Annotated in this window: 59 protein-coding genes and 2 pseudogenes (1 of these 61 only partly in view); 16 read left to right on the forward strand and 45 right to left on the reverse strand. The window is 66.9% G+C overall.

The features are described 5' to 3' along the window. The 6 genes and pseudogenes from FL344_RS18250 to FL344_RS18275 all read left to right on the forward strand — a co-directional run. Positions 1–184 (forward strand): annotated as a pseudogene (locus FL344_RS18250) (hypothetical protein); the annotation flags it as partial. Then, complete coding sequence (locus FL344_RS18255) at positions 174–2,513, forward strand: hypothetical protein (protein WP_141619432.1); 2,340 nt, start codon at positions 174–176, stop codon at positions 2,511–2,513. The pseudogene FL344_RS18250 and the gene FL344_RS18255, both read left to right, overlap by 11 nt. Next, positions 2,510–3,844 carry a hypothetical protein gene (locus FL344_RS18260; RefSeq protein ID WP_141619433.1) on the forward strand — a complete coding sequence of 445 codons (1,335 nt, stop codon included), beginning with the start codon at positions 2,510–2,512 and terminating at the stop codon, positions 3,842–3,844. The genes FL344_RS18255 and FL344_RS18260 overlap by 4 nt, the downstream gene beginning before the upstream one ends. A 420-nt stretch (positions 3,845–4,264) precedes the next feature. Beyond that, positions 4,265–4,578, forward strand: a pseudogene (locus tag FL344_RS18265) (multidrug efflux SMR transporter). 41 nt (positions 4,579–4,619) lie between these two features. Then, a complete protein-coding gene (locus FL344_RS18270; protein ID WP_141619434.1) occupies positions 4,620–5,141 on the forward strand; it encodes a DinB family protein in 522 nt (173 codons plus the stop codon). Between the two features lie 21 nt (positions 5,142–5,162). Further along, a complete protein-coding gene (locus FL344_RS18275; protein WP_141619435.1) occupies positions 5,163–6,104 on the forward strand; it encodes an Fpg/Nei family DNA glycosylase in 942 nt (313 codons plus the stop codon). Positions 6,105–6,311: 207 nt separating this feature from the next. On the opposite strand, the gene FL344_RS18280 is transcribed toward FL344_RS18275, so the two are convergent. Continuing rightward, complete coding sequence (locus FL344_RS18280; RefSeq protein WP_228565163.1) at positions 6,312–6,632, reverse strand: hypothetical protein; 321 nt, start codon at positions 6,630–6,632, stop codon at positions 6,312–6,314. 356 nt (positions 6,633–6,988) lie between these two features. Here FL344_RS18280 and FL344_RS18285 point away from each other — a divergent pair, with 356 nt between their 5' ends. Genes FL344_RS18285 through FL344_RS18295 form a run of 3 tightly spaced genes read left to right on the forward strand, consistent with a single transcriptional unit; the run spans position 6,989 to position 9,043 of the window. After that, positions 6,989–7,300, forward strand: a complete 312-nt coding sequence (locus tag FL344_RS18285) for an SMR family transporter (RefSeq protein WP_305021759.1) — start codon at positions 6,989–6,991, stop codon at positions 7,298–7,300. Then, positions 7,294–8,418: a PLP-dependent aspartate aminotransferase family protein gene (locus tag FL344_RS18290; protein ID WP_141619436.1), complete on the forward strand. Its 1,125-nt coding sequence runs from the start codon at positions 7,294–7,296 to the stop codon at positions 8,416–8,418. Before FL344_RS18285 ends, FL344_RS18290 begins: the two co-directional genes overlap by 7 nt. 13 nt (positions 8,419–8,431) lie before the next feature. Beyond that, complete coding sequence (locus FL344_RS18295; protein ID WP_141619437.1) at positions 8,432–9,043, forward strand: FMN-binding negative transcriptional regulator; 612 nt, start codon at positions 8,432–8,434, stop codon at positions 9,041–9,043. A gap of 1,145 nt (positions 9,044–10,188) precedes the next feature. Here the strand turns inward: FL344_RS18295 and FL344_RS18300 are convergent. Together FL344_RS18300 and FL344_RS18305 are read right to left on the reverse strand one after the other, a co-directional pair. Next, positions 10,189–10,776: a hypothetical protein gene (locus tag FL344_RS18300; RefSeq protein WP_141619438.1), complete on the reverse strand. Its 588-nt coding sequence runs from the start codon at positions 10,774–10,776 to the stop codon at positions 10,189–10,191. A gap of 159 nt (positions 10,777–10,935) precedes the next feature. Next, positions 10,936–11,178: a hypothetical protein gene (locus FL344_RS18305; RefSeq protein ID WP_141252941.1), complete on the reverse strand. Its 243-nt coding sequence runs from the start codon at positions 11,176–11,178 to the stop codon at positions 10,936–10,938. A gap of 1,170 nt (positions 11,179–12,348) precedes the next feature. On the opposite strand from FL344_RS18305, the gene FL344_RS18310 reads away from it, so the two are divergent. Genes FL344_RS18310 through arsN2 form a run of 4 tightly spaced genes read left to right on the forward strand, consistent with a single transcriptional unit; the run spans position 12,349 to position 14,690 of the window. Next, positions 12,349–12,714 (forward strand): helix-turn-helix transcriptional regulator, encoded by a 366-nt coding sequence (locus tag FL344_RS18310; RefSeq protein ID WP_141619472.1) that lies wholly within the window; start codon positions 12,349–12,351, stop codon positions 12,712–12,714. Positions 12,715–12,730: 16 nt separating this feature from the next. Continuing rightward, positions 12,731–13,849, forward strand: a complete 1,119-nt coding sequence (arsB, locus tag FL344_RS18315; RefSeq protein ID WP_141619439.1) for an ACR3 family arsenite efflux transporter — start codon at positions 12,731–12,733, stop codon at positions 13,847–13,849. Next, the gene (locus FL344_RS18320) at positions 13,846–14,247 is read left to right on the forward strand and encodes an arsenate reductase ArsC (protein WP_141619440.1); all 402 of its coding nucleotides are present in this window, start codon (positions 13,846–13,848) and stop codon (positions 14,245–14,247) included. The genes arsB and FL344_RS18320 overlap by 4 nt, the downstream gene beginning before the upstream one ends. Further along, positions 14,244–14,690 carry an arsenic resistance N-acetyltransferase ArsN2 gene (arsN2, locus tag FL344_RS18325; protein WP_141619441.1) on the forward strand — a complete coding sequence of 149 codons (447 nt, stop codon included), beginning with the start codon at positions 14,244–14,246 and terminating at the stop codon, positions 14,688–14,690. The genes FL344_RS18320 and arsN2 overlap by 4 nt, the downstream gene beginning before the upstream one ends. A gap of 24 nt (positions 14,691–14,714) precedes the next feature. Here the strand turns inward: arsN2 and FL344_RS18330 are convergent, their stop codons facing one another. The 11 genes from FL344_RS18330 to FL344_RS18375 all read right to left on the reverse strand — a co-directional run bounded on the left by FL344_RS18330 (position 14,715) and on the right by FL344_RS18375 (position 26,191). Beyond that, a complete protein-coding gene (locus FL344_RS18330; RefSeq protein ID WP_141619442.1) occupies positions 14,715–15,074 on the reverse strand; it encodes a helix-turn-helix transcriptional regulator in 360 nt (119 codons plus the stop codon). Further along, positions 15,074–15,646, reverse strand: a complete 573-nt coding sequence (locus FL344_RS18335; protein ID WP_141619443.1) for a hypothetical protein — start codon at positions 15,644–15,646, stop codon at positions 15,074–15,076. The genes FL344_RS18330 and FL344_RS18335 overlap by 1 nt, the downstream gene beginning before the upstream one ends. A 291-nt stretch (positions 15,647–15,937) precedes the next feature. Further along, positions 15,938–16,777, reverse strand: a complete 840-nt coding sequence (locus FL344_RS18340) for a cation transporter (protein WP_194863151.1) — start codon at positions 16,775–16,777, stop codon at positions 15,938–15,940. A gap of 94 nt (positions 16,778–16,871) precedes the next feature. Further along, positions 16,872–18,125 (reverse strand): TolC family protein, encoded by a 1,254-nt coding sequence (locus tag FL344_RS18345; RefSeq protein ID WP_141619444.1) that lies wholly within the window; start codon positions 18,123–18,125, stop codon positions 16,872–16,874. Beyond that, positions 18,122–21,268, reverse strand: a complete 3,147-nt coding sequence (locus tag FL344_RS18350) for an efflux RND transporter permease subunit (protein ID WP_141619445.1) — start codon at positions 21,266–21,268, stop codon at positions 18,122–18,124. Before FL344_RS18350 ends, FL344_RS18345 begins: the two co-directional genes overlap by 4 nt. Positions 21,269–21,281: 13 nt before the next feature. Next, positions 21,282–22,694 (reverse strand): efflux RND transporter periplasmic adaptor subunit, encoded by a 1,413-nt coding sequence (locus FL344_RS18355; protein WP_228565165.1) that lies wholly within the window; start codon positions 22,692–22,694, stop codon positions 21,282–21,284. Between the two features lie 709 nt (positions 22,695–23,403). After that, the gene (locus tag FL344_RS18360) at positions 23,404–23,742 is read right to left on the reverse strand and encodes a hypothetical protein (protein WP_141619447.1); all 339 of its coding nucleotides are present in this window, start codon (positions 23,740–23,742) and stop codon (positions 23,404–23,406) included. Beyond that, the gene (locus FL344_RS18365; RefSeq protein ID WP_228565166.1) at positions 23,739–24,143 is read right to left on the reverse strand and encodes a metalloregulator ArsR/SmtB family transcription factor; all 405 of its coding nucleotides are present in this window, start codon (positions 24,141–24,143) and stop codon (positions 23,739–23,741) included. Before FL344_RS18365 ends, FL344_RS18360 begins: the two co-directional genes overlap by 4 nt. A gap of 64 nt (positions 24,144–24,207) precedes the next feature. After that, the gene (locus FL344_RS39175) at positions 24,208–24,633 is read right to left on the reverse strand and encodes a hypothetical protein (RefSeq protein ID WP_228565167.1); all 426 of its coding nucleotides are present in this window, start codon (positions 24,631–24,633) and stop codon (positions 24,208–24,210) included. A gap of 2 nt (positions 24,634–24,635) precedes the next feature. Next, positions 24,636–25,526, reverse strand: a complete 891-nt coding sequence (locus tag FL344_RS18370) for a sterol desaturase family protein (protein WP_141619449.1) — start codon at positions 25,524–25,526, stop codon at positions 24,636–24,638. A gap of 47 nt (positions 25,527–25,573) precedes the next feature. After that, positions 25,574–26,191, reverse strand: coding sequence for a helix-turn-helix domain-containing protein (locus tag FL344_RS18375; RefSeq protein ID WP_194863152.1), 618 nt, complete (start codon positions 26,189–26,191; stop codon positions 25,574–25,576). Between the two features lie 675 nt (positions 26,192–26,866). On the opposite strand from FL344_RS18375, the gene FL344_RS18380 reads away from it, so the two are divergent. Both FL344_RS18380 and FL344_RS18385 read left to right on the forward strand, forming a co-directional pair. Next, positions 26,867–27,481 (forward strand): RDD family protein, encoded by a 615-nt coding sequence (locus tag FL344_RS18380; protein WP_141619451.1) that lies wholly within the window; start codon positions 26,867–26,869, stop codon positions 27,479–27,481. A 55-nt stretch (positions 27,482–27,536) separates the two neighbouring features. After that, complete coding sequence (locus FL344_RS18385; RefSeq protein WP_141619452.1) at positions 27,537–29,414, forward strand: HEAT repeat domain-containing protein; 1,878 nt, start codon at positions 27,537–27,539, stop codon at positions 29,412–29,414. A 64-nt stretch (positions 29,415–29,478) separates the two neighbouring features. Here the strand turns inward: FL344_RS18385 and FL344_RS18390 are convergent, their stop codons facing one another. After that, positions 29,479–29,796, reverse strand: a complete 318-nt coding sequence (locus FL344_RS18390; RefSeq protein WP_228565168.1) for a cell wall protein — start codon at positions 29,794–29,796, stop codon at positions 29,479–29,481. A 601-nt stretch (positions 29,797–30,397) separates the two neighbouring features. Between FL344_RS18390 and FL344_RS18395 the strand changes: the two genes are divergently transcribed. Beyond that, positions 30,398–30,700: a hypothetical protein gene (locus FL344_RS18395; RefSeq protein WP_141619453.1), complete on the forward strand. Its 303-nt coding sequence runs from the start codon at positions 30,398–30,400 to the stop codon at positions 30,698–30,700. Positions 30,701–30,815: 115 nt separating this feature from the next. On the opposite strand, the gene FL344_RS18400 is transcribed toward FL344_RS18395, so the two are convergent. The 30 genes from FL344_RS18400 to FL344_RS18545 all read right to left on the reverse strand — a co-directional run. Beyond that, a complete protein-coding gene (locus tag FL344_RS18400) occupies positions 30,816–31,046 on the reverse strand; it encodes a hypothetical protein (protein WP_141619476.1) in 231 nt (76 codons plus the stop codon). Between the two features lie 5 nt (positions 31,047–31,051). Beyond that, positions 31,052–31,441 (reverse strand): gamma-glutamylcyclotransferase, encoded by a 390-nt coding sequence (locus FL344_RS18405; RefSeq protein WP_141619454.1) that lies wholly within the window; start codon positions 31,439–31,441, stop codon positions 31,052–31,054. Then, positions 31,438–31,878, reverse strand: a complete 441-nt coding sequence (locus FL344_RS18410) for a gamma-glutamylcyclotransferase family protein (RefSeq protein ID WP_141619455.1) — start codon at positions 31,876–31,878, stop codon at positions 31,438–31,440. Before FL344_RS18410 ends, FL344_RS18405 begins: the two co-directional genes overlap by 4 nt. Positions 31,879–32,011: 133 nt before the next feature. Continuing rightward, the gene (locus tag FL344_RS18415; RefSeq protein WP_141619456.1) at positions 32,012–32,215 is read right to left on the reverse strand and encodes a hypothetical protein; all 204 of its coding nucleotides are present in this window, start codon (positions 32,213–32,215) and stop codon (positions 32,012–32,014) included. Between the two features lie 195 nt (positions 32,216–32,410). Then, positions 32,411–33,370 carry an amidoligase family protein gene (locus tag FL344_RS18420; RefSeq protein WP_141619457.1) on the reverse strand — a complete coding sequence of 320 codons (960 nt, stop codon included), beginning with the start codon at positions 33,368–33,370 and terminating at the stop codon, positions 32,411–32,413. Positions 33,371–33,748: 378 nt separating this feature from the next. Continuing rightward, positions 33,749–34,090, reverse strand: coding sequence for a hypothetical protein (locus tag FL344_RS18425; protein WP_141619458.1), 342 nt, complete (start codon positions 34,088–34,090; stop codon positions 33,749–33,751). A gap of 219 nt (positions 34,091–34,309) precedes the next feature. Next, positions 34,310–34,648 carry a hypothetical protein gene (locus tag FL344_RS18430; RefSeq protein WP_141619459.1) on the reverse strand — a complete coding sequence of 113 codons (339 nt, stop codon included), beginning with the start codon at positions 34,646–34,648 and terminating at the stop codon, positions 34,310–34,312. Positions 34,649–34,933: 285 nt separating this feature from the next. Then, the gene (locus tag FL344_RS18435) at positions 34,934–35,296 is read right to left on the reverse strand and encodes a hypothetical protein (RefSeq protein WP_141619460.1); all 363 of its coding nucleotides are present in this window, start codon (positions 35,294–35,296) and stop codon (positions 34,934–34,936) included. An 8-nt stretch (positions 35,297–35,304) separates the two neighbouring features. Beyond that, positions 35,305–35,910 carry a DUF2924 domain-containing protein gene (locus tag FL344_RS18440; RefSeq protein WP_141619461.1) on the reverse strand — a complete coding sequence of 202 codons (606 nt, stop codon included), beginning with the start codon at positions 35,908–35,910 and terminating at the stop codon, positions 35,305–35,307. 113 nt (positions 35,911–36,023) lie between these two features. Further along, positions 36,024–36,248, reverse strand: a complete 225-nt coding sequence (locus FL344_RS18445) for a hypothetical protein (protein ID WP_141619462.1) — start codon at positions 36,246–36,248, stop codon at positions 36,024–36,026. A gap of 72 nt (positions 36,249–36,320) precedes the next feature. Then, complete coding sequence (locus tag FL344_RS18450) at positions 36,321–36,617, reverse strand: hypothetical protein (RefSeq protein WP_095957855.1); 297 nt, start codon at positions 36,615–36,617, stop codon at positions 36,321–36,323. Between the two features lie 144 nt (positions 36,618–36,761). Next, positions 36,762–37,199 (reverse strand): hypothetical protein, encoded by a 438-nt coding sequence (locus FL344_RS18455; RefSeq protein ID WP_095957856.1) that lies wholly within the window; start codon positions 37,197–37,199, stop codon positions 36,762–36,764. Positions 37,200–37,210: 11 nt separating this feature from the next. Further along, entirely contained in the window at positions 37,211–39,121 is a 1,911-nt protein-coding gene (locus tag FL344_RS18460) for a hypothetical protein (RefSeq protein WP_095957857.1), read from the reverse strand. Between the two features lie 64 nt (positions 39,122–39,185). After that, positions 39,186–40,523, reverse strand: coding sequence for a phage tail protein (locus FL344_RS18465; protein WP_095957858.1), 1,338 nt, complete (start codon positions 40,521–40,523; stop codon positions 39,186–39,188). A 10-nt stretch (positions 40,524–40,533) separates the two neighbouring features. Next, the gene (locus tag FL344_RS18470) at positions 40,534–40,929 is read right to left on the reverse strand and encodes a hypothetical protein (RefSeq protein ID WP_095957859.1); all 396 of its coding nucleotides are present in this window, start codon (positions 40,927–40,929) and stop codon (positions 40,534–40,536) included. Between the two features lie 4 nt (positions 40,930–40,933). Then, positions 40,934–41,629 carry a hypothetical protein gene (locus tag FL344_RS18475; RefSeq protein ID WP_095957860.1) on the reverse strand — a complete coding sequence of 232 codons (696 nt, stop codon included), beginning with the start codon at positions 41,627–41,629 and terminating at the stop codon, positions 40,934–40,936. Between the two features lie 7 nt (positions 41,630–41,636). After that, complete coding sequence (locus tag FL344_RS18480) at positions 41,637–42,167, reverse strand: hypothetical protein (RefSeq protein ID WP_095957861.1); 531 nt, start codon at positions 42,165–42,167, stop codon at positions 41,637–41,639. 1 nt (position 42,168) lies between these two features. Next, positions 42,169–43,698, reverse strand: a complete 1,530-nt coding sequence (locus tag FL344_RS18485; protein ID WP_194863154.1) for a baseplate J/gp47 family protein — start codon at positions 43,696–43,698, stop codon at positions 42,169–42,171. Positions 43,699–43,775: 77 nt separating this feature from the next. Next, on the reverse strand, positions 43,776–45,137 hold the full coding sequence (locus tag FL344_RS18490) for an IS701 family transposase (RefSeq protein WP_095957862.1): 1,362 nt from the start codon (positions 45,135–45,137) through the stop codon (positions 43,776–43,778). 129 nt (positions 45,138–45,266) lie between these two features. Beyond that, positions 45,267–46,337 carry a hypothetical protein gene (locus tag FL344_RS18495; RefSeq protein WP_194863155.1) on the reverse strand — a complete coding sequence of 357 codons (1,071 nt, stop codon included), beginning with the start codon at positions 46,335–46,337 and terminating at the stop codon, positions 45,267–45,269. A 265-nt stretch (positions 46,338–46,602) separates the two neighbouring features. Next, a complete protein-coding gene (locus tag FL344_RS18500) occupies positions 46,603–46,983 on the reverse strand; it encodes a GPW/gp25 family protein (RefSeq protein WP_095957863.1) in 381 nt (126 codons plus the stop codon). 10 nt (positions 46,984–46,993) lie between these two features. Beyond that, on the reverse strand, positions 46,994–47,668 hold the full coding sequence (locus FL344_RS18505) for a hypothetical protein (RefSeq protein WP_095957864.1): 675 nt from the start codon (positions 47,666–47,668) through the stop codon (positions 46,994–46,996). An 8-nt stretch (positions 47,669–47,676) separates the two neighbouring features. Further along, a complete protein-coding gene (locus tag FL344_RS18510) occupies positions 47,677–48,255 on the reverse strand; it encodes a phage baseplate assembly protein V (protein WP_095957865.1) in 579 nt (192 codons plus the stop codon). Between the two features lie 10 nt (positions 48,256–48,265). After that, complete coding sequence (locus FL344_RS18515) at positions 48,266–49,549, reverse strand: phage late control D family protein (protein ID WP_095957866.1); 1,284 nt, start codon at positions 49,547–49,549, stop codon at positions 48,266–48,268. Further along, on the reverse strand, positions 49,546–49,887 hold the full coding sequence (locus FL344_RS18520; RefSeq protein WP_095957867.1) for a hypothetical protein: 342 nt from the start codon (positions 49,885–49,887) through the stop codon (positions 49,546–49,548). Before FL344_RS18520 ends, FL344_RS18515 begins: the two co-directional genes overlap by 4 nt. Beyond that, a complete protein-coding gene (locus FL344_RS18525; RefSeq protein WP_095957868.1) occupies positions 49,887–50,399 on the reverse strand; it encodes a peptidoglycan-binding protein in 513 nt (170 codons plus the stop codon). The genes FL344_RS18520 and FL344_RS18525 overlap by 1 nt, the downstream gene beginning before the upstream one ends. 14 nt (positions 50,400–50,413) lie before the next feature. Beyond that, positions 50,414–53,107, reverse strand: a complete 2,694-nt coding sequence (locus FL344_RS18530; protein ID WP_095957869.1) for a phage tail tape measure protein — start codon at positions 53,105–53,107, stop codon at positions 50,414–50,416. A gap of 3 nt (positions 53,108–53,110) precedes the next feature. Continuing rightward, a complete protein-coding gene (locus FL344_RS18535; protein WP_095957870.1) occupies positions 53,111–53,302 on the reverse strand; it encodes a hypothetical protein in 192 nt (63 codons plus the stop codon). Further along, on the reverse strand, positions 53,299–54,072 hold the full coding sequence (locus tag FL344_RS18540; protein ID WP_095957871.1) for a hypothetical protein: 774 nt from the start codon (positions 54,070–54,072) through the stop codon (positions 53,299–53,301). The genes FL344_RS18535 and FL344_RS18540 overlap by 4 nt, the downstream gene beginning before the upstream one ends. Before the next feature lie 58 nt (positions 54,073–54,130). Continuing rightward, on the reverse strand, positions 54,131–54,195 hold the 3' portion of the coding sequence (locus FL344_RS18545) for a MerC domain-containing protein (protein ID WP_141619464.1). 649 nt of this gene lie beyond the right edge of the window; 65 of the gene's 714 nt are visible here — the last part of the coding sequence; its start codon lies off the right edge, out of view — the gene reads right to left on this strand; the stop codon is at positions 54,131–54,133.

Below are 54,195 nucleotides of genomic sequence, written 5' to 3' on the forward strand. Positions count from 1 at the left end.
GGCGATGGGCGCGGGCCAGCCGGGAGCGCGCTACCTCGCCTCGGCCGAGGCGCGATGGCGCTTTCTGGGCGGGAAGCTGTACGCGGTGGGGCAGGGGGGCACGCTGCTCTTCCCGACGACGGAAGGGACGCTGCGGCCAGGCGCCTTCGCTTCCGTGGGGCTGGGGGTGGACAATGCGCGCTGAGCGGCCTTGGTGCGGCGGGCTTGGCCTCGCGCTGGTGGTAGCCCTCCTGGCCTCCGGGTGCGCCTCGTTGCCGGCGAGGCCGGGCCAGGCGGGCCGTGGTGCGGCCCTGGCCTTCAGTCCCCTCTCCGTGCCCTCCCAGGCGGCGAGGAGCGCGACGACGGGTGTGTACCAGGGGGATGCGTCGGGCTCCGCGGATGGAACGCCAGAGCCGGCGCCGATGGGCTATCGGCGAGTGCCCACCGGCAATGCCGTCAACGGGAAGGGAGCGCGCGGCTCGGGCGGCGAGGGCGGCGCCTTCGTCTGTGGTGGCAAGGCCCTGCCTCCGGGCTGGCCCCGCCTGGCTTACAGCCGGGACGTGGTGGAGCCCTTCCTCGCGTGTGCCTCGCCCGCGGAGTTCGTGGCCATGCAGCGTGGGGTGGACATGGCCGCGCTGGTGCAGTCCCTCACGGCCTGGGACGCTGTCCGCCTGGGCGCCCTGGGGCCTCTGGACGAAGACGCCTCGGCCGCCCTCGGCCGCCAGCGCGCGGCCTTCATCGTCACGTCCGTCGAGAAGTACGGCGTGCCGTATGCCGAAGTGCTCGCCCTCTTCGTTCTGCACTCGGCCTTCGACGACGAGCTGCGCGAGGTGGTGCAGCGACTCGCCCGTGACAAGCAACTGGGCGCGACGCTGGGCGCGATGGCCGCTGTCCGCGAGGAGCTGAAGCGGCGGGGCCTGGCGCTGGAAGGCTTCTCGGAGCGGGGCGAGCAGGGGCGCGACGTGCTGCGCGGGCTGGGGCGCGCGGGCCGGGACATGCTCTCCAGCAGCTTGGTGAGTGGCGAGGCCCGGTACACGGAGCTCATGGCGATGCGTGGGCAGATGCCGCCGCCCTACCAAGCTGCCATCGACGAGGTGGAGAAGGCCCTGATGGAGAGGCACTACTCGCCGGGAAGCGTCTCGGCGGGTGTCTTCGACCACCTCACCTTCGGTGTGCCGGTGGGCTTCTACCACCTGGTGGCCGGGACGGGGCATGGGACGTACTCGCTGGCTCAGGGCAAGTACGAGCAGGCCACGCGCGAACTGGCGCCGGCCGCGCTGATGGTGGCGCTGTACGCCGGGGGCAAGGGCGCACGCGCCCTGGTGGAGTCCAACTCCGGTGGGCGGGCGAGTCTGCGGCGGCTCGCGGCATCGGAAGTTGAAGCGCTGAAGGCCGTCGTGAAGGAGCTGGAGGAGCTAGTCGGCCCCGACGCAATCCGCGAGGGCTTCGCCTTCATGCGGGGTAAACGCGAGGTCGCCCGCTTCGTTCTGACAGCGGGGCCTCCTGGCTTCGTCGCCATCGTTGAGGCCCGCGGAAACCCCGCGAAGGCTCAGGTGCTGCTGATGGAGTCGGCCAGCCGCGAGTCCGCTAAGCCCGTGGCCACAAGGGGCTCAGCCGGGAAGTGGTCCGACAACCTGGACCTCTTCGAGAAGAACGCCGAGGCGTCCGCTGCGGAGGCGCAGGCGGCAAGTCGGGAGACCTCCAAGGCTGCAACGACGAGAGGAGGGGCGCGTCGCGAGCCTGTCCAGTCGGCGGCGAGAAAAAAGCAGTTCGACAACCTGGACCTCTTCGCTCAGGACGCCAAGGTGGGCGCAACGGAGTCCGCGAGGGCCAAGCTGCTCCAGGCGGAGCTGGAGTCCTCGGGTCCACGGCTCCCGAAGGATGTGAAGCTGCTGAAGGAGCAGGCACCGAAGCTGGAGGAGCCACCGCCGGGAGTCGAGCAGGGGGCTCCGCGCTGGCAGGAGTACGTCGCCTATCGCAAGAGCCGGCTGAAGGAAATTCAGGACGGTGATGCCGTCAAGGGGCCCTTGCTGTGGGAGGGCTACAAGGGGATGCGTGACCACCACGCCCGGGGTATGGCGTTCGAGAGGAAGATGGTCGCGATCCTGGAGGAGGATGCGGCGAAGCCGCGGGCCGAGCGGAAATGGCTCAAGGACTTCGACGAGCCACAGATCGAGACCCACGTAGGAGTCTCGAAGGTGGACCTTCGCTATGCGGACGTGCTTGTCATCGAAAAGAGGACCACTCCGGGTCAGCCCTCGCGGGTGGAGACGTTCAGCTTCAAGAGTCGGAACTTGGCCGTTCTGGGCGAAGATGCGCTACCTGTGCAGGTGAGGACGGACGCCAGCAACGCCATGAAATACTACGGTGGAACGCTCAAGATTGTGCGGGACGGTATGCGCCAGCAGGCGGAGATAAAGCGAGTGCGCCTTGTCTATGAGGAGAAGGGCCTCCTGCCCGAGGATACTGGGCTGTTTACGCGCGCGGCGACCGACGCGCAAAAGAGGACTGGGGTGGAGGTGTTTTCTCAATGAAGACGCTGACGATCCACGATCTGAACAAGGCAGATTGTCTGCGCCTGTTTTATGATGGGGCATTTAATCCGAAGGATGGGGTGGAGTCCGAGGTGGCGCCATTCCTTGATGCTCTTGAGAAGTATGCAGATGGTTGGGCGCCAACGCTTGTTAAGGCGAAGCGGAGCCGAAAATACTCCCGAGACGCCGTGCTGCGCGCGATTGACGAACGACGCGACGCCTACGGATCGACCATTGGGCTATTTCGCTCAGAGAATCCCGGCGTGTCGTTGTCGCTTACTCTTGGACTTACGCAAACTGAACCCGACTTGAGCGTCAGTCTTCATGTTCAACCAATCTCATTTTTTGCACAGGAGGAGGCTAGCCGCGGTTTTGTGGCAATGGTTCGTGCCTGGGCCTCTCGGTACCCGTCTCATTATGCTGCGGCGCACAGTACGGCTGACTGGGGCCTTACCGATAGTCCTGCCTTCGGTCGTGACGATGAGACATGGAGGCGGGACGGGTTCGACAAGATTTATGAGCTGTTCTGGCTGAATGTCTTCGGCCCCAAGCTCGTGGAGAGCGTAGGCCGTGAGCGGATGCTCTCGACGCCTGCGCACCTCGTGGAGGAGCTACCCAACGGCTCCGTCCTCGTGGTGCTATGGCCGACTGCTGCCGAGTTCGCGAGTGAGGAGGCGCGTGTGGTGCAGGCCCGAGCCCACGTCCACCTGCGGCCGGACCTCGACTTCGACACGGTGCTATGCAAGTTGCGGGAGCGCAGCGCCGCGCTCGTACCCGTCGAGCCGCGCTTCCATCCTGACGTGGCGCCGTTCCTCTCTCGGCTGCCGGACGAGTTCGCCATCAGCGAGCGGCAACGGAAGATTGCCGAACTCAACGCCTTCCGACCGCCGGTGCCGGAGGAGTGGCTCCCTGTCGCTCATCCCTCGGACGTGGCGAATCCGGAGCGCGTCCTCGAGTCCTACGGCGACTTGTCCGAAGGCCTCGTGGCTGTGCTTCACACGGATGTGCCCTCCATCATGAAGGAGACGCCTGAGTCGCTGACGGACCTCGACTTCCACTTCTGGAAGACCCACTTCCCCGAGCGCTACACGCGCGACGTCCTCGACGGACACACGATACCGGCACTTGGAGCCTATCTGGGGGACGTGCTGGTGCGACGGTTGGGCGGGACGTGGGTGCTGCGGCAGAAGGTGGAAGAGTCCCAGGTGCGCGTGGGCAAGCGCGTCTGGCTGCCCTTCCTCCGGGCTCGCCGGTACATGCAGTCCCGCCAGTCGCTGCTGGACTACTCGCTCACGCAGTTCTTCAAGGAGGCGGAACGGTACCGGAGCTGACTTGAGTCGCAGCGCATGTGAGCAAAGTTTGAGCACCTAGGCCATTATTACCTGCACCTCGAATTCGGGCTTCACTGCCTCGCCGGCACGGGAGGTGCGCGGGGCCCTATTCGCTCACTCGCATTGCGCACTGCACGAAGTGGTACGAGTGTCGACAGGCCCCGCGCCGTCATGCCGCAGTTGTGGAGGGCACGGCGACGTCATGCTGCGGCAGGTGCTCCACGAGGCTGGCGAGCGGTTGGCCGAACGGCTGTATCCGATAATGCCTGCGCGAGCGTCGACACGAAGCCGTTCGGCTTTGGTGCGGCGTAGTTGCCTTTTGTTTTCTAATGATGAAGAATCATTTTCACTGAGGACGACCTCAGCCTGCGGGCCATCTATCGTCCGGGACGACCCGGCTCTTTGATCTAGGAGAGCCGAATGGCTTGGATTCTCTTGGTTGTTGCAGGTCTGCTGGAGGTCGTCTGGGCTTATACGATGAAGCTCTCGGACGGCTTCACACGCCTGAGCTATTCTTCCATCACCATCGTGGCCATGATCGCCAGCTTCGGGCTGCTCTCGCTCGCGATGAAATCCCTTCCCCTCGGCACGGCTACACGATCTGGACGGGGATCGGAGCCGTGGGCGCGTTCGTCCTCGGCATCTTTGTGTTGGGCGAGGTTGCCAGCCCGACGCGCATCCTCGCGACTGTCTTGATCGTGGGTGGCCTGATGCTGATGAAGCTCTCCTCTTAAGCTATCCCCGCTGAATTTGTTGTGACAGACGAGGAGCAAGCATGAACCCCAATACCTCTACCCTGGTGCAGCTCATGGTCCATAAGAAGTGGATGGACATGGGCTTGTACGAGGCGCTTCAGTCCCCGGTCTATGCGGACAAGCCCGATGCAGTGGAGCATGCGCTCTACTGGCTGAACCACATCCACATCGTGGATCAGATATTCAAGTCCCACATGCTGGGGGAGCCTCACGGCTTTACCTCGACGGAGAGCAGCTCCTTTCCTCCGCTGCCGCAATTGCGCCGCGCAGCCGAAGCACTCGACGAGTGGCTGATCCGATACGCCCGGGACTTGGACGACACGGCCGCCGCCGAAGAAATCGACTTCGTCTTCACCGACGGCGACAAGGGCCGCATGAGCCGAACGCAGATGCTGATGCACCTGGCCAGCCATGGCCTCTATCACCTCGGCGTCACGACCCACGAACTGTCCCGTCAAGGCCTGCCCACGCCGCCCCTCTTGCTGACAACCTATCTGGGCCAGGAGGTGGCAGGGAAAGCAAGCAAGGCGCCCCCACCGTGACCTGGCGGAAAAGAGGCCGAGGTGCCTGAGGGGCACGTCATCCACGGCATTGCTGCAGCCCTCACCGGACTCTTGCGCGGCCAGGTCGTCCACGCCTCGTCGCCGCAAGGGCGGTTCAGCAGCGGGGCTGCCTTGCTCGATGGCTGCACGTTCACGGGAGCGATCGCCCACGGCAAGCACCTTTTCGCTTCCTTCGATCCGGGTGCCCAAGCGCCGCATATCCTCCACGTTCATCTCGGCCTCTACGGAGTCTGGAGCTTCGCGCTCGCAGCGGAGCATCCTTTGGCCCCACATCGCAATCCCCTGCTGACAGCCGCAGGTGAGGGGAAGCAGCCCCAGGTGATCGGAGATGCCGCCCGCTTCGCCGTACCGGCTCCACGAGGGGCGGTTCGCCTCCGACTGGTCGGAAAACAAGCGGCTGCGGACCTCAACGGGCCATCGCGATGCGAGGTGCTGACCGCTGCCGAGGTCGATGTGTTGCGCGCCCGCCTCGGCCCAGATCCGCTGCTCGGGGATTCTGATCCCGACGCCTTCATTCAGGCTGTCCGGTCGTCCCGACGGGCGATTGGAGAGCTGCTCATGGATCAAAGTGTCATTTCCGGGGTCGGCAACATCTATCGGGCCGAGTTGCTTTTTCGGCACCGCATCCATCCGGCGACACCCGGCCAACGGGTGAGCGTCCGCAAACTTCAGCAACTCTGGTCGGATGCCGTCGTCCTGTTGGCGGACGGAAAACGCTTGGGCGTGATCGTCACGACCGATGAAGGCCACCTCAATGAGCCACCGACAGGCTGGACGAAGCTTGCCGAGCGCGCCCCCAATGAAGAAGCTGATTTGCGCTGGTATGCCTACCGGCGCAGCGGCCGCCCGTGCCATCGATGCGGGAACCTCATCGCCACCTCGATCTTGGCGAGCCGCACTGTGTTCTGGTGCTCCCGATGTCAGCGCGCACCAAGCCACTAGCGTACTGATTCGGATGTTGCTCTGTCCCCCCCTGTCGCTCGGCCTTCTTGGCGTCAGGCGGCGAGACGATCTCCCCGCCGCTCAGCGAGCCGTCCGACGCCACCTGTCGGGTGCATCCGCTCTTGGTGGTGATGTGTGCGTCCCGGTGGTCGGTCGAGATGGTGCCGCCCACCACGCTGTGGATGGCCTGGGCCAGCTTCATCCGGCTCAGGCACTTATAGGCCTGCCAACGCCCCTCGAATTTCGACCGCGTTCACGCGCTCGCTGCGTCCTCCTTGGCAAAGAGTGCGGCGACAGATACGCACTGTCGTTGACGGAGTTGCCCTGGCAGCAGAGGAACAGGAACGGTGAGAAACCCGTGGTGCCGCCGCCCAGGCCGCGCTGCACGACGCCTCGAATCGAGCCGCCCTTGGCCGTCGGCGCGAAGCTCGCGAGGTTGGCGAAGAGGCCCACCGCTCGTTCGACCGCCGCGAGCGAGTTGAATGCGTAGAGGAAGCTGCCACCGCCCGGTGGGCGCGCGATGCCCACCGTGACAGGAGCCGCAGCGCTCCTCTTCCTTTTTGCTCTCGCCTTTCCCCTTCGCCACTATCCGAATCCTCGTGTGTGCTGAGCTGACGACTGCGACGACAACCACCGCGAGCGCGTCGCCGAAGCAGCGCGATGACCTCCGGTGCAGTCTGAGTTGCCATGACAGACGTGGGTGGATACATTTCTCGCTGCTCAGTTCGAGCCCTGACGAGGCCGACCCGTACCAGGTAGGAACGACGGGCCGTGGAGGAGATCCACTTGGCTTGGTTGGTTCTGAGCGTCGCAGGGGCTTTTGAAGTCGCCTGGCAGCTTGGCTTCAAGTACCGCACGGCTTTACGCGGCCGGCGCCGAGCGTCATTCCGAGCACTGCCATCGTTGCGAGCATGGCCCCGCTCGTGCGCTCCACGCGCAGGCTGCCCATCGGCACCGCGTACACGGTCCGGGGTGGAATCGGCGGCGCCGCTATCGGTGCCGTCCTCTTCGAAGAAACGGTGCTGTCGCTTCGCAGCGTCTTCGTAGCGCTCCTGGTGTTGTCGACAATCAACTTGAAGCAGCTGTCCACCGCATCGCTACACCGTGCCTCTGGCTGGCCGACCTCGTGCTCACGCGGGTCAAAGGTCGCCCCTCGGGTGCTCGGCGGGGGCTGCACGGAAAGAGTCTCATGGTGAACGAGAAGAAGACCGCCCCCAAAGACCTATCGGCCGCCTCCCTGCTTGTCGTTTCTGGACGTGACGGGCGCCCTGGCTCGCCGCTGAACCGACCACTGGTGCCAGCGTCGAACTTCATCCTCGGCACGGAGCGCGCCTACTCGCGGGACGACGGCACGCCGACATGGGAGGCGCTGGAGGAGATCGTCGGACTCCTCGAAGGGGGGCACACCGTCGCATTCTCGTCGGGCATGGCCGGTGTTGCCGCCGTCTTCGACCAACTGCGCGTCGGCTCGAAGGTGTTGCTCCCCGACGACTGTTACCAGGGGGTGGTGGGGCTCGCAGAGCTCGGGAACCAGAAGGGCATGTGGAGCCTCCAGCGGTTGGCAGTGGACGACACGGAAGGGTGGGTGCGGGCGTGCGTTGATGCGGATCTCATCTGGCTGGAGTCCCCATCGAACCCCCTCCTTACGGTGGCCGACGTGCGCGCCATCTGCTCGGCCGCGCGAAAGCCGACATCGCTCTTGGCTGTCGACAACACGTTCGCGACCTCGCTCAATCAACGGCCACTGGACCTCGGTGCGGACTTCTCGTTTCAGTCGGCGACCAAGTTCATCGGTGGGCACTCGGACCTGCTTGCTGGCGTGGTCACCGTGCGACGTGAGGACCTGCGCGCAGCGTTGCGATGCTCTCGCGAGCTGAGCGGAGCGACCCCGGGGGCGCTCGAGGCGTTCCTCGCAGTGCGCGGCGCTCGCACGATGGCGCTCCGGCTTGAGCGCGCTCAGGCCAACGCGATGAGCCTCGCAGAGCGGCTGGCTGCGCACCCACGCGTCGGACGCGTTCGTTACCCGGGGCTGAGCAGCCACCCGACTCACGCAATCGCGCGCGACCAACTGCGTGGCTTCGGAACTATCATCTCCTTCGACGTTCGAGGCGACGCTGCAGCCGCGGACGCCGTGTGCTCACGCCTCGGGCTTATTCACCATGCCACGAGTCTGGGGGCGGTCGAGTCGACGATTGAACGCCGCGCCGCCATCCCCGGCCAAGAGCATTTGCCGCCGTCGCTGCTGCGGCTGAGCGTCGGCATCGAGAACGTCGACGAGCTTTGGGCTGATCTCGAAGCTGCACTGAGGGATTGAAGGAAACCAAGTCATGCACCCAACCTCAGTTTTTCACTGGAAGGACCGCGCCGAGATGCTTGCGTTCGTGCGCGCTCGAAGTTTTGCGACGTTGGTTGATGAATCGCTGCGGGTGGCGCAGGTCCCGTTCATCGTCGACGAGGCCGCGAGTCGTCTGCTTTGCCACTTCTCACGCGGCAACCCGATGTCGCGGGCGTTGCCGATGCGAGTCGTCGCAGTGGTCAACGGGGCTGACGCCTACGTGAGCCCGGACTGGTACAAGAGCCACGAGCAAGTTCCGACGTGGGATTACGAGAGCGTCGAGATCGTCGGTTTGCTCACGCCCGTCGATGACACGCTCCTGCGCGATTTCCTCGCCGAGTTGAGCGCGGAGCACGAAGGACGCATCCTGGACAAGGCTCCGTGGACGATGGACAAGCTGCTCCCTGCGACGCTGGACAAGATGCTCAAGGGCATCATCGGAGCGGCACTCTCAATTGAGTCTATTCGCGGCACCCGGAAGCTCTCACAGAACAAATCCGACGACGACATCGACGGTGTCATCGCCGCCCTGAAGCGGAGCCCGTCGCAGCACGATCACGATGTCGCGGCGCGAATGGCACTGGTGCGGCGTCGCCCCACATAACCTTCGAACGAAGCTCCGACATGGGCGCGGCTCACGGGCAATTCCTCGCGGGCGGAAGTGCAGCCTCACCGCCGCAGATCAGCAGGCCGTCGTGGGGCGGTCGCGGCGAACTGCTGCGCGGGCCGCTGGACGGCTCTGCACATGAGCGGGCGAGGGCGGGCGCGCCGCGGAATCTTGGCGATCTCGGATGCTCTTGGGGTGTTCTGGACCGGAGTGGCGACCACCCTGCGTGGCGGTCGAACACCCCTCGTGAAACGGCAGCGGAGGCGGCTGATCCGGGGCTTCCGAAAGGGCCTTCACTTTGAGTGCTGATGGGGAGGGCTCTCCCCGACCTTGCGCCGCCCTCTCCGGGACCAGCAATGCAGGTAAGAGACGTAACCAGAAACCAGAGAGAGACGCCCTCCCAGAAACCTCAGAGCGGAAAGAGCGGGTCTCCGGGGGAATGTTGTTAACCACCGCCCCAAAAGTTAACAGCACTTGTTAACCGCTCTCGGCCTCTCTCTCCCCAAAACGGGCGAAAGAGCGCTCCAGAGAGCCCAATTGGCAGCGGAGGAAAGGGGGCATCTCGCTCTGCGGGGTAGAGAGCTGAGAGCGCCCTCTTCAGCACAGTGAGCCAAAATCCCTTGGAATTCAGCGGCTTAAGCACGAAGGCCCCGCGATTTTCATCGCGAGGCCCATGTAAAACAAAAGGGCCCTACCGGTTGGTAGGGCCCTTCGTTCAGCTCCCCGAATGAAGCCCTGCGCGAACTTGTTCTCGGCCTTCTCTCCAGAGACTGCGACGGAAAACACGAGGAACATCCGGGGGTTAGGTGAAGTCGGGAAAATTCGGGGTCCGATTGAGTGTCCGCGAACTTCGCGGCGACTGTTCCCGGATATCGCGGATTGGGTCTCGCGTCCAGAATCCCCAGAGTGAGATGATGTAGGATATCGGACCCGTGTGGCGCTTGAGGCCCGGGGCTTGTGCCCACCCCTTCCGCCGCTGACGGCTACCTCCCTCGGGGTACTGCCCTGCCCGCGCCTGACGCCTGTTGCCGAGGAGGAGCACCGATGCGGGTGGGGGTGACGCAGTGGCCGGATTTGGGGGCACACGAGGCCGGAGGGGACTGCCGCCAGTCGGTCGCCCCGACGGCAGTTGCCCGGGGCCCTCAGTGCTTCGCGCTCCGGACCCTCTTGTGGACCTGCTTCGTCTTCCGGTTGATTTCGCGCCGGTACCGCTCGCATTCTCTGTTCGACATGCCGAGGCGACGTGCCGCCTCGGCATAGCTGCCGTCCTTCTGGTGCTCCTCCCAGAGCGAGTACGCCTGGGGCGTGAGCTTCTTCTTCATGGCTGCACGGACTTGCTCAAGCTGTTCGGTTCGAGCGACGCGGTGAGCCGTAGGCAGCCCCGTGATGTCGCTCGGCTGAAGTTCGTTCGATGCCTCCTCGTTTTTCAACTCCGACATGCCGGTCTCAAACGGAATGAACTTGGCCGTCATTACGAGGCTGGGAAGCCGCGGCGGACGCATTCCGTATTCGTGCGAGCGGGGGGCCTCAGTCGGGTGACGCCTTGCCCGCAGGACGAAGTTGCGGAGCGTCCTGGCCGGATCCTGCGCGTTTTCCCATGGCTCCTCCACGAGGGCAGACCCGAGGCAGAAGCTCTCTCCCTGCCGGAGATCCAAGGACAGCGCGCTTCGGGCGAGCACCTCGACGGCGCCGATCTGCCTGACGCCTTCCGTAATGAGCTGAAGCGCCACCGTAAGGCGATGGGTCACTTCGGACAGGGGCTTCAGGCGGAGGCGGCAGTGGCTCGCCGCTTCCTGCCGTGAGCGTGTCTCTCAAGAGTGCGTTCATTGCCCACAGCGAGCCCGTGAACTGGAACGCCGCTTTTCAGACCGGGGAACGACGCGCCGTGCTCAGCGTTGTTGCTGACGGGGCGAGGCCGGTTGGCCCTGCTGCGGGGCGCCGCTTCCGCTCATGCAGCGCTGCATCCGTTCCGCCATGTGCCGGACGTCCTCGACCTGACTGGGGTTCTTTGCGGTGAGGTGCAGAGTGGCCCCTTCTTGCGTCTGCTCCATCTGCACGTCCGCCATTCCGCGCATGGGGCAGTTCATTCCCGCACCGCCCATTCCCTGGCCCATCATGCCGCTGCCCATCATCCCACAGGCGCAGCCTGGCTGTTGCCGTGTCGAGTCATCCGCCTGGCGTCCCGCGGACGGTGGCTGGGAAGCCCCTTGGGCTTCAGCAAGTGTGCCGATAAGAAGCCCCGTGGTGACGAGTAGTCCATATCCAAGCTTTCTCATGCTAATTCCTCCCGGAAATTGGCATTGTCCGCCTATAAGAAAACTCATGCCGGGGTCGGGAAATGGCCTGCTGCCCCTCCCGCCATGAAGCGGAGGCTGCCAGGGCATGGCTGTTCGTTTTCTCTCCGCGCTACGCGGCGCGGACTGGCGCGATGCCGTGCATTCCCTAGCGGCCGTACCACCGGGCCCTTCTTCCTCGTGGAATTCAGGGAAATTTTTGCCCCTCCCAGAGCCAAAGATGGCTGGGCAAATGGTCAGCTCAAGTAGGAAAGACGTTACAGGCCCGCCCAGCATCGGCGCCGCGATACGCTTCATCACGTTCGAGCCCGTGCGCCTGTGGCCCATGCGCATTGGCAAGCGGCAAGTCATGTCCGCCGCCACGGTCATCAGCTTGGGGCGGATGCGCTTGGATGCTCCCATCGATAATGGCTTCCGACAGCTCCCCTTTGGTTGAAATGCAGCCGCCCCTCCACCACCCTGCGGTAGGCGAGCGTGAGATAGAGCAGCATCCCCCCGTCTCTTCGTCCAGGCCCGCGAGAGCGATAAGGCCCACCCACACCGCCCCCCATCGCGGCGGGCCACCGAGGAGATGCTCTACCCGGTGACTTCCGCCTCGGCCAAGAACCGGCGTTTTCCTCGGCTCTGAATCGCTGCCGATGACCGGGGCGGACCGGTGGGATGGGCTGTTGGTTGCGCATCGCGCTCGTCGCGGAGGCGCGGAACTGCGCCCATCCTCACGGTAAGGAGCACCGGTGTGGCCTCGCTCGCCAGGTGTCGTTGTCGAGGGGGGATGCAAGGGAGCGTGCGGTAGGGGGCCCTGCCTCGCCGCCCGCTGCGACGAAAAGCTCGAGGTCCTGCCTTCCGCCTGGGTGGCGGCTGGGCGCTTAGCACCCAGTTTGAGCCTTTGAGCGTGCGGCTGAAGGGGCGCCACCCACCATGTGCCCGTTGCAGCCGGCGCGTCACGGCCAGGTTGCAGTGGTTAAGAGGATGGCGGACATTACGATATTCGAATATGGTGATGTCGTTATGTCGCTCGCTGCTGCTTCGCTAGATGTTCGTTCCGCCTCCCGGCTCTTCAAGGCACTGGGGGATGAGACTCGCCTACGCATCGTCGCTCTCCTAAGTCACGGAGAGTTGTGCGTCTGCCACTTGGAGTCAGCCTTGGGGCTGACCCAGTCCAACACCTCCCGGCAACTCGGCGTGCTCAAGAACGCTGGCGTTGTCGAGGCCCGCAAGGACGGGAGCTGGGTGTACTACCGACTGGCTCCGCAACTGGACGAGGTGTGCAAAGCCCAGCTCAAGGCGCTCGTGTCCGCTTTCACCGAGAGGGATGTCCTCCGAGAAGACGTCGAGCGCCTCCTCAAGTCCCGTGGCCCCAACGCCTGCAAGTAGACCCAAGAGCCTTCTCATGACAGCTACAACTGCTCCGGACAGCATCGTCAAGAAGCTCTCCGTCATCGACCGGTTCCTGCCGGTATGGATCTTCGCCGCCATGGGCCTGGGCATCGGCCTGGGACGGGCATTCCCGGACCTGGGCGCGAGGCTGGACACGGTGAAGCTGGACACTGTGTCCCTGCCCATCGCCATCGGCCTCTTGTGGATGATGTACCCAGTGCTTGCGAAAGTGCGCTACGGCGAGCTGGGCCGGTTACGCGCGCGGGGCAAGCTCTTCACCACGTCCCTGGTGCTCAACTGGGTTGTGGGACCGGTATTGATGTTCGCCCTGGCTTGGCTCTTCCTTCCGGACCTTCCGCACTACCGCAACGGGCTGGTGCTCATCGGACTGGCCCGCTGCATCGCCATGGTCCTCATCTGGAACATGCTCGCGTGCGGGAGCAATGAGGTTGCCGCCGTGCTGGTGGCGCTCAACTCGGTCTTCCAGATTCTCTTCTACTCAGTGCTCGGCTGGCTCTTCCTCACCGTCATTCCGGGCTGGCTCGGCGCGGATGTGGCGGCGTTCGACGTTTCCATGTGGAGCATCGCCAAGAGCGTGCTCATCTTCCTGGGGGTACCCCTGTTGGCTGGCGCGCTGACGCGCATCGGTCTCACTCGGCTCAAGGGAGAGGCATGGTACGAGCAGCGCTTCCTGCCGCGCTTGGGTCCTACCGCGCTCATTGGCCTGCTCTACACCATCGTCCTCATGTTCGCGATGCAGGGGGAGAAGATTACCCGCCTCCCGCTGGACGTGGTGCGCATCTCCATCCCACTGGCCGTCTACTTCGGCATCATGTTCACCAGCGCCTTCTTCCTCTCTCGGAAGCTGGGCTTCTCTTACGAAGAGACGGCGTCACTGTCCTTCACGGCGGCGGGCAACAACTTCGAGCTGGCCATCGCCGTGGCAGTGGGCGTGTTCGGCATGGCCTCGGGCGAAGCTCTTGCCGGCGTGGTCGGGCCGCTCATTGAGGTGCCCGCCCTCATTGCTCTCGTCTACCTGTCCCTCTGGCTCAAGCGCCGTCTCTTTCCAACCGCGGAAGGCGCCGTCATGCCGAGGCGGTTCGATGCGTCCTCACAGGAGTCGACACGATGAACACCGTCATCTTCGCGTGTGTCCACAACGCCGGTCGCTCGCAGATGGCGGCGGCCTTCTTCAACGCCCTGTCGGACCCAACCAAGGCGCGTGCCGTGTCTGCTGGCACCCAACCGGGAGTACGTGTTCACCCTGAAGTGCAGGCCGCAATGGCGGAGGTCGGCATCGACCTATCGGGCGCCAAGCCTCAGCGCCTCACGGATGAACTGGCCCAGGGCGCTCAGTGGCTCATCACCATGGGCTGTGGCGATGCCTGTCCGTACGTGCCGGGGTTGAAGCGCGGCGACTGGCCTCTGGAAGACCCGAAGGGCAAGTCGGTGGAGCGCGTACGCGAGATTCGCGACGACGTACGCGCCCGGGTGGTTGAACTCCTGACCACCGAAGGGTGGGCGCGATGATGCTCACCTTCCGGTCCGCCCGCCCCGCCGACCTCGGTGCAGTCGAAGCCCTCCTCGCTGCCGCAGACCTGCCGCGACAAGGAGTGGCCGACCACCTGCCTCACTTCCTCGTGGCAGAGCGCGAAGGCACGCTCGTGGCTGCAGCAGGGTTGGAGCTGTACGGGACGAGCGCCCTCCTTCGCTCCGTTGTCGTGAACGAAAGCCAGAAAGGGAAGGGCGTAGGGGCGGAGTTGGTCCAGCGGCTCGTTGAACGAGCCAGCGCAGATAGACTGGGAGCGTTGTTTCTCCTCACCACCACTGCTGCAGATTACTTTCCGCGCTTCGGCTTCGTTCGCATCGACCGTGCCTCTCTGCCCCCAGAGCTCCATGCATCCGAGGAACTCCGGGGAGCATGCCCGGCAAGCGCGGCCGTGATGCGCCGCCTCATGCCGCACCGGCCTTAGTCTCCGAACGCTCTCCGCGACCTGCTACTTGCCGTCGGAAGGAGGGCAGCAGATGGGGGCCAGTTCCCTCGCGCGGGAGAGGAGACCCTCGAACGCCGCGAGGAAGGACTGGCCGTCCACCTCGTAGATGCGATGCTTCCCTTCGCTGCGTGCGCGGACCACTCCGACGTCGTTCAGCACCTTGAGGTGGCGTGAAATGACAGAGCGGTCCTGGGGCAGATGCGCAGCAATGGCACCAACGTCCGCGGGACCGTAGCGAAGAAGCACCTTCAGCAGCTCCAGTCGAGCGGGCTCCGTGAGCGCACGCAGGAATGCCGAGTCCAGGAGGCTGATCAGCTCGTCAATACTGCGGGACCAAGCCTCCGTTGGACGTTTCGCTGCCATCAACTCGTTCTACCCCATGCCCGGGCCCAGCGGCACACCGGTGTCGCCGCCCACCGGCACCCCAGCCAGACGTGGATGGCTGCGGCCAGGATGGCGCCAGGCAGGAGGAACTCCACCGCTGAGCGGACAAGCTCGGGGTGCTCGCGCGCCGGGCCGCCAGTCGACCACAAGTCCCATGCTTCGCGCGGAATCGCAGCAAGCGCCAGGGCGAGTGCGCCAACGCGCAGCGTTGTGAGCACTACGTGGAGCGAGTACTCGAAGGAACTCAACCCACCGATGCCTGCCCTGCTATCGCGCTCGGAGAAGGTGTCGAAAAGCTCGACGACCTGGTCAGTGGCCACCAGCGCCAGGCCAACCCACAGCACTGCCCCCTGCGGCGGCGCGAGGAACAGCGTTGCGAGAATTGGCGGGAAGAGGAGGGCGCGGGCTGTGTGCAGCCAGTGCTCCCTCTGTGATTCCGGTCGTGCGTGGAGACGGTAGCGCCAGAGGTGCAGGTACACTCCGTCCACCGCCGAGGCGAGGGCGAACAGAAGAAGTAGGATGGTCGAGGCGAGGACGAGATTGGTGCTCATTGCTTCCTCCAGGACGCGTGCATCTAGGTGCACATGTGCACCTGGATGCACATGATGTCAAGACGACTTCGTCCGTGCAGGGAAGCCGAGTGCCGCAGGCTCGGGACGCACGGCTGGGCTTTTGGCACGCCGGGCACCCAACTCGGCTTGGCGCGCGCCATCTCCACCCGGCCGAAGCAAACGGAGTGAGTGGTCGGGAGGGGGCTAAACCAAATGTACCTCCGAGTTTCGGCATCGGGCAGAGCAGACTGTGCCTCAAGTTCAATGAGCTTGAGCGGCATGGGCCCTCCTTCACGTCCGGAGACGAAGAATACGTACTGCGCCAGAGAGGACGAGCACCGCGATGCCAAGGCCTACGAGGAGGTCGGGGTAGGGGGACTTGGTGAGAGCGACGAGGATTCCCGCCGCGATGACACCGAGGTTCGCCAGCACATCGTTAGTGGAGAAGATGTAGCTGGCCTTCATGTGGGCCCCGCCCTTTCGGTGACGGAAGATGAGCAGGAGGCACGTTACGTTGGCGGCGAGGGCGAGCGAGGCCACCCCCAGCATCCAGGTGGGCTCCGGCTCGCTGCCAAAGAGGAAGCGCCGTCCCACTTCGAAGAGGGCACCCAGTGCGAGCGCTATTTGCAGATAGCCACTGAGGTGCGCGGCGCGCAGCTTGTGTGCGGCCGTACGGCCCACCGCGTAGAGGCTGAGGCCGTACACCATTGCGTCGGCGAGCATGTCGAGGGAGTCCGCGAGGAGGCCCGTGGACTGGACGAGCCAGCCTGCGACGAGCTCGGCCACGAACATTAGCCCATTGATGGCCAGTAGCACCCAGAGCGTGCGGGCCTCCGTGCCCGCGTCCTCACCGGCCTCTGATATGCCCTCTTCTGCGGCCGCGCCTCCGTGCGTCTCGACAAGTTGGGCGCCGAGCCCGAGCGGTTCCAGGCGTCCTGTCACCTCGGATGCCGTGCCCTTCGCATGCCAGACGGTGAGGCGCCTCTCGGGCAAGTTGAAGGCGAGAGCGCGCACCATGGGCAGGCCTTCGAGAGTCATGCGCACGGTACTCTCCTCTGAGGGGCAGTCCATGCGGGGCACCTTGAATTCGCTCCTGTCGGTGGTGTCTGGAGGGTTGTTGTCATTTTTCATTGGGCATCGTCTCGATAGAAGAAGGGGAGAGGAGGCCGGGCGCCCCGGGGGGCAGCCGTGCGCCGTCCTCACATAAAGGGCAGCGCGGTACTCGTCACTGCGACAGTCCATCCATTCCGGCGCCTGAGGCGCGTGCCAGTTCCGCCCGGGCGCTGATGAACTCCTCCATCGCTTCGAGGTAGCCGCGCCGGGCTTCGAGGGCTGCCTGCCGGACGAGGAGCAGTTCGAGGAAGTCCACCTTCCCCGCGGCGTAAGCCTCGTTGATGAGTTGGAGGTTCTCCTGAGAGGCCTCCCGCACCTCACCGGCCAAGGCCGCCGCAGAGGCGCTCGCTGCGCTCAGGCGCGCTGCCGCCAACTGCACCTCCTGGCGCACGGAGCGCTCGGCAGCGCCCAACGCGGTCTCTGCTTGGGCAATCCTCGCTGTAGCCTCACCGCGGGCGGCCTGGTTGCGGTTGAAGATGGGGATATCGAAGGCGAGGACGCCCTGAAGTATTTGGTCGCCCTCCTCACGGCTGTAGCCCGCGCCGAGCCGCAAGGAGGGGAAGGCCGCACGTGTGGCGAGCTTCCGCTCGGCGCGCGCCGCTTCAAGTTCCTTGCGGGCTGCGATGAGCTCCGGCCTGCGGCTGGATGCCTGTTGCACCAGGGAGTCCAGGTAAGCAGTGTCAGGCGAGGGTGCTGGGGAAGGCAGTTCTCCCAAGAGGCGCAAGTCCTCCCCCGGGGGGAGGGCGAGCAGGGCGCGCACCACTGAGAGGGCCACTGACAGCTCCTGCGCTGCCCGTCGTGCTTCCGCCTGGGAGCGCCCCGCCTCGATGCGTGCGGCATTTACCTCGATGCGAGTGGCGTCCCCCGCCTCCAGGCGCGATTGGGCGGTGGTGAGCGATTGGGCTGCCAACTGGGCGGCTTCCTCGGAGAGAACGCGGCGCCGCTCGGCAACGAGGGCTCGCCCGAAAGCCTCACGCACCGCCGCAGCCACCTCTAGCCGGCGAGCTGAGAGTCGCGCCTGGGCGGCCTCCATAGCGGCCCTGGCGGCCGCGTTCCGCGCGCCCTGTTGGCCGGCAACCTCAAAGGACTGGGTGAGCTGCACGTTTACGTCCGTCGTCTCCTGTGTGCCCCGCCTAGGGCCAACGGCTGCGGACAGTTCCGGGTTGGCCTGGAGGAAGAGCGTGGCTTGCGCCAAGCGCGCCTGCGCGGCCTCAACCTCGGCATGCTGCAGTCGCACGTCCGCATTAGCTTGCAGGGCACGGGAGACGGCCTCCTCCTCAGTCATTCCCCTCTCGGCCGCACCCGCATGCGCTGGCAGCAGCAGCGCCAGGGCCCAAGCCCACCTCCGTATAGAGCGCAGCCTCATGACTCGCCCTCCGCCATGCGGAGGCGCTTGGGCAGTACGGCTTGGGCCTCCTCAGCCTCGTGTATGTCCACCCTGTCCCTGCCGGTGAGCCGCGCGAAGAGAGGGTAGAGGACAGGCAGCACGATAAGCGTGAGGAGGGTCGAGGAGATGATGCCGCCGATGACGACGGTGGCGAGCGGCCGCTGCACCTCGCTGCCGATACCCGTGGCGAGAGCCATAGGGACGAAGCCCAAGCCTGCGACTGCGCCTGTCATGAGGACGGGCCTCAGTCGTGAGAGTGCCGCTTCGCGCACCGCCTGATGCATGCCCTCACCCGCCTCCAACAGTTGACGGACGCGGGAGACGAACACCATGTCTCCCAGCATGGCGATGCCCGTGAGGGCGATGAAGCCCACGGCGGCGGAGATGGAGAATGGCAAGCCCCGGAGGAGGAGGGCAAGGACGCCGCCCACCATGGCGAAGGGGACGCCAGTGACGAGCGGCCGGAGGCTCTCGGCTACGTTACGGTAGGTGAGGTAGAGGAGCCCGAAGACAAGCGCGAGGGCCAGGGGCACCACGAGAAAGAGGCGCAGCCGGGCGCGCTCGAGGTTCTCAAATTGCCCGCCGAAGCGGAGGAAGTAGCCGGGGGGAAGCTCCACGCTCTTCTCGATGGCGGCCTGCGCTTCCTTGACGAAACCGCCCAAGTCGCGTCCTCGCACGTTTACCTGCACCACCACGCGCCTCTTGCCCCATTCGCGCTGAATGGTGGTGGGACCGGAGACAGTCTTCAGGGTGGCTAGGCGGCCGAGTGGTACCCTTTCACCGGAAGGGGCGGTGACGAGGACAGAGGACACCTTCTCCTCGTCACGGAACTCCTCCGAGAGGCGCACGGCCAAATCGAAGCGGCGCTCGCCTTCGCGCACCTCACCCACCTTGCGCACGCCCATGGCCTCCACGACGTCGAGCACCGCACGGGCCGGAATGCCGTAGCGGGAGATGGCTGCGCGGTCAACCTGCACCTCCAGCACCGGTTGACCTGTTACCTGCTCAAGGGTGACGTCGGCGGCGCCGGGAAGAGTACGCGCCACTCTCTCAATCTCTTGGGCCTTGGCTTTCAGCACGTCCAGGTCGTCCCCGAAGAGTTTGATGCCCAAGTCGCTCCGGACGCCGGCAATCATCTCGTTGACGCGCATCTCAATCGGCTGGAGGAAACTCATCCGCATGCCGGGCATGCCCTCGAGTTCTTCCTGCATAAGGTGCACGAGCTCCTCTTGCGTCCTGGCGCGCATCCAGTCCTCACGAGGCTTAAGGGTGACGAAAAGGTCGGACAGTTCGGGCCCCATCGGGTCGGTCGCCACCTCTGGGGTGCCAGTGCGCGTCCACACGCGTGCCACCTCGTCGGGAAATTTCTCAAGGAGAGCCTTCTCTAGTTGGCCGCCGTAGCGCGCCGACTCAGTGAGGGACACCTCGGCAAGTCGCACCGTGTTCACGACGATGGTGCCCTCCGACAGCTTCGGTACGAATTCGCTGCCCAACTGTGTAGCGGAAAGGGTCGTCACCAGGAGGATACCCAGCGCTCCACCGAGGACGGCCTTCGGATGCCCCGTTGCCCAGTCAAGAACGGGCGTGTAGACGCGCTTGAGCCACCGCACCAAGCGCGGCTCGTGGTGCGCTCCGTGAGCTCCCTTCTTCAGGGCGAAGGAGGCCAGTACGGGCATCACCGTCATGGACACCAGTACGCTGCCGAGCAGCGCGAAGATGACGGTGAGGGCCATGGGGCGGAACAGCTTTCCTTCCACACCCTCAAGGGCGAGGATGGGAAGGTAGACAACCATGATGATGAGCTCGCCGAAGAGAGTGGGCTTGCGCACCTCCACCGCGGCGTCGCGCACCACGTCGAGGATGCTGCGCCCCTTCGTGTCCTCAGCCAGGTGCTTCTCGGCGTTTTCCACCATGATGACGGACGAGTCGACGATAAGGCCGAAGTCGATGGCTCCGAGCGACATGAGCGTCCCGGCGATGCCGAAGCGCAGCATGGCGTTGGAGGCAAACAGCATGGAGAGTGGGATGGCGGAGGCTACGATGAGGCCAGCGCGCACGTTGCCCAGGAAGAGGAAGAGGACGGCGATGACGAGCAGCGCGCCCTCAAGAAGGCTCTTCTTCACCGTGTCCAGCACGTGGTCGACCAGTTCGGTGCGCTCGTAGACGGGCGTTACCTCCACGCCCTTAGGCAGACTCTTCTTCACCTCCTCAAGGCGCGTGGCGAGCGCCCGCGTCACGGTGTCGGAGTTTTCGCCCATCAGCATGAAGCCAAGGCCCAGCAGAGCCTCCCCTTTGCCGTCCGCCGTGACGACGGCGCGCCGCACCTCATGGCCCACCTCCACCCGGCCGATGTCACGCACCCTCACCGGAACACCTTGGTGGGCCGCCAGCACGACGTCCTCGATGGACTTGCCCCCCTCCAACACGCCTACACCAAGGACGAGACGGGCAGCACCGCCCCGCTCAAGGACGCCCCCGCCCACATTCGCGTTGTTGCGCTCAAGCGCTTCGTACACATCCCCGAGGGACAGGTCATACTTCTGCAGGCGGCGCGGCTCGACGACGACGTGCCACTGTTTCTCGTTGCCACCCCATGCATTTACCTCGGCGACGCCGGGGACGCTCCTCAGCTGGGGCGCAATCACCCAGTCATGCAACGTGCGCAGCTCCTCAAGGGACTGTCCCTCCCCCTTCACCAGGTAATGGAATACCTCGCCGAGGCCCGTGGCGACGGGCCCGAGTGAGGGCTTTTCGATGCCCTCGGGCACCTCGACGCGGCCCATGCGCTCGGCCACCTGCTGGCGTGCAAACCAGATGTCTGTCTCATCGGAGAAGCGCAGCGTCACCTGGGAGAGGCCGAACTTGGAGATGGAGCGCATCTCCTCCAGGTGCGGTAGGCCTGCGAGCGCCTGCTCAAGGGGGACGGTGAGTTGCCGCTCCACCTCGACGGGTGAGAGAGAGGGAGCCACCGTGTTGACCGTCACCTGTGTGGGCGTGGTGTCGGGGTAAGCGTCGAGCGGAAGGGCTCGGAAGGAGATGGTGCCTGCGATGATGAGGGCGAGCACGCCCAGGAGCACCATGAAGCGGTGGTGCAGGGACCAGTCGACGATGCGTGTCAGCATGTGCGTGCCCTTTTCAGTCGTCCACGCAGCCGGCGCCGATGGAGTCTTTGAGGATTTCTGTCTTGAGGAGAAAGGCGCCCGTGGTGACAACCTCCACACCAGCCGTCAGTCCATTGAAGACGGGCACGGCCTCACCGACGGGGGAGCCGAGCTCGACCGCGACGGGCTTGAAGACCCCAGGCCCCGTGCGTACGAAGGCGAGCTTTCGCCCCTCGGCTTCCTGAATGGCGTCGCGCGGCAGCAGGACGGCCTCCCTCTCGCCTCCTGTCTGGATTCGAGCCCGCAGGTAGTGGCCCGCCTTGAACGCACCGTCCGGATTGGCCACGTCTACTCGCACCCGCACCGTGCGCGTTTCCCTGTCCACCGAGGCGGCAACCCGACTCACCTTTGCCTCCACCAGAGGGTGGCCTCCCCCATCCAGGAAGAGGGTGACGGGTTGGCCGGGATGCACCTGTGAGGCAGCCTCCTCCGGCACGTCGAGAATGGCCCAAAGGGTGGACATGTCCGCCACCTCGATGAGCGTCTCGTCGGACGAGGCAGTCTTGCCGACTACCGCGGTGCGGGACACCACGACGCCCGCGAAGGGCGCCGTCAGTGTGTAGCGGCCCTCGCTGCCACCTGTGCCAGCGCCGGCGGCCTTCAGGCTCGCCATGGCGCCCTGGTACTCACCCTGGGCCTCCGCAAGGGCAGCCTGCGCCTCCTCTACCTCCCTGCGAGAGCTGATGCCCCGCGAGGCGAGCCCTTCCTCTCGCTGGAGGGCTGCGCGCGCTGCTTCCACGCGCGCCCGGGCAGCGGACAGCTTGCCTTGTGACTCACCCACCCCTGCGGACATGAGTACCACCAACGACTCGCCCGTCTTCACCCTGTCGCCGATGTCCACCTTCACCTCGGCGACTAGGGCCTCCCCACGCGCGGACAGCTGCGCGAGGCGGTTGTGGTTGAAGTCCATCTGTCCCACTACCTCGAGCGAGGGGGCGAAGCGCTGGGAGGCGGCGCGCGTCGTCTCAAGGCCGACCTTCTTCTCAAGCTCGGGCGAGGCAAGCTTCACTTCCATGTCCGGCGGAGGGAAGACGGGAGGGGCGTGGCCTGCGGCCTTCACCACCTCCGGGTTGCAATAGGGGCACACCGACTCGGGGAAGCCGTGCTCGCGGCAGAAGTCGCCTGCATCGATGAACTTCGCGATGAGCTGCGGCTTGCACTTGGTGCACTTGGCCTCTGGGACGCCGTGCTCTCCACACCACGCCTCATGGGGAACAGTTGCATGAGCCTCTCCGGCCGCGGGGCCTTGCGTAGAGGCGAAAGTGAGATTGGGGTTGCACTTGAAGCAGTGGGACTCAGGGACGTCGTGCGAGCTGCACCAGTCACCTTTCTCCTTGAAGACCTCCGCAATCTCCGGGCTGCACTGCGTGCACAACTCCGCGGGCACACCGTGCTGGCACAGCTTGGGGCCTGCGGCAGTACGGGACGAAGGGGGTGGCTTGACCTCTTGGGTGGCAACTGCCGTGGTGGCCTGTGTCTTCGATGCGGGCGCCTCAGCCTCTGTCGCGGGTACCTCTCCCTTCGTACAGCCAACTGCCAGCGAAAGGAGGAGGGCCGCGCCCATCAAGTGTCTGTGCTGGGGCTTCACTTGACGCCCTCCTTCGCAAGCTTCGGATTGCAAATAGCGCACTGAGACTCGGGACGTTGGTGCTCCTCACACCAGTCGCCCTTCGCCTTGAAGACGGCTTGAAGCTTAAGTGTGCAGCGCGTGCACAGCGTCTTCTTCACCCCGTGCTCGCATTTGGCAGCGGCAGCGGGCTTTGTCTGAGGGGCCGATTCCTCCGCGAGGGCAGGCAGGGCCAGGGAGGAAAGAGTGAGGAGGGTAGAAAGCGTCAGGGAGCGGGAGGTGGACATGGGTAACTCCGGGCAGCGGGCCGCTTCGAGGAGGAATCCCTCCAGGAATGGGCCCACGGCGTGAGGTGTGGGGAGATGCGGACCCTTTACGCGCCCGACGAGGCAGACCGCGCCTAGAGAGGTACGCGCGGCGTCCGCTCGTGTGGCTTACGATGCGAGAGGGGGGGCGCGTCCGCGCAAGGCCACAGCAAAGTGCGGCAGCACTGCCAGGGCACACCTCTCTCGCGAGCGTTTCGGGGGGGCTACGCTTTGGGCGGCTGGAACAGCCCTTCGCTCACCGGGGCTGCGAGGGCTTGCGGTACCCGCAGCGGCGCGTCGAAGGAGGGGCGTGCTTCAACGAGGATGGCCGATGCCGCCGGCATGACAGCCGGAGGACACTTGGCGCACGGGCCCACGGGGCAGCCTGGCGGGCACTCATTGTCCTCGAGCGAGCCTGCGCAGTCCGTGGCGCACTCCGGCTCCTCGAAGCCCAGCGCGGCAAGCACGTAGCGAGGAGAACCGGAGTAGGTGAGTGCCAACAGCACCACAAAGAGGATGCGCCCGAGGGCGATGATGCGCTGCAGGGGGCGGGCGCCCTTCATGCTGCCTCCCTGCCCTCAAGCTGCCTGACGGCGTCGTGGATGAGTCCCTTCGCCCAAGTGCTGGCGAGGGAGTAGTACACGAGCTTGCCAGCGGCCCGGTACCTCACCAGCCCCATGTGTCGCAGTTGCTGAAGCTGCCTCGAGGTGGTGGCCATGGAGCGCCCAACCAAGTGGGCCAAGTCGCAGACGCATAGCTCCGAAAGTGAGAGCGCGTGGAGCAGCCGCAGACGGGTTGGGTCTGCAAAGGCGCCGAGCAGTTCCGCCGCCTGCTGGGCCGCGTCGACGCTCAGCAGTTGGGGTTGGACAGCCGCCACCTTCGCTTCGTCGACGAAGTCCACCTGACAGGCGTCGGCGGAGAGCGGAGTCGTCTCCTGGGGGGCTCGTGGTCGCCTCGTCTTCACGTTTGCGTATATAAGCAAATGACGCACTCGGGTCAACCCTCCACGCGCCTTGTACCGCCCGCCCTCACCTCCGGAGTACGGAGAGCATCGTGAGCAGCAGCCTGCTCCAGGCGGAGAGAATCGCCGCGGTACTGAGAACTGCGATGCCAGCGGCCGCCCGTTGGCCCCACGAGCCGCCGAGCACAAATGCATTAATGCCGAAGCCGCGAAGGAGGTACGGACTCACGTTCGTCCAGCCCCCGAAGGCGAGAAGCCAGGCTGTCCACGGCGAGGCCGTTTCGGGCCACCGGCTCATCATGAACGCGGCTCCCTGCTGCATGAAACTGAGCATGAGCCAGTCGAGGTGCGTAGCGAGCAGTGACTTCATGTTCACCCTTGTGGCCACCCCCTTGCCCCAAGGCTGAAGTGGCACGAGCATGAACATGCCCAGCAGAGACGAGGCGAAGACTTGGAGTCCCCCGTTGAAGGCCAGTAGCGCGACCGGGTCCACGCTCAGGCTTCCTTGCTGCCTTGAAAGGGCTTGAGGAGCTGTGCCCAGTAGCCCTCCGGGAAGTTCGGCTCCTTGGCGATGCCGAGATCATCCGAAGAGAACCGTTTCTCTGGCGTGTAGGACCACGTGCCCAGCAGGTAGTCCCAGAAGTTGGTGAAGAAACCGAAGTTGACGTCACCGACGCCTGCCCACTTGAGGTGATGGAAGCGGTGCCCTGCATTGAGTGCCAGCAAGTACTTCAGCGGCCCCACCGTGTAGTCCGCGTTCGAGTGCTGCATGAGGAGCTGCACGCACGAGAGTGCGGCGAGCGCTGCGGCGATGCTCGAGGGCAGTCCGATGAGAAGGAGTGGCGCCACCCCGACCATCATCTCCAACGCCTGGTGAAGAGGGTGCTTCATCAGCCCATTGAAGCCGTAGAAGCGCTTTACGGAGTGATGCACGGCGTGGAGTTGCCAGAGAGCGGGCACGCGGTGGCTCAGCCAGTGCGTCAGGGTGACGCCGAAGTCGAACACCAGCACCGCGAGGAGTATCTGGAGAACGAACGGCCATTCATGTGGCCATGCGTCGCGCACGGTTACCAAGCCTGAAAGAAGCGGCAGCGCGAGAATGGACAGGATATTGGAGGCTTCGTTGACGACGAAGTGAACGAGATCTCGCCCGACATCCCCGTGAGGACGATTCCAGTCTGGCTCGTAGGGGATGGCGCGCTCAGCAAGGAATGACACTCCGATGGCTGCCATGAGGAGCCCGCCAAGCCACAATTTTGAGGCGCCGCCGTGGACAAGGGCCAGGGCTGCACCGTTGATACCGAGGAGCATGAAGAGCGGGTAGCCCACACGCAGTAGCTGGCGCGCCAAGTGCGTGGGAGGGGCTTCAAAGGAAGTCGTCAGCATGGGAGGATGGTGGCATTGCCGCATCGCCGCTGACTTGGAAGAACTGGCTACTTTGTTGGTGCGAACGGCTGCTCGATGACCCACTCGATGCTCCGCGCCACCTCCGAGGGGGCAAGACCGAACATTCGGCGGAACGCATTGCTGAGGTGCGAGCTGTCCGTGAAGCCCGCGACGTGAGCGGCTTGCGTGAGAGTCGCGCCGTCCTGGAACGCCTCCGTCGCCCGACGGAGGCGAAGCCAAAGGATGTAGGGACGCAGTGGGATGCCAACGCTGGTAGAGAAAAGATGTCCTAAGCGCCCTGCGGACAGCCCTACCTCCTGTGCGAGCGCGCCCTGGCTCACGTCTCCCGCTTCGATGCGCCCCGGGAGGAGCGTAACGAGGCGCTTTATCGCAGGGTGCACTGCGCCGGGGGAATCCGCCTCGCCTACCAATCGCATCAGCGATTCTTCCACAAGTCGCACCCAGTCATCCGTACGCAACAGTTCGGCCGGAAGCGGCACACGAAGTAGAGGCGTCCCCGCCTGAACCCACTCTGCTGATGCCTTGCCAACCTTGAGCTGCCGTAACCTGCGGCCCACGAGGCCGTCCGGGTCCACGAAGACCAGCAACGCACGCGCCGCCCCGTGCTCAATGCGATGAGCGGTGTCCGGAGGAATGACGGCCACCGTCCCCTCCGAGCGGCGTCCACGTGCATCGACGAGCGCGAGGCGTCCCTCCGCCGCGCGAACGAGCTGGAACGCGTGGTGCGAATGCTCTTGAGTTGGGCCAACAGCTCCCAGGTACGTGAGCCAGCGCGGGCCTACCATCGCGCGGCCTAGCCATCTCTGTTCACGAGGCACCCCCGCCTTCTACCAGGACTGGTGCTTCAGGACAGGAGGTACGCGTTTCGAGCTACGCGTGGTGGGCCCGCGGCCGGCTGCGGCGCACTAGGAGAGTGGCCAGGGGGAACTCCGCGCCCCGTTCGGCATCCGGAACAAAGTCGGACCGCACCCTTGGTTATTCTGCCGCTGTTCCGTCGGCACAAAAGTTCGCCGGCCCGTGAGTGCCCCGCTCACTCGTCTTGACGCACGCGTGACGCAGCGACCAAGGTTGGTCACACTCCACCCGCTGGATGAAGGATTCCTCTTCGGCGGAGCAGCTCTGGAGCAGTGCTCTCCACCGACTCGCTCCTCACGAGAGGCGGCGGCATCGGGCGTCGAGGTAACCAGTGGGTGGCAAGAAGGCTGCTTTGATGGTCGAGTAGACTGAACCTGTTGGGTTGCATTTGTATGTTCAAGCAGGAATTTCCCACTGAAGGAACTTGCTGCCTTGGGGCGGGCCTAGCTGTGCTGCGGCCCTCCATGTCCGACTTCCGCGAGGCCCTTGAATCGATTTCGGAGTCCCCATGCTCCGAGCATCCTGGCTTCTCCACCGCCCTGGCCTATACTCGTTGCGGCACCTTCATCTGTGCCTTCTGTGCCTCGTCCCAGGCGGGCCTGTGCTTCCGGTGCCTTCATGCGGCTCTGGAGCTGGCGACGCGCAGGGCCCGGCTCGCAGCAAGCCTTGTTGACGGTGCCGCGCTCCTGCTCCCGCCCCTGTTCCTGGGCGTCCTCCGGTGCCTGGCGCTGCCGGGTGAGCCGGCGATGAAGGCTCCAGTCGTCTACGTCCCGGCGCTCCTCGCGTTGCTCGTGCAGGCGAGCCTGATTCGCGGCACTGGGGCGAGCCTCGGCAAGAGGCTCTTGGGAATTCGAGTCGTCCGGAGCGACGGCCGTCCGGCTGGGGTGTGGCGCATTGCCCTGCTGAGGAACGCGCTCCCGATTGCGCTCTGCAGCTACTGTGGCTGGTTCGGCCTCGTGGACGCCCTCTTCATCGTTGGAGAGGACCGGCGGTGTCTCCACGACTGGGTGGCCGGCACTCGTGTCGTGAAGGCCCCTCGAGCGCCGCGCTCGCTCGCTGCGCGGTTCGTGACTGGCTGATGCGTTTGTTTCGGAGTCCCTTCACGACAGCGAGGGGAGAATGAGAGGCGATGACATGGAGGGAAAGGTGACGTCCGGGCGCCCCCGCTGGTTGGCCGGGCTCGTGTGCGTGGTGGTGGCGCTGTCCATGGGGTGTTCCCGGCCGTGGAAGCGGGAAGACACCAGGACGTGGGAGGGCTGCTGCGAGGGGACTGACGCGTGCCTTGCGCTGCTGCAGGAACTCCAAGGCCCCGACACCGGGGAGAAGTGGCTGCCGCCGGAGCAGGCGTGTGCGGCCTGGAAACTGGGGCGCGAGGGAGAGGACGTCGTCCCTCGGCTGGTTCCGCTGCTTCGGCATTCGGACCGTCGCGTGCGCGGCGGTGCAGCCCAGGCGCTGGCGAAGATGGAGGGGAAGGCCACGGGCGCCGTGCCTGCGCTCATCGAGGCGTATGAGCGGGAGCCCGGTGGGCTGGTACTGCACGCGCTCGCCTCACTCGACGACGAGCGAGCAGCGCCAGCCATTGTGCGCCACCTCCTGGAGTCGCCCACGTCGGTCCTGGAGCACCTCGGTCCGACATTGGCCCCAGTGCTGTTGGACGTGCTGGCGAACCCGGAGTCGAGCTGGGAGGCGCTGGTGCTGGTGCGCCACGTCCTCACCCGGCGCGCCTCCATGTACACGGGGACCTTCGTCCCGCGCCTGCGGACGCTCCTCGCGCGGGAGCTGGAGGAGCCCACTCTGCGGCGCCCACCAGGGACGCATTGCCCGTCGGCGCCTGCGCCAAGCTGCGAGGCGGTTTTCGACGCATGCACCCCGCGAGCGGCCTACGTGGCGTCCGTGCTGGCGGCCCACGCGCGCCAAGGGGCGAAGGGGGAGCCCGAGGCGTTGCAGGCGCTACAGCGGGCGGACGTGCGCCTCACACCCGTGGCGTTGCAGGCGCTGGTGGCCTTTGAAAGGCCTGCTGCGGTGCCGGGCGTCCTTGAGCAGCTCGCCGTGCCTGAATGCCGTGCCCGGGCCCTTGCGAGCCTCGTGTCCCTGGGGGGCGTGGCGCGGCCAGCCGCGACGGAGCCGCTGCTGCAGCTGCTGGCCACGGGGAAGGAGGGCTGGGAGCGCGCGCGGGCGGCGGAGGCCCTTGGACGCGTGGGAGACGCAGCCGCACTCGAGCCGCTGCGCCAGGCGGTGTACGCGCCGCACAGCGAAGTCCAGGCCGCGGCGGTCTATGCGCTGGGCAGCTACTCCTTCCATGCGCATGCGGAGGAGCTGGTGCCGCTGTTCCAGCAGGTGGTGGCGACGCACGCCTCTCCAGTGGCGCGGAGCCACGCGAGGTTGGCTCTGGAGGGACTCTCCGGGCAGGAGGTGCAGCCCGCGGAGTCCATCGACTGCGCCCGCCTCATTCCAATTCCAGGACGCAGCGGGGAGTGGACGCTGCGGGAGGGGCACACCTCTGTCCAGTTGCATTGGGACAAGCCGAAGGCGCTCCCACCAGGGAGTCCGTGTGCAGCCGTGCCTGGAGGGGACTCCGCCTCCGTCCTCGAAGCTATGGGCGAGGCCTGCCTCGTCGGGTGGGACGACGGGGAATTTGGGGGCACGCTGGAGGTGCATGAGGCCGGGCGGGTGACGGTGCTGGAGGAGCCCCAGGCAAATCCCCTGCATGTCGTGCGGATGCACGGCGCCCTCGTGGTGGTGGAGGGCCTCGCGCACATGTTTGGCGGCGCGGGGAGCCTGGTGCGTGTCGAAGCGTCCGAGGGGCGGTGGCGAGCCATCCCTTGGGTGACGCTCCCGGGCGCGCCGATGGCATACGCGCTGGACGGGGCGGGAGACCTCGTGGTGGGGACGACGGACCAGCGACTCGACGCCATCGTGTGTGGCCGGGTTGGTGCGTTCACACCCGCCCACGTGGTGCGCGTCACGGGGGATGGGCGCCTGGCCCCCATCGCGCCGGACACACGGCCATGACGCCACCTTGCGGGAATGGGCGCCCTCCTGGGGCAGGAGGGGGCCTGACGCGGGCGCGTGCGCTTCAGCCGCGCCGCGTTGGCGAGCGGAACTCACTGGCCCATCGCTGGGCGGTGGCCGTGGCGCGCTCGCGCTCCGACGCGAGGTGACTCGCTTCCGGCTTCCCCGCTGGCGTTGTCGCCCCAGGGCCGGAGGCGCCGTCCGCTCCTGCCGCCCCCTTCTTTCGCACCCACATGCGAGGGGTTGCGCTGACGGACGGCTTCGGTGCGGGAGGCGCGGCGTCGGCCTTGGGCTTGCGTCCGCGCGGGAGGATGACGTCGGGGATGGTGTGGGGCGCGGCGTCCTCCACCCATGCGGCATGCAGTCGGCCTGTGGCCGCCATGAGGCGCCGCTTCTGGTAGTGGGCGGCGCAGTAGCCCTGGCTGCGGTGGGGACGCTTGCAGCCGATGACGGCACACGCCCTGGCCGTAGGCTCGGGCGCCGGGAGCGGAGGCTGGCGCTGGACCGGCGCAGGTTGCGGGGGCCTCGCGTCGCTGACTGGGCGCTGACGCAACGTTCCCTGTTCGGGCCTCGGGGCGAGGCGCTTCGCCACTTCGGCCAGTCTCGCGACGAGGCTGGCGAGAGGGCGCGCCAGCTCTTCATCAAGGGCGCCGCGGAAGGACGCCTCAAGAGAAGTTGTGGACGTCGAAGCGGGCGGGCCGCGCGTCTCCCTCTTGGAAGAGGATGAGCCGCGAGCCAAAACGGGAGGGCGTTGAATTTTGTACATGTGTGGCTTTGCTCGCATTGCTGTGTATTCGGGGCGAGTGCGCGTTGAGACGGCGGGTGATGATTACCATTCTCTGGGCATGTGTCGTAGTCGAGCAGTGCTTGAGTGAAGGAGGGGAGTGCCCGCCTCTGGTGACAATACGAAGTGACCTCGCGGGAATGGTTGCTGGTGCGAATCATACGGCGAGCTGGCGCGTCGCGTGCTGTGGGGAACGCGAATGACGATGAGCGAGCGGGAGGCCCTCGCAGCGGAGCTGCGGCGGGTGGAGGTGGCGTTGCAGCGGGCGTATGCGGCGATGGACGGGAGTGCCGAATCACGGACGCGGCTGGCCACGGTGAAGCATGAGTACCGAACAGTGGAGGCCTCGGCGTTGCGCGCGTTGGGCGCCGAGGATGCGCTGAGGCTGGTGGAGGCGAATGACTCGCGGTGCGCTCACACCCCGGCGCAGGAAGCACTACGAGAGTGGGTTGCTCGCGGCGCGGGGGGAGTGTCACACCGCAATGACGGTCAGCATGCGTGAGGGAGTCGTCCCCCTGCGCGTGCGTGAAACACCATGAAAACAGGAAGGACTCTGGCGAGCAGGAGGGCCTGTGCCGCATGGGCATGCCGTGAAAGGCATGCCATGCCGGCCTGCCTCACCCACGCGCCGCCAGGCCCTCGCGCAGCATTTCGTTCACCAGCGAGGCGGCCTTCTCCTCGTCGGTTTCACCCTGGACGCGCAGCGCGACGGACTCGAAACGCTGGGCATTGGCCACCACCCAGTCGATGTACTCGGGCAGCGAGAGGCGCTCCACGCCGAAGGCGACGTCCTGCATTCCCTTCACGATTTGGACGGCCGTGCCCTGGAAGACACGCCCGTCGCGCATGACGATTACCATTGCTTCCTCTCCTTCAGGTGTCGACGCCAGCAACCGGACTCGATGATGGGGCGGCCAGCCAACCGCTCCCTGGGAAACAGGTATGCCTCGACGCGGCCGACGTCGTCGAGGGTAATGGGCGTGCGCCGGTAGAAGCGCGGGTGGCTCTCGAGCCTGTCGAGCGCCGCCAGCATGAGAGCGTCGACTTCGTACACCTCGCCCTCGACAGCGTGCTTGCCCCTGGAGGCGAGGGCGGGGAAGGGCCCGTAGTCGTAGAGGGTGAAGCGGGGCTGCGTCCGCGCCGGGCCGATGAGGCGTGCGCCGCGCAGGAGGCGGTGGTTGGGCTCGCCGGACAGCAGCGTCCCGTAGACGAAGACGCGCGTCGGGGTTGGAGCGCGCTTCACGCCGCACCTCCCAGGGCGTCCGCGAGCGCGGCGCGGTTGAAGCCCAGTCGCCCGTAGGCGTGCCAGAGGACGCGGAAGTAGCGGCCAGCGGGCGGCCAGGCCTCGAAGTTCGCCTCGGGCTGCAGGTACACCAGCGCGCGGCGGCGGAGGCCGGCCCTGTCCGTCACCAGCCGGGCGGCGCGTCGGTACGCGAAGGGGTGTCCCTCGAAGACGTCGAGGGCGCGCAAGTCCTCGGGGGTGAGGCGGTACAGCAGCCCCTCGACGTGGGCGCCGCGCACGCGCTGGAGGCTGGCGACGGCGCCGCCCCAGCGGCGGCTGTACCCGCCAAACACTAGGGTGTGGCCGGGAAGGGTGGCCCGGGCCTCGACGGTGGCGCCAGGGCAGCGCGTGCGCATTTGGGCCCTGTCGAGGTTGGAGCCGTAGGCGAAGTAGAGCATGGGGTTCCTCCTGTTGAGGGCGGGTTCGCGGCCCGCCGTTGTCATTGCCAGCCAGGGCACCCGCAGGGCTCTGGCGCGGTGCCTCCGTGGTGGGGGTGTACTGGGTTGGGCTCGTCGTCCTGCGCGGCGGGGCTTACCTCTCGTTGCTGACGCGGGAGGCGTCGCGCCTCTCGTTGAAGCGCTCCACCCTCGCCTGGGCCCGAGCGCGGCGGTGCGCGAGGCGCGTCCCCCGGGCGTGCGCCTTCCGGGAGAGGCGCCCGCGGTACTTCTCGACGGGGAACTTGCCGTGCCCCGGACAGCAGCCTCTGTCCTTGCGGGTGATTCCGTATGCTTTCATTGCTGTGTCTCTTGTGTTGGCGAGGGGCACTCGCCCTTCGCGAAAGACATACACGCTCTGGTTCGGCATTGAAGCAAGCGCTGTTTGAGGGGGCGCGAGGAGCGCGGGAGGGGTGGGCCCGGACTCCCTCCTGGGGAGTCCCCGGGCGCGAACGCAGGCGGGCGCCAGGGCTCCGTGGCGCCCGCGAAGGCCCTGTCACGCGGCGGCCATGGCTTCGGCGGGCGCGCCGCCCTGGGCGCCCCCAGCGCCGCCCTGCGTGCCCTCGCTGCCGGGCGTGCCCTCCCCGCTCGGGTCGCGCCTGTCGCGGCGCTGGCCCTTCCAGGCGGCACTGCCCTCCAACTTCTTGAGGAGGTGAAGGCGGGCCGTCTTGAATTCCTCGCCGATGAGCCCCAGGTGGAGGAGGAACACCCGGAAGTCGTACTTGGCGGTGGCGGGGTTGAAGTCGCGGCGCTTGCTGGAGGCGGCCTTCGAAGCCAGGGCCCGGGCGGCGAGGGCCAACACCAGCTGGACGTAGGCCTTCACCTCGCCTGCGTGCACCGAGCCGTTGAAGTACCGGAATTCAATCGTGCCCCGGAAGAAGAGGCTGTTGAGGTTGAGGCCGTGGTAGCGGCTGGAGTCGTAGCGGCTGGGCATGCTGTTGCGGCGCCCGTACCAAGCCTCATTCACTTCCTGCAGGGTGCGCGGGCGTCGGGCCTCCAGGCGCTGGAGGAAGGCCCCATCGATGGGGCGGCAGTACCGGGCCAGCCGCGCCGCGCTCACCCCGAGGGCCGTCTCCAGGAGGCGCTCCTGCTTGTGCACCATTTTGACGAGGTTGGTGACGCCCTTCGCGTCGAAGCGGCTGCCGTCGACGTGGATGTGGATGCCGGTGGAGGCGTCGGCGCGTGCACCGGCCTCGCGCGCGGCGCGCACCACCTGCTGTAAGGCGTCCATGTCCTGGTAGGTGAGGATGGGGGAAACGATTTCGCCGCTGTAGTCGCCCCCGCTCAGCGAGCCGTCCGGCACCACCTTCCAGGTGCGGCCCTGGGTGTCCGTCACCTGCATGCCCCGGTAGTCGCCGGAAACGTGCCCGCCCACCGCGCTCTGAATCGCGTGGGCCAGCTTCTGGCGGCTGGCGCCAACCGTCTCAATTTCAATTCCAAACCGGAGCGTCTTCATGGAGTTTGCCTCTCGCGTTCGCGCGGGGCTGTGGCGCCCGTCGCGAAACACATACACGCTCTGGTGTGTGAATGAATCAAGTCATCTTCGGCGGCTGGCGATGTGGATTTTGCTGTCTGGAATTGTTGCGAGAATTCGCGGGGTTTCACGCCGGCCTGCTGTGGGTGGCGCGCAGTCCGGCGTTTCTGGGCTCGGGGCGGTAGGCGGAATTCCAGTGTGTGTGTTTGTCCTGGTGATAGGCCGGGGGATTGGCGGGATATGTCGGCGCGGAGTCCCCCGCCGCGTCCGCTGGTTCAGCCGGAGCAGCCGTCCACCGACGCCGGGCTGCTGGCGGGCGCGCGGTGCTGCGGCGCGGGTTCCCCCCTTGGCTCCTGCTGCTCAGCGCGGCAGCACGGCGTTGAGGAACGCCATGCCCCGCATGGCCTCGGCATGGTCCCCCTCGGCCAGCTCCAGGTAGATGCGGCCGTGGTTCGCCTCCGCGAGGCGCTCGGTCTGCACAATCCATCGCTCGCTGGTGGGCGTGCGCAGCTCCAGGCTGGCGGCGAAGGTGTAGAGCATCGCGCTCGTCTCCCGGTAGCTGGAGCCGCGCGGGAGGAAGATGTCAACCTGCGGCTGAGGCGTGCCGTATCGGTTCTTGCCGAGACTCAGATTCAACGTGGCGTTCTGGGGCTCGGTTGCCGTCGTCTGGCCAGCGTGACGGGACTTAGGGGTGGTCTTCATGGCGTGCGTTCCTTTGGGATTGGCGCGGCGCTTTGTTGTTCGTCGCGAAACGCATACATCCCTACGAGGGGGTGCGAAGCAAGTCGCGTCTGGTGTTTTGTGTTGAATGTGGTCGGCGCCCAGGGTTGGGACGCGTTTCGCGTGGTGCTTCAGTGTCACGGGATTGGGAGGGGGAGTCCGCGCGGTGCTGCACGGGCTCCCTCCCGTTGCGCCGGCCGTTCAGCCCAGCAGGATGTTGAGGAGCGCCATGCCCCGCATGGCCTCGGCCTTGTCGCCTTCGGCCAGGTCCAGGAAGATGCGGCCGTGGTTCGTCCCCGTGAAGCAGTCGGTCTGAATAATCCACCGCTCGTTGGGTGGGGTGTTCAGCTCCAGGCTGGCGGCATAGGTGTGGAGCAAAGCGCTCAACTGCCGATGGGTGACGCCGGGCGGAAGGAAGATGTCCAGCTGAGGTTGGGCTCTGCCGAACTGGTTCTTGCCGAGGTCCAGGGACAGCCTGGCGTTGCTGAAATCAACCACCTTGACCGGGATGACGTAGAAGGGGATGGCCGTGGCGCTCATAGTCGATGTTCCTGTGGAATCGCGCGGTGCTTCGTTGTCCGTCGCGAAATGCATACACGCTCTGGTTGGCGGATGTATCAAGTCCTCTCTTGTGTCTGGGGGGGGTGTATGTTTTTGGTGGGGTATGCCTTTGTGGAGACCTCTTTCCCTTGCGCAGCCGGGTGGTGTGAGGGATGTCACCCTTGTTTCGGGCGGTGCGGGCGATCCTGGGATGCCGTGGAATGGCACCAGGGGAGGTGGCCGGGCCGGGGCGTCGGCTCTCTCGGCCCCCCCCGCATGTCCATGTCAGCGGAGGGCGCTGTGCAGGACTTGCAGCCCGCGCTCTGCCTCTTCACGCGTCGGCCAAGGCCCACCGACGCCGAGCAGCACCAGATAGATGCGGCCTCTATTGCCGTCGTCGAGGACCTCCGACTCGACGAACCAGTGCTCCTGCGTCGGGGTGTGCAACTCCACCTGAGCGGCAAGAAGCAGGAGGGCCGCGTTGCGCTGGCGTGCGGAGGTGCCCTGGGGAAATGTGACTTCGACTTCCGGCTGTAACTCGCAGCCGCTGCTGTGAAGGGCCAGCTTCACCTCTACTCGAGCCCCTGCGAGCGCCTTGCGAAGTGCCACCGACACGAGGGCGTCGGTGGCTTGTTCCTTTGTCGCCATGCTGGGCCTTACTCCTCAGCCTTCGGAGCGAAGTGCGCGGCGGCCTCGGTGGCGCCCATGGCCGTGAGTTCGTTGTACAGTGCGCGCGTGACGAGGCGCGTGCGGCTCGGCAGGCCCGCGTCGCGCCAGGCCTTGTCCAGGGCCTTGACGGCCTCGTCGTCGAAGGAGAAGGGGAGGACGCGCTTGCCGTCCTCGCGGACCTTCAGCTCGCGCTCGGGACGCGGGCCCACGTTGATTCGCCCGGCCTCCGCCTCCCGAATCTTCCACTTGAGGTAGGAGATGTCGCTGCTACCCGTCGGGCGCCCCACGACTTCGCGGTACTTCGCCTGCAACTCCTCCAGCGACATGCCAGCGAAGCGCCCGCGCCGAGGGGCAGGCTGCGTGCCTGCGGCCGGGGTGGCGGGCGCCGGAGGCGCGCTGGGGGCGGCGGCCGTCGCCCGGCGGGAAGGGCTGCGCCGCTTCTTCGCGGCGAGGGACTCCTCGATGCGGCGGATGAGGTACTTCTTGTTGGGGCTGCGCGTCTCCTCGCCCACCACTTCGCGGTAGCGGGCACGCAGCTCCGTCAGGTTCATGGACTCCAGCTTCTTCGTCTTCGAGGCGGTGGTGCGGGGCATGGTGGTGTTTTCCTTTCCGGGCCGTGGGTACACGTCTGCCATTCGCAAGGGTGGCCCGGCGGCCCTCATGCGCTGGTGCCCCGCTGGGCGGGCGTGGTTGGTGAGAGGAGGCGCTACTTGCTGCGGGTGTTGCTGGCGGCGCTCAGGCCGGCCTGAAAGGCGGCTTCGAGGGCATCCTTCAGGCGCCACACCGACACATCGTGAAAGTCGAGGCGGTCGCTGTTGCGTGTCTTCAAGGTGTCGATGTTGAGCGTTTCGCGTGCGATGCGCTCGAGGGTTGCCTCGGGCGCCCGGGCAGGCTTCGCGGTGCTGGTCGAGCGTGGCTTGCGGGGTGTCATTGTTTCATCCCTTGGTGCGCCGTTGGGTGGCGCGCGTGAGGCATACACACTCTGTTGCGCGCGTATGGCAAGTCATTGTGCGCTGGGATTGCGCAGGTGCGCGAAGCACTCCAAGTCGATGGCGCGCGGGTCGACATGCACGAAGGAGGTAGTGCCGTCCGGGCGAATGGGGGCCGCGTCGATGCGGTCCTCGGCCGTGACGCCCCCGAGGCGCGCCAGCTTCTCGTCCGTGTCCGCGTAGTAGTCGTCTGCGTCCGGGTCGGCGTCAGGGCGGGTGCCGCCGTGTAACACGGCGAAGATGCGGACCTTCTGTCCCTGGAGGCCGGGGATTTCGTTGCCGAGGTAGGTGGTGTCAGTGCCGATAACCATAGGTGTCTCCCTGGCGCGCAGTGGGGCGCGCGAAGACATACACGCTCTGCCTTCGAGACATAGCAAGCGGAGAGGAGAGGGGTTCGAGGGTGCATCGAGGCGTGACGGGCGTGGAGAGTCCTCTGTGTTGCTGGCAGTGTATGCCTATTGACTGGACTCCCCGGGGACGCGGGGCTGCTCGTCGGGTGGCACCTCAATTCGGAGGCCCTGCGGAAACCAGCGCTCGCGAGCCTCCTGAGAAAGGGGCCGCACCACCACCTTGCCGGCGCCGCCCCCCTTGGGCTTGAGCACCGTGTGCAGGCGCCCGCGTTGGACCAGCTCGGCATGGAGGTGGCCGACGAGGAGCCGGTGCAGGTGCCCGAAGCTGCCTGGTGCCGGATGCTCCGGCTCACCCTCGGGCGCGCGGATGAGAAACTCGGTGGAGCGGCAGGCGGGACAGGGAGGGAGCTGGACGAGGCCGTCGTCCACGTCCTCCCGGCGCGCGACGCCGACCTCCAGGGTGTCGAGGGAGAGGCGATTGCCGCTGCCGCACCGGGCACAGCGTTGAAGCACGTCGTCGGCGGTGACTTCGTGAATGGCCATGGGGAGCGTCCTCACGCGACAGCGGTGTACGAGCCGAACCAGTACGTGGCGCCCAGTGCGGGGATGGTTTGGTGGCAGTAGAAGGCGAAGCCGTCTCTGTCCGGCACCATGACGGTGGGGTTGCCGACGAAGCTGCCGCTGGTGGCGTAGGGCGTGAGGGTGATGGAGGAGGGCGCGGTGGGAAAGCGGCTGCGGAACGTCACCGAGCCGCCGCCGGCCAGGTTGTCGTGCGCGGCCGTGTCGCTGTTGCTGTACTGGAGGCCGAGCCGGCCCACCTCGCGCACGCTGCCCGCCACCTCGAAGGAAGTGTTGCTGGCGGTGCTACTCAGGGGGAGCCGCAACGTGCGCGTCCAAGAGGTGAAGGCGACGCCAGCGCTGGCGTCGTGGAGGAACTCCGCCTCGTTGCGCGAGAGGCGGAATCCGCCTGCAGCCGCCCCGGTGGTGTCCCGGGTCCAGGCACTGCCATTCCAGGCCGCGTTGAGGGTGAACCACACCGAGTCGTCGTCAGCGTAGAGACGCAGACGCGCGGCTGCGCCTCCCACGCCCAGGGCGTCGAGGAGGAGGACGCGGCCAGTGCCCAGCCTGGGCTGGAGAATGGCCTTGTGCTGGCCTGCCGCCGTCTCGTTGCTCCGGTAGTGTCCGCTGCTGAAGGCCGCGAGGATTTCAGCGAGGGCCGCTTCGACGGTAGCCGTCGTCAGCAGGTTGCCCGTGTCCGCAACAGAGATGGCAGTGGCTGCGTGGGCCCCTGCGCCTTGTGTGACGTGCCCGTTGAGGAAGCCCAGAAGCGCGGCCACCTGCTGCCGCAGGCTGCTGGCGGGGAGGGTGTGAGGCGTCCCGGCCAGTGCGTCTCCTCCGACACGAGACGCACCGGGGCTTCCGGCCGTCGTCTCGCCGAGGCGAGTGACGACCTCCTGCAACTGGGCCTGGACGCTGGTGCTGCTGACGTAGCCATGGGGCGAGGCGCCAATGGCGCTGGCGTGGTGGGCCCCCGTGGCTGCGCCTTGGTGGGCGTTGACGAAGCCCAGCAGCGAGGAGAGCTGTGCGTCCACGGTGCCCGCCGGCAGGAGGTTGGGCGTGCCGGGCACCGCGTCCGCGCCCACGCGGGAGGCGCCCGGTGTGCCAGCGGCGGCCGAGGAGAGCTTGTCGACGACTTCGTCCACGGCCTCCTGCACGGTGGTGGAGGTGATGAAGCCGTGGGGCGCGTAGTCCACGGCACTGGCCTCGTGCCTCCGGGTGGCGCCGGAGAAGTGGCCGGCCAACTCGGCGTCCACCGCGTCCAGCGTCGCCTGCACCGTGTCCGCGCTGGGGCTCAGGACGTCCCAGGTGCCGCTCTCCACGGCCACGGAGGTGCCCCGGGCGAAGATGAAGACCTGGCGGCGGGAGGTGTCCAAGTCCGCGGCGAGAATCTGCGTCTGCCCAGGGCGGCGCCGAACGTCACACAGCAGCAACTCGTCGGGCTGGAGGGCGGGCTTGGGCGCCTGGCCGACGGGGCCCTCCGGCGCCTGGCGCACCACCAGCTCGAAGGACTCGTCGCGGCGGAAGTACACCTGCTGGGAGTTGCCGTCCGTGCGCGGCTCCGACAGCAGGCGGGTGAAGCGCAGGAAGACGCCCAGCCACCGCTCGCTGCCGGAGGTGGAGACGTCGGTGGGGATGCCGGAGACGTCCACCGCGCAGTCCACCGTCTGGCCCGTGCCGAAGAAGATGCGCTGGCCGAGGTTGTCGTAGGCGCGAGCCGGGGCCGTCAGGTCGACGGAGAGGTTGGGCACGGGGGAATGCGGCGCGGGCACGGCCCCGGAGATGACGCCGTGGATGCCCAAGTCCGAGGCGAGGCTTCTGTCCGCCTGCTCCAACTGGGCGAAGGCCAGGTCCAGCTCGGCCTCGCTGACACGTTGCCTGAAGAAAAAATCCAGCCGGTTGCTCATGCCTGTGCCCTCCAGAGGAAGGCAAAGGCAGGGCGCGCGAAATCGGGGACATGCTAGGCGGACGTCAGTGCAGTGTCGTCGTCTCGCCCAGCTCGCTGAGTCCCAGCTCCCAGTGCTCGGGGAGAATGGGGGGCAGGGGCTCCACCAAGTCGATGAAGTGGGTGTGGGCGGGCTTGAGGTACTCGACGAGGGTGCGCAGGCGCTGGCGCTCCGCAGGCGAGAGGAGGCGCTCCACCTCGACGTTGAAGGCGTAGCGGGCGAAGCGCTCCGAGGGGCCCAGCACCCAGTCCACGCCCAGCTCGGACTCACCCAGCACGAGGGTGTCGGAGGCGAACGGGGAAATGGCCCGCACCTCGATGCCAAGGAAGAAGCGGATGGCGTTGCGCAGGCCCAGCGCGGTGCCCTTCTGCTGGTACATGTCCACGAGGATGGCGGCCAGGCGGCGCCGGGCGAGGACGTCCAGCTCGAAGGCGAAGGGGTTGCCCAAGTCCTGGAGGATGGCGTCCAGGAAGTCCTCCGGCGCGCGCTCCAAGTCGAAGACGTCGGGGAAGGCGTCCAAGTCAGCCAGGAGCAAGTCCGTCACCTCCTGGAGACAGGAGATGAAGCGGCGCAGGTCGCCCGTCACGTCGTCGCGGCGGTTGTGGCCCGGCAGCATGTTCCAGAGCTGGAAGCTCCGGGAGGGTGGCCGGGCTGGACGGAAGCCCGCGAAGGTGGCGCGGTGGTAGGGGGCGAGCACCGGGTTGCCGTGTGCGTCCGTCACGCCCTCCACGAGGACCTCGTACCCCACGTCCGGCGTCAGCTCCGTGTCGAGGACGAGGTGGACGAGGGGGCCGTCGGCCGCGGCCTCGAGGGAGGCCACCGGGACTGCGGGGGCGCCACGAGGCGTGAAGGTGAAGCGCGCCGAGGGAGGCACCCGCACGTCCTCGTCGAAGGCGAGGCGCACGGACTTCGGCGCCAGGGCCTGGGCGCCCACGAGCCGGGGCGCAGTGCGGTCCTCCACGGTGAAGGTGTACGTCTCGTCGAGGAGGTGCGCGCCGCCGGCCGTGGCCGAGGCGACGTGGACGGAGACGGTGGCCTGGCTGGCCAGCGGCACCGCCGGGTGGAGCACCACGCGCAGGGTGTCCGCTGTCTGCGTCACCTCCGCCAGGGGCCCCGTGAAGGCGGGTTGCACCTCGACGCTGGCCCCGCCCTCGAAGGCGAGGACTCCACCCACCCAGACGCGCGTGGCCGCCCGGGCAATGCCGTCCGCGCCGACGTCCACCACCTCCAGCTCCAGCGCGGCATCGACGGGGACGTCCTCCTCCTCGGGGCCCGGAGCGCGGTTGAGGAGGAGGGGGCGGCGCGTCTCGGCGAAGAGGGAGACGGTGTCGACGTAGAGGGCGGGCAGCTCAACCGTGGCCATGGGGGCTTCCTCACGAGGAGACGAGCTCCAAGCGGACGCCCACCGTGTGGACGCCGGAGAGCTTCGAGACGTTGGCGGCCATGTCTGCGACGAGGCGCTCGCGGCTAGAGCGCCCGAGGCAGCGGGCGTACTTCACCCCATCGACGACGAGGGACGCTTCCCAGGCCAGGCCCGCCGGGGCGCCTGGCGGCACACGGAGGCGCAAAGCGGTGCGGACCAGGTCCACGCCGGTGACGTCCACTGCTTGCGTCACCTCGGCAAAGTCCCCGGGGGCCAGCTCGAAGCGGCGCCCAGGCTCCTCGTCTCCGAGGACGAAGAGGTACTCGCCCGAGGCAGGCGTGGCCCGCTGGGGCCGAATGCGGCCCTGCCCCAGGCCCAGGCGACTGGTGAATGCGGTGAGGGCCATTGCTTCACACCTGACGGGACAGCTCGAGCGAGTCGAAGTAGGCCCGGCGGGTGACGTCCCGCACCGCGAAGCCGAAGCCGCCCCGGCCCGAGGTGAGGGGCTGGCTGCCGGAGTTGATGCCGAGGGCATCGTCAACGAAGTCGGCCATGCCTGGCACGGGCTGCCAGTCGGGAGGCGAGCCCAGCGGGTGCGCGGCCAAATCATTGTGGAAGGCCTTGAGGACGACATCGCCGTTGGCGTTGACGACGACGTCCAGCCGCAGGTGCAGCCAAGTGCCCTGGGTGAAGCTGGCCGAGGACTTCAGGAGGACACCGGGCCCGTCCGCGTCGGGAAGCCCCGTGGCCACCGCACCCTTGCGTAGCACCACGCGGTGCGGCTCGTCGTCGGAGAGGCCCAGGAGGTAGGCGGAGTCATTGACGGAGGTGCCCTGGCCGCAGAGGAAGAGGAAGGGGGAGAAGCCGGTGGAGCCGCCGCCGGGCCCGCGCTGAAGGCAGCCGCGGATGCTGCCTCCCTTGGCCATGGGGGCGAAGTCAGGGAGGTTGGCGAAGAGACCCACTGCGCCCTGCGCGGCGGAGAGGGAGTTGAAGGCGAAGAGGAAGTTGCCGCCGCCCGGGGGACGGGCAATGCCCGCCGTCACGCCCCTGTCCACGGTGGCGATGTCCAGTCCGCCGTTGAGGTAAGTCCAGTCTGCGAGTGCCATGGTGTCCTCACTGCGTGGTGGCCACAGGCCAGCCAGTGTCGAAGTCCTCGACGGGCTGCGTGGTGTTGAAGAGGGCCCCGCGCGCCGTCACGTCCTCCCAGCGCCAGGCGTAGGCCTCGTTGGTGTGCCAGCGCTGTTCGAAGTCCTCCCGCGGCAAGTCGCTGAAGAGGCCCGCCAAGGAGGTGATGTCCGCCCAACTCGTGAGGAAGGGCCCCTGTCCCCACGTCTCGGCGGCCTGCCCCTCGAAGAGGTGCGGGACGAGCTGAGCGGTCGGCAGCTCGAAGAGGAAGCCGTCGTTGTCCCAACCTCGGGAGAAGGCCTCGAAGCCCTCGCGCTGCCCGGAGAAGAAGGCGAGGGCCACAGAGACGTCGGAGAGGGAGGTGCGCCACGTGTGCCACCGCTCGAAGTCCTCGCAGGCCTCCTCCGGCACACCGAAGCCCGCCAGGGCTTCAAAGCGCGTCACCGCCGTCAGCGTCCAGTGTGCAGCCTCGCCGGGCCGTGCGCCCGCGTCCTCGAAGCTGGGGTTGAGGAGGGCCATGTCAGAGGAGCCCTCCGGTGTCCCCGTCCTGCAGGGTGACGCTGCCCAGCACCGGCAGCTCCCGCACCGTCAGCTTCACGTCCGCGGGCAGGCCGTTGAGTGTCAGGTCCATTCGCGCGTCGCCCAGCTTCCGGACGCCGGACACGTCGCGGATGACGTTGAAGACGTCGGACCAGGCCACCTCGCCGGCCGGGAAGCCCTGGGCGTCCTTGAGGTTGAAGCCGAAGTCGATGCGCGGGTTGGGCGTGCCGTCCGGCTCGCTGATGCGGAAGTGGGCAGTGAGCGCCTGGCGGACACGTGCGGCGACGTCCTGGGCCGAAGCGCCCTGGCGCAGGAAGAGGCGGGCGGAGATGTCCACGCGCCGGTACACCGGCTCCTGGACGCTCACCTGGAAGGTGAGGGTGCAGGGGTAGACTTCCGTCACCTGGCGCAGCACCTGGGCCTTGAGCGCGGGCGTGGGCACCCCGCCGCCCTGGGGCACCACGTAGAGGATGCCGGCATTCTCCCCAATGGTGGCGTCCTCGTTGGACGTCAGCATGAGGGCGCGGGCCACACCGGGCAGGCGCCGGGCGTTGATTTCGAAGTCCTCGCGGGAGACGGTGCGCGTCAGGGCCCGGAGGCTCTCGGGGACGAGCAGCTTCGCGGAGGCCACCGTCTGCCTGTCCGCGCCACCCGAGGCGGGGGCGGGGTTGTGGACGGATACCTGCACCGCGTGGCCGTGGGCGTCCCGGAAGCTGCCCTCCACGACGACGAGGCGTCCCGCGTCCACGTTGCCGGCCGCGCCGCCCCCCGTCTTGTACACCACTGCCACGGTGCCAGCGGGTGGCAGGCCGTTGGTGCCGGTGCCGAAGCGGACGGTGGCCCTGTCCCCCTGGTCGACGCTGACGAGGAAGTGGGCGTCGGAAGCGCGAGAGTTGAGGAAGGTGTCCACCTCGGTGAAGGCGCCCTGGGGGGTGGACACGCGGGCGGAGCCGTCGAGGTAGGGCGCGAAGTCCAGGTGCGCCTCGAAGTCGGCGAGGCCGCGGGCGTCGAAGAGCTGGGTGTGCGTCTTCGAGTGCTCCACCACCGCGACGAAGCGCGGCGGGTTGGCGCCGGCCGGAATGGTGACGGACGAGAGGAACTGGAAGCGGACGGCCTCCGTCACCTCCTGCGTGCGGACGATGGTGCCGGCGGGGAAGGTGACGGGGGCGGCGGGAGGCTGGGCTAGGCGCAGCTCTACCTCGGCCGTGGCCGCCTGCGCGCCGTGAAGCCGGTAGCCCAGCATGCGCGCCAGGGCGATGACGTTGCGGCGCTGGGTCGCAGTGGAGAGTCGCGACTCACGGGCGAGGTTGTCCTGGTAGAATCCGAGGACGTCGCCGATGAAGGCGTACATCTCCAGCAGGACATTACCGAAGCTGGCGACGTCGAAGTCGCTCCAGTCGGGGAAGACGCTCTTCACAAGCGCGACGAGGCGCGCGCGCAGGGCGTCGAAGTCGCGGTGGGTGTAGTCGGTGGACGCGGAGAGAAGTGGCACGTCGGCGAAGGCCTCCACCGGGAGACAAAGGCCTGCGGCTCACTTCTTAGGGGACAGGTGACTTCTTTTGGTTCCCCCGAGCTGGGCATTTAGTACTACCCGGTCACATGCGTGACGGCCCCCGAGGAGGTGCACGGGCGTTGATGTGACGCAGGCACAGTGGGCAGTGGCCGATGCGGCGCAGCAGCAGGTGCTGAAGGCGGCGGCGCACCTCGGGCAGTGTCCAGCGTGTTCTCCTCCGGGGGGAAAAGCGCCCGGCGGAGCGCGAGGAATCCGTGGGCTACCATGCAGAGGGTGGCATGGTGGTGGAAGCCTCGCCACCCTCGCCCCTCGAAGTGGTCAAGCCCCACCTCGCCTTTGAGTTCCTGGTAGTCGCGCTCCACTCTCCAGCGCAGCTTGGACAAGCGCACCAACTCCGTAAGCGACGTGTTCGCGGGCAGCGAGCAGAGCGAGTACTTCGTTGGAGCCTTCTCCTCCTGGGGCCACTCGATGAGCAGCCATACCTCTTCACTCGGCGCAGCTCGCTGGACGTGCCGCTCCGCCGTCCGCACGCGCACGGCGGCGAACCGGGAGGACTGCTCGCCCCGACTGCCCTCGCGCCAAGAGACTGTCTGGAATTCCTCCTTCGGAAGCTGAAGCGCCAACTCCTCGATGGCCCAGGGCTGCACGCCCGCGGCCACGTAGCGCGTGCGCGTGCGCCCGTTCTGCCCCGGCTCCCTCTCGGGCTTGCGCGGCTTGGCGCCGGGCGGCCACACCTTGCGCGTGCCCTGCACACCCATGAGGTAGTGCAGGCCGCGCTCTCGCACGCCGTCGCGGAACTCCCGTGCATCGCCATACCCGGCATCGGCCAGCACGAGGTGCCGGCGTACGCCCCACGCCAAGGCGTCATCCAATTGGCGCAGCGCTATCTGCCACTTCTTCTGAAACTTCACTCCAGCCGGGACGCCCGCGGCCTTGCAGCGCTTCCTGCTGCGCGTCCACTCCTCAGGCAGGTACAACTGTATGGCGATGCAGCCGCTGCCCTTCTCTCCAGCAACATGCAGGCTGACGGCCACCTGGCAGTTCTCCGTCCGCCCCAGGGTGCCCGAGTACTGGCGCGCCACACCCACCGAATGCACGCCCTTCTTCGGCAAGCCCGTGTCGTCAATGACGAGGGCCTCCAAGCCCGGTAGCTCGCGCTCAAGCTTCCGCGCCAGACGTCGTCGCATTTCGGAGTCCTCCCAAGCCGCGCCGGACACGCACTGCTGAAGCCGCTGGCGCATGGCTTCTGTCTGCTCGGGGGCTGCGACGAGCCGGGCCGCCATGGGCTCGATGCTCTTGCGTTCTCCGTCGAGCAGCAGCCCAGTGAGGTAGCCGCCGAGGGCGCGACGTCTCTCGGTCCGGCCCATTCCCTCCGTCATCGAGTCCAGGAACTCGCTCAGCTCCCAGTCAAGCTTGTGTAACTGGGTGGGCGTCATGCTCCGTCAACACGGGGCGTCCGCACCCGATTCATCTGACCGGGTAGTGTTAGGTTTCTATGGGAGGCTCGCCGAGAAGCGTATCTTATGCTTGGCCTGGGGCGGCGACTGGTGCGGCTGGCTCGAATGCTAGGGCCGTAGAATCACAGAGTCGTCGATTTGATTTCCGTTCGCATCAAAGAGGAAGCTGTACTTGCCCTCGCGGATTGATGCTGAGATTCGTTCACGGCCTGGGTGCGTCTGTATGACGTTTGAGAGGGCGGCAAACAGAAACTCTCCGAACGGTGTTGCTGGTGGATCGTTGAGTTGTACTTCTGATGGGTGGCTGCCTTTTATTGTGTGGCAGGTCTTGTTGAAGGTGGAGTGGAATAGTGGTCGCTCTTTAAGGTTGGCTGAGATGAATGAGATGTGCGCGAAGATTTCGCGCAATTGGGCGGGCGAGAGCGGTGCGCGAATTCTCTCGAGCTCATTCATAAATAGGCTCAGGGCGCCACAACTGTCATCGAACACGGCGATGAGGCAAAAGTCGTTGATGCGAAGGAGGAGCGATTTTGAGGCGTAGAGATCTGCGAAGTCGAATGGTTGAATGATTCCGCTTACCTGCTTTGCCGGGAGGAACAGCAATGACCCAAACGCCGACTCATCCAAGATTGACTTCGTGTGAAATGAGCGTGCGACTGCGTGGATGTGGTGAAGATCGGCATGACCGTATGCGTCCGCAATTCTACGAAGGTCGCCAGAGCGGCGATCTCTAGTCTGGTATAGGGTATTGTCCTTTAGGTGGGTCTTGAGGAAGATGAGTGAGAGCCAACGGAAGAACAGGGCGGTGCCGTTTTGTTTGATGAATTGACCGACGCGCTCGAGCCCGCCTTCGCAGAGTTCTTGGATGGGATTTTCAAAAGTTTGGCCCATTTGCGAGTTGCAGCTTGCGCAGCATGGGAGGGTGTATTGTCCATATGTGAGTTTTGTGTTGTTGGGGAGGGTGATTGTGCTCCGGAATAGATCGAACTTTCGCAGTAGCCATCGCGGAAGGATGTGCTCGTCGTTGAATGCTTGGCCTGAGTTTCGGCTGGTGCCGCAAATGAAACAGGCATCTCCTCGTACGATGTCGCGCTCAAAACGCTCTGTGCTGAATAGTAACGTCTGGCCGTCCGTTGTTTCGATGGATCCATCTGGTCTTTGAATTATCAGGTTGTTCATTGTGGCGTAGGGGTAGGGATGTGGGTTTGTGTGCTGGCTGTCTTGCGTTCGGGCGGGTGGATGTTGCCTTGTTTCGCCTCCCTCCAGGCTGGAAGTGCCACGCATGTAGGCTACACTCTGTGGTCCCTTCTCGCCTAGCTTGAGTGGCAGAGCTTGACGCTGGAGTTCAGTTTGAGAGCTCTTTCTCGCGACCGAACTTTCGACTCTGGATGAAGTGTGTCGTGAAATTCCCGATGCGAAAGAAGGTTGTGGCTCGAAGTGGTTCTTATTCTTCGAGATGTACGTCCAATGCCGTCGTCGCGCTGTGCTCGCGCACTCGAATACGAAGCATCAGAGTGGCTGCCTCCTGAACGATGCGGACCTGCTCGAGATGGACGCCAGGCAGCCAGCGCGCGAGGGCGTCACGGATGTACACGCGCGCCAGCTCCGCCAACACCGTGTCGTTGCGCTGGTGGCGCAGCCGCGAGAGGCCCGCGCCGAAGCTGGTGCGCCAGGGCAGCTCGCCAGTGGAGTGAGGCGTGGCGCCCTCCGTCAGCAGCACCTGCCGCACCTTCGAGGCGAGTAGTTCGGCCCCGCTGCCCACGGCGAAGTCCCGCTTCTTGTCTCTGCGGAAGGGGATGAGGAGATTCCGAGGTTGCTGGCTCAAGGTGTCCTCTTCACGGAATGGGGATGGCCGCGCGCACCTGCTGCAGCGTGCGGACGATGGCGTCGAGGGGGGCAATGGCTTCTTCCAACGGGCTCCCCTCAAGGCTGGAGAAGTTCGGCACCTGGGGCCCACCCACAAGCCCCAGGAAGACGTTGAGCAGGGCCATGAGCTGGGAGAGGGCAGCGAGGGCCTTGCCGATGTTGACGGCCTCTTGCGCGGCGTTGGCCTCCGCACAGCCGGCCACCGCCAGGAGTCCCGCGTCTCCAAGCTGGGCGGCGCGTTGCCGGGCCCGCGCCACACTCGACAGGCGCAGCTGCAGGTGGACGAGCTGGTTTCGCGCTTGGCCCAGCTCGCCCAGGACGATGTCGATGACGCCCACCACCGTGTACGGCACCGAGAGCTGGGGGACGAGGCGGAGCAGCTTGGACACCTTCTCCGCCACATTCGGCAGGGCCGCGGCGATGGCTGTCGGGTCCGGCGGAGGCCCCAGCGCGTCAGGTATTGCCTTCACGACTTCGACGAGGGCCAGCACCGCGCCGATGATGTCGAAGATTGGCGTGAGCGGCGCGAGCGCCGGCTGGACGGCCTGCAGGAGCTGGTGGTGCTGCAAGGTGGCTCCGCCGGGCAGGGTGAGCGTGGGCGCCTCGGGCAACGGCGGGATGTGGATGCAGATGGGTAGTGCCATGGGCTTCCTCAAATCGGGTCGGCGATGGGGCGCACCACGCGCCCGGCGATGGTGACTTGAGCGGCTTCGAGGGAGATGGCGCCCACCGCACGCAGGGTGAGGGCGGTGGTGGCCTCCAGGGTGACGGTGTTCTCCTCCGCGTCGAAGGTGAGGCAGTCACCCGTCTTCCGGTTGGTGAGCTTCAGCTTGCGGTGGCCCACGGACTCGTCCAACTCGACGCGGAAGGTGGGCGTGGCGAGGACGCGGTTGTCGGGCGGAGACACCTGGGCTTCTTCGGGCACCTCGCTCTGTCCGCCCGGCTTCCCCCAGTGCGCGCTGAGGTAGTAGGGCGCGTCGACGTCGCCCTGGTTGAAGAAGACAGCCACCTCTGCGCCGACGTGTGGCACCGCGAAGAAGCCCGTGTCCTTGGCGCCCCCGCCGGAGGTGCCCAGGGGCCAGGCCCAGGCGGACTCGGGCTCGAGGACACCGGGGATGCACACGCGGACGCGGCCGAGCTGCGCCTCGTCGTCGCGGCTAGTGACGTAGCCCACGTACATGCCGAGCAGGCGCGTGTCGTGGGCGAGGATGTCGTCGTCGAAGGTGCTCATGGTGGGCTCGCTACCTGGGGAGACTCATTCCGGCTTCAGGGTCCTCGACACCGATGGGCTGCCCGTCGCGGCGGTACTCGATGTACCGGGTGCCGGTGTCCCTCTCGAAGGCCTCGACTTCCTTCAGCGCCCCAGTCGCCTCGGGTGCGCTGGTGTTGGGCTGTCCGCCCTGGGGCTGGCCTTGCTTCTCGGGAGTGGCTTGCTGCCGGCGGCCGGTGCCGTCGCGCGACAGCTTCAAGGCCGTGGTGTAGCCAGACGCGGAGAGGACGTGCTTCGCCTCGGTGACGTAATACTTCCCGGACAGGAAGCTGGAGATGCCGCGCACCTCCACGACGGACTTCGCGCGCAGGGCGGGGTTGCCCACCACCTGGAGGGACAGCTTCACGGTGCCGGCTTCCGCGCGTCGGAAGCGGGCCTCGGACTCGCGCTGGGCTTGGGCAGGTGTCGACGCCGAGGTGGGCTGGACGCTGGTGGTGCTGTTGCGAAGCTGCAGCGACGTGGTGCCCGTGCGCTTGTCCACCACCTCGAGGTAGTCCGCGAGCGTGGTGCGCTCCACGGTGGCACTGCTCGCCTGGGCGTCGATGGTTGCCTTGGCCATGGCGTCACGGCCACGGACGCCCACCTGGCCCACTCGGCGGCCCAGCTCCGACTCGACGTTGACGGAGAGGATGTCGCCCCGGCCCGCGTCCGCGTACCACCACAGCACCTGTGTGGGCGCGGCGGCCTGGTTGCGCGAGCCAAAGGTGAGGCCCCTGTCGTCGACGTGGAACTCGAACTCCTCCCGCGCGGCCAGGCGGCGGAGGAACCTCGCATCCGTCTCCCCGGCCTGGTGGATGGTGTCGAAGGGCTCTCCTGTGTCCTCGACGTGGACGGAGTCCTCCTCGTAGCCGTACTCGGCGGCCACCTCGCGCACCACCTGGGCGCGCGTCTTGCCCTTCCAGGTGCGCGTCTTCGCCTCGCGGTGCATGAGGGCGGAGAGCGCCTGGCCCTCGACGGTGAGCACCTGAAAGCCCTTCAGCTTCTTCACCACCACTCGCCGCGGAGGTGCCATGAGGCCCGGGTAGCCCCAGGACACCTCCAGCACCGCGCCGCCCACCAGCTCGGCCCTGTCGAAGAGCGCCAGGTCAAAGTTGTCCAACTGGAGGGACAGCTTGTCGGCCTTCGTCGCGGAGTCCTCGAAGGTGAGGCCGAGGACACGGCCCTCCAGGGAGAGGGGCTCACCGCTGCGGGCCTTCTCGTGTGCCAGCAGCGTGAGGCGCACGCCAGGCGCGCTCCTGTCGAGGGGCCGCGTCATTCGCTGGCCCTCCGCCGCTGCTCGCTGAGGATGACGTCGGTGAGGACGCGCAGCGAGGGGATGTAGACGCGTCGCCCGGCCTCCAGCTCCAGCGTCGCGTCGATGATGGGCTCCGGCTGGAAGTCGGCGATGGCCCACCAGAAGCCGCAGGCGCGCGGGAGGGGCGCGAAGTAGCGGCCGGCGAGGCCCCAGAGGGAGTCGCCCTGCGCCACGAGGTGGACGCGCGTGTCCGCGTGCGGCTGGAAGCCGTAGGGGACTCTCTCGGTGAGGAAGAGGCGGCCGACCTCGTCCCGGAGGCCGAGGGAGAAGGAGTAGCGGCTGCCGGCGTGAGGGGCCACTACGGCACCTCCTGACGGAGCTGCTCAGAGGTGACGCGGGTGTCCAGCACCTCCTCGAAGGTGACGGTGGCGGTGTAGACGAGGACGCGTCCGTCGACGGCGAGCTGGCGGTACTGGAACTCCACGCTGGCGACGACGCACTCCACGGTGAGGATGCCGGGCCAGAGGACGAGGACACGCGGCGGTGCTGTCGCCAGCACACCCTCGGTGCCCGCCGGGGGCACGGTGAGCGCCCGCAGGAAGCCGCGGAACGCCATGATGTTGGACGTGTCGGCCTGCTGCGTGGCGAAGAATGTGTCCAGGTAGAACTCCACGCCCGCCAACTGCCGGTTGGAAGTGCCCTGAAACTGGAGCACCTGGTGGGAGAGGCCCGGCACCGCCAGGCGATTCCAATTCACCTGGAGCTTCTCGGTGAGCTGGGTGGGGTTGAAGAGGCACTCCATGGCCTCGCCGGTGAGGACATTCACCAACACGCAGCGGGGAGGACGGGCGAGGCCGGCAGCGATGGGCACGTGGGGCCCGCCTTTCAGTACGCCGGCATGGGGGAGAAGCTGCGGGAGGCTGCGTCTCTCTCGGCGCGCGCCGTGGCCTGGGCAAGCACCTCGCCGTCCACCTGCAGGCTGACGAGGACGGGCGCGGCGGGAGTCGCGGCCGGCTGCGAGGAGAGCACCTCGGGCTGGGGCAGCGAGGCCTGGAGGGCCGCCACCGCCGGCATGGACGAGGACTCCAGGGGCCAGTCCACTGGCGAGGTGGGCGAAGCGGTGGCGACGACGGGCGACGGTGTGGCGGCGCTGCCGGTGGAGTCCTCGAGGCCGAAGGCGACGGACAAGTCCCGGTGGAGGCCCAGCCGGGCAGTCCGCAGCGCCTGCTGCAAACCGGTGTTCGCTCCGAAGAGGCTCGCCACCGCGTCCACGACGCCGAGGATGGCGCCCACCAGCTCCAGGAGGACGCCGGAGATTGCGTCGACCGTGCCGAAGACGATGAGCCTCAGCCCCGTCCAGGCCTCGGCCCAGTTGCCGGTGAGGGCGCCCCCCAACGTCAACACCACGCCCCAGAAGACGTCGACGATGCCGGAGAAGGCCGCCAGGGCGGCGTTGAGGATGCCCCCCACCACCGACACCACGAGGGAGACGGCGGACACCAGCACGCCCACGACGGTGGTGATGTTGCCGATGGCAAACCCGATGGCTTGCCCCATGGCCACCCAGATGCTGCCGCCTTCCCTCGCGGCGGAGCTGGTGCCCAGGAGGCCAGAGAGCGCCCCGCCGAGGACGCGGCCCAGGTGCGCCAGGCTGCCCAGGAGGACGTCGACGCCGGCCTTCATGTAGCCCCACTGTCCCGCCAGGCCCTCCACCACTTCCGCGGCGGCCGTCAGGCCCCTGACGACGAAGTCGAAGACGCGGGCGAGGGCGCGCCCCACCGTGGCCCCCGCGTCGCCGAAGGCGGCGAACTTCGCCGCCGCCGTGGCCGCGTCGTCCCGCTCGGAGAGGACGCCCAGCGCCTCGCCCACACGCCGCAACGTCGCCTGGAATGCGTCGAGGGTGGGGCGTGCGGCTTCGAGCCCGGAGGAGAAGCCGTCGGCCAGGCCGGAGAAGAAGCTGTGGACGCGGTGTGCCCACAGGTAGAGGTTGATGAGGAAGTCGTTCAGGCCGGCGTTCTGCGCCTGGCCCAGTTCCTCCCGCACCGCGCCGGAGAAGCCACCGTCCTCGAAGAGCTGGACGAGGCCGCGGAAGGCGAGCGTCACCTGCTCCTGCACACGCCGCGCGAAGTCGCCCAGGCCACCGAGGTTGTGACGGAAGGCGTAGGCGAGGCCGGCCACGGCGACACCCAGGAGGACAACAGCTGCTACCGCTGGCAGCACCGTGGCCAGGAGGCTGCCCAGCGTGAGGCCCAGCACCTTGAGGCCCACCACCATCAGCGCCAGGCCCACCTTCGCGGCGATGACGGTGCCGACGAGAGTAACCAGGCCGCCAGCTCCGAGCGCGAAGGCTGCGAAGGCGCGCTTCACCGGGCCAGGCAACGCCTGGAAGACACCCAGCACCTGCTGCACCGTGCTGGCGACGAGGGTGACGAGGGGCTTCAAGACTTGGGCGAAGGGCTCCCCGAGGACGATGGCCAGCGTCTCCAGGTTGCCGGCGAGCAGCGTCTTCTGGCCCTCGAAGGTGTCCAGCATCTGCTTGCGGAACGCCTCGGCCGTGCCGCCCGCATTCTCGAACTCATCGCGCAGGTACTTGAGGGCCTCGGCGCCGCGGACGACTTCGCCGGTGTCCTTGCGGATGCCGTTGGTGAACTGCGTGAGGATGGCATTCACGCCGCCCAGCGCCTCGCGGCCGAAGGCCTTCAGCAGGAATGCGGAGCGCTGTGCCTCCGTCATGCGGCTGAGGGCCGGTGCCAGCTCGTCGAGGATGCCGAGGAAGGAGAGGAAGTTGCCTTTGGAGTCGGTGACGGCAACGCCCAGGCCGCGCAGGTGCTCTTGCACCTGCGGGTCCGCCATGCGCTCCATGGCGACGGCCACGGCGGTAGAGGCGCGCTCTACGCCGGGGACGACGTTCTTCACGAGGCCCAGGGCGATGAGCGTCTCGGGCAGGGACTGGTTGAGGGCCTGCGCACCACGCGCGGCGGTTCCGAGGGCCAGGGGCAACTCATTCGCGCTGAGGGCGAAGACGTTGACGGCCTGGAGCATCTGGTCGACGGAGAGGGCTGCCTTGTCGGTGGAGATGCCGAAGGCCTTCATCGCCTGCGACGCCAGGCCCGCCGCTCCCTGGGGTGTCAGTTCCCCCAGCGAGCCACCGGCCAAATCCAGGACGGGCTCCAGCAGCTTCATGGCCTCAGCGGCAGTGAAGCCGGCCTGGGTGAGCTCGCGCAGGCCCAGCACCGACTCGGTGGGGGTGAACTGCGTGGCGAGGCTTGCTTGGATTGCCGCGTCCCGAAGCTGCCCAAGCACCTCGGCCGAGGCACCAGAGACGGCGGCCACGCCCGCCACGGCCTGCTCAAATTGGCCTGCAGTGTTGGCCAGGGACAGCGACGCACCAAGGGTGACGGCGCCCGCCGTGAAGAGGGCCATGGCGACGCCGAGCCGCTGGAAGGCCCCTTCGATGCGCGCGGTGCCCAACCCCACGCGCCTGTCCAGGCTCATGAAGTTGCGCTCCACCCCTTGAAAGGTGCCAGAGGCCAAGTCCCGTGCCGTGAAGACGAAGCCCAGGCCGAGGTTGTTGAGCATTCGCTACCTCCGCTTCGCGGCCTTCTCCAAGGCCTTCGCCTCGCGACTGCGCTGCTGGCCGATGCGCTCGAGGAGCCAGTCCCTGTCCGAGGTGGGCAGCTCCAGGGCGTCACCGAGGGGAGCTGCGAGGCCGCTGCCTCCGTGCTGGTGCCAGCACAGTTGGAAGAGGCCCTCGCGCCATGTCTCCAGCGTCACGCGAGGGAAGAGGTGGAGCGCTCCCGGCGCCTCGTCGTCCGCTGCTTCCCCGGAAGGAAGAAGCCCCGGTCGAAAGGGAGCTCCACCTCCTGGCGCATGAAGCACTCGGGGCACTCGACTTCGAGCGTCGTGTCCACCCCGCAGTCGACGCGGTCGAACTCGTCGACGAGGAAGTCCGCGTCGCGCAGGCTCAAGTCCTCGAGGAAGCGGCGCTTGTCGCGCGCGTCCACGCCGTCGACGTCCAGCACCCGGTAGGCGAGGACAGAGGACAACAGCTTCTCCGGCGCCGCGCGCTGCAGCTGCGGCAGGCGCCGCTCGTCCTCACCCGTCAGCAGCTTGAAGCGCACGCGCTTGCCGGCGTCGGGCAGCGTCGTCTCGAAGCGGTTGCCGGCCATGAATGCCGCGCGACTGGCGTCCGAGAGGGCGCGTACCGGCAACTGCGTCAAGTCCAACTCCCAGTCGATGCGGACCCGGCAGGCGGCATTCTGGCAGGGGACGGCGAAGACGTAGTCGGGGCCGTAGGTGAGGACGCGCACCCGGAGGAGGGCGAAGAAGCGGTCCCCCTGCAGCACCTGGCCCCAGTCCACCTTCCCGTCGGCGAAGGCGTAGGGGCCTGCCTCTTGAGTCTCCTCCCAGCACGCGGAGAGCAGCTCATCCACCTGGCCGCCGCTCTTCGCCAGCTTGCGGTCAGCGAGGACCCGCTCCTCCCGCACCTTCATGCCGCGAATGCGGCCCGTCAGCCCCGAGGGGCACGAAACGATGTCGGCCATATTTGTCTCCCGGAGACACAAAGCCCTCGGGAGGCGAATCGGGGACATCGCCAGGTTGTCACTCCATGGGGGCACAGCTACAGGAATCAGGTGCGTGGGCGGCTTTCTTCGGCCGACTGCTCC

Source organism: Myxococcus sp. AB036A (assembly GCF_006547355.1).
GTDB classification, from domain to species: Bacteria; Myxococcota; Myxococcia; order Myxococcales; family Myxococcaceae; genus Myxococcus; species Myxococcus virescens.

What these genes read in the sequence shown, in the direction of transcription:
- FL344_RS18255 (WP_141619432.1), top strand. Translation starts at nt 174, where the DNA reads ATGCGCGCTGAGCGGCCTTGGTGCGGCGGGCTTGGCCTCGCGCTGGTG.
- FL344_RS18260 (WP_141619433.1), top strand. Translation starts at nt 2,510, where the DNA reads ATGAAGACGCTGACGATCCACGATCTGAACAAGGCAGATTGTCTGCGC.
- FL344_RS18270 (WP_141619434.1), top strand. Translation starts at nt 4,620, where the DNA reads ATGAACCCCAATACCTCTACCCTGGTGCAGCTCATGGTCCATAAGAAG.
- FL344_RS18290 (WP_141619436.1), top strand. Translation starts at nt 7,294, where the DNA reads ATGGTGAACGAGAAGAAGACCGCCCCCAAAGACCTATCGGCCGCCTCC.
- FL344_RS18295 (WP_141619437.1), top strand. Translation starts at nt 8,432, where the DNA reads ATGCACCCAACCTCAGTTTTTCACTGGAAGGACCGCGCCGAGATGCTT.
- FL344_RS18305 (WP_141252941.1), bottom strand. Translation starts at nt 11,178, where the DNA reads ATGATGGGCAGCGGCATGATGGGCCAGGGAATGGGCGGTGCGGGAATG.
- FL344_RS18310 (WP_141619472.1), top strand. Translation starts at nt 12,349, where the DNA reads ATGTCGCTCGCTGCTGCTTCGCTAGATGTTCGTTCCGCCTCCCGGCTC.
- arsB (WP_141619439.1), top strand. Translation starts at nt 12,731, where the DNA reads ATGACAGCTACAACTGCTCCGGACAGCATCGTCAAGAAGCTCTCCGTC.
- FL344_RS18320 (WP_141619440.1), top strand. Translation starts at nt 13,846, where the DNA reads ATGAACACCGTCATCTTCGCGTGTGTCCACAACGCCGGTCGCTCGCAG.
- arsN2 (WP_141619441.1), top strand. Translation starts at nt 14,244, where the DNA reads ATGATGCTCACCTTCCGGTCCGCCCGCCCCGCCGACCTCGGTGCAGTC.
- FL344_RS18330 (WP_141619442.1), bottom strand. Translation starts at nt 15,074, where the DNA reads ATGGCAGCGAAACGTCCAACGGAGGCTTGGTCCCGCAGTATTGACGAG.
- FL344_RS18335 (WP_141619443.1), bottom strand. Translation starts at nt 15,646, where the DNA reads ATGAGCACCAATCTCGTCCTCGCCTCGACCATCCTACTTCTTCTGTTC.
- FL344_RS18340 (WP_194863151.1), bottom strand. Translation starts at nt 16,777, where the DNA reads ATGAAAAATGACAACAACCCTCCAGACACCACCGACAGGAGCGAATTC.
- FL344_RS18345 (WP_141619444.1), bottom strand. Translation starts at nt 18,125, where the DNA reads ATGAGGCTGCGCTCTATACGGAGGTGGGCTTGGGCCCTGGCGCTGCTG.
- FL344_RS18350 (WP_141619445.1), bottom strand. Translation starts at nt 21,268, where the DNA reads ATGCTGACACGCATCGTCGACTGGTCCCTGCACCACCGCTTCATGGTG.
- FL344_RS18360 (WP_141619447.1), bottom strand. Translation starts at nt 23,742, where the DNA reads ATGAAGGGCGCCCGCCCCCTGCAGCGCATCATCGCCCTCGGGCGCATC.
- FL344_RS18370 (WP_141619449.1), bottom strand. Translation starts at nt 25,526, where the DNA reads ATGCTGACGACTTCCTTTGAAGCCCCTCCCACGCACTTGGCGCGCCAG.
- FL344_RS18380 (WP_141619451.1), top strand. Translation starts at nt 26,867, where the DNA reads ATGTCCGACTTCCGCGAGGCCCTTGAATCGATTTCGGAGTCCCCATGC.
- FL344_RS18385 (WP_141619452.1), top strand. Translation starts at nt 27,537, where the DNA reads ATGGAGGGAAAGGTGACGTCCGGGCGCCCCCGCTGGTTGGCCGGGCTC.
- FL344_RS18390 (WP_228565168.1), bottom strand. Translation starts at nt 29,796, where the DNA reads ATGGCGGCCACAGGCCGACTGCATGCCGCATGGGTGGAGGACGCCGCG.
- FL344_RS18395 (WP_141619453.1), top strand. Translation starts at nt 30,398, where the DNA reads ATGACGATGAGCGAGCGGGAGGCCCTCGCAGCGGAGCTGCGGCGGGTG.
- FL344_RS18400 (WP_141619476.1), bottom strand. Translation starts at nt 31,046, where the DNA reads ATGCGCGACGGGCGTGTCTTCCAGGGCACGGCCGTCCAAATCGTGAAG.
- FL344_RS18410 (WP_141619455.1), bottom strand. Translation starts at nt 31,878, where the DNA reads ATGCTCTACTTCGCCTACGGCTCCAACCTCGACAGGGCCCAAATGCGC.
- FL344_RS18415 (WP_141619456.1), bottom strand. Translation starts at nt 32,215, where the DNA reads ATGAAAGCATACGGAATCACCCGCAAGGACAGAGGCTGCTGTCCGGGG.
- FL344_RS18420 (WP_141619457.1), bottom strand. Translation starts at nt 33,370, where the DNA reads ATGAAGACGCTCCGGTTTGGAATTGAAATTGAGACGGTTGGCGCCAGC.
- FL344_RS18425 (WP_141619458.1), bottom strand. Translation starts at nt 34,090, where the DNA reads ATGAAGACCACCCCTAAGTCCCGTCACGCTGGCCAGACGACGGCAACC.
- FL344_RS18430 (WP_141619459.1), bottom strand. Translation starts at nt 34,648, where the DNA reads ATGAGCGCCACGGCCATCCCCTTCTACGTCATCCCGGTCAAGGTGGTT.
- FL344_RS18435 (WP_141619460.1), bottom strand. Translation starts at nt 35,296, where the DNA reads ATGGCGACAAAGGAACAAGCCACCGACGCCCTCGTGTCGGTGGCACTT.
- FL344_RS18440 (WP_141619461.1), bottom strand. Translation starts at nt 35,910, where the DNA reads ATGCCCCGCACCACCGCCTCGAAGACGAAGAAGCTGGAGTCCATGAAC.
- FL344_RS18445 (WP_141619462.1), bottom strand. Translation starts at nt 36,248, where the DNA reads ATGACACCCCGCAAGCCACGCTCGACCAGCACCGCGAAGCCTGCCCGG.
- FL344_RS18450 (WP_095957855.1), bottom strand. Translation starts at nt 36,617, where the DNA reads ATGGTTATCGGCACTGACACCACCTACCTCGGCAACGAAATCCCCGGC.
- FL344_RS18455 (WP_095957856.1), bottom strand. Translation starts at nt 37,199, where the DNA reads ATGGCCATTCACGAAGTCACCGCCGACGACGTGCTTCAACGCTGTGCC.
- FL344_RS18460 (WP_095957857.1), bottom strand. Translation starts at nt 39,121, where the DNA reads ATGAGCAACCGGCTGGATTTTTTCTTCAGGCAACGTGTCAGCGAGGCC.
- FL344_RS18465 (WP_095957858.1), bottom strand. Translation starts at nt 40,523, where the DNA reads ATGGCCACGGTTGAGCTGCCCGCCCTCTACGTCGACACCGTCTCCCTC.
- FL344_RS18470 (WP_095957859.1), bottom strand. Translation starts at nt 40,929, where the DNA reads ATGGCCCTCACCGCATTCACCAGTCGCCTGGGCCTGGGGCAGGGCCGC.
- FL344_RS18475 (WP_095957860.1), bottom strand. Translation starts at nt 41,629, where the DNA reads ATGGCACTCGCAGACTGGACTTACCTCAACGGCGGACTGGACATCGCC.
- FL344_RS18480 (WP_095957861.1), bottom strand. Translation starts at nt 42,167, where the DNA reads ATGGCCCTCCTCAACCCCAGCTTCGAGGACGCGGGCGCACGGCCCGGC.
- FL344_RS18490 (WP_095957862.1), bottom strand. Translation starts at nt 45,137, where the DNA reads ATGACGCCCACCCAGTTACACAAGCTTGACTGGGAGCTGAGCGAGTTC.
- FL344_RS18495 (WP_194863155.1), bottom strand. Translation starts at nt 46,337, where the DNA reads ATGAACAACCTGATAATTCAAAGACCAGATGGATCCATCGAAACAACG.
- FL344_RS18505 (WP_095957864.1), bottom strand. Translation starts at nt 47,668, where the DNA reads ATGGCACTACCCATCTGCATCCACATCCCGCCGTTGCCCGAGGCGCCC.
- FL344_RS18510 (WP_095957865.1), bottom strand. Translation starts at nt 48,255, where the DNA reads ATGAGCACCTTCGACGACGACATCCTCGCCCACGACACGCGCCTGCTC.
- FL344_RS18515 (WP_095957866.1), bottom strand. Translation starts at nt 49,549, where the DNA reads ATGACGCGGCCCCTCGACAGGAGCGCGCCTGGCGTGCGCCTCACGCTG.
- FL344_RS18530 (WP_095957869.1), bottom strand. Translation starts at nt 53,107, where the DNA reads ATGCTCAACAACCTCGGCCTGGGCTTCGTCTTCACGGCACGGGACTTG.
- FL344_RS18540 (WP_095957871.1), bottom strand. Translation starts at nt 54,072, where the DNA reads ATGGCCGACATCGTTTCGTGCCCCTCGGGGCTGACGGGCCGCATTCGC.